The organism is Agrobacterium sp. rho-13.3 (assembly GCF_033957765.2).
Classification (GTDB): domain Bacteria; phylum Pseudomonadota; class Alphaproteobacteria; order Rhizobiales; family Rhizobiaceae; genus Agrobacterium.
Map to the genome: position 1 here is coordinate 1,412,001 of NZ_CP192774.1, position 57,671 is coordinate 1,469,671.

General features: G+C 56.5%; 54 protein-coding genes and 2 tRNA genes (2 of these 56 cut by a window edge). 22 read left to right on the top strand and 34 right to left on the bottom strand.

All coding sequences use genetic code 11. The features are described 5' to 3' along the window. Positions 1-580: the beginning of a L,D-transpeptidase family protein gene (locus RMR16_RS07065; RefSeq protein WP_413786041.1), read on the bottom strand. It extends 1,289 nt beyond the left edge of the window; only the first 580 of its 1,869 coding nucleotides appear in the window; it begins with the start codon at positions 578-580; the stop codon falls past the left edge of the window. 32 nt (positions 581-612) lie between these two features. Beyond that, positions 613-843 (bottom strand): hypothetical protein, encoded by a 231-nt coding sequence (locus RMR16_RS07070; RefSeq protein WP_320201530.1) that lies wholly within the window; start codon positions 841-843, stop codon positions 613-615. Between the two features lie 173 nt (positions 844-1,016). Here RMR16_RS07070 and fumC point away from each other — a divergent pair, with 173 nt between their 5' ends. Together fumC and RMR16_RS07080 are read left to right on the top strand one after the other, a co-directional pair. Then, entirely contained in the window at positions 1,017-2,408 is a 1,392-nt protein-coding gene (fumC, locus tag RMR16_RS07075) for a class II fumarate hydratase (protein ID WP_320201531.1), read from the top strand. A gap of 300 nt (positions 2,409-2,708) precedes the next feature. Next, positions 2,709-3,779 (top strand): GGDEF domain-containing protein, encoded by a 1,071-nt coding sequence (locus RMR16_RS07080; protein WP_320201532.1) that lies wholly within the window; start codon positions 2,709-2,711, stop codon positions 3,777-3,779. Between the two features lie 28 nt (positions 3,780-3,807). Here RMR16_RS07080 and RMR16_RS07085 read toward each other — a convergent pair whose 3' ends face one another. From RMR16_RS07085 to RMR16_RS07095, 3 genes are all read right to left on the bottom strand, one after another. Next, positions 3,808-4,416 (bottom strand): pyridoxamine 5'-phosphate oxidase family protein, encoded by a 609-nt coding sequence (locus tag RMR16_RS07085; protein WP_320201533.1) that lies wholly within the window; start codon positions 4,414-4,416, stop codon positions 3,808-3,810. A 63-nt stretch (positions 4,417-4,479) separates the two neighbouring features. After that, complete coding sequence (locus RMR16_RS07090) at positions 4,480-6,297, bottom strand: monovalent cation:proton antiporter-2 (CPA2) family protein (protein ID WP_320201534.1); 1,818 nt, start codon at positions 6,295-6,297, stop codon at positions 4,480-4,482. A gap of 37 nt (positions 6,298-6,334) precedes the next feature. After that, the gene (locus tag RMR16_RS07095) at positions 6,335-6,703 is read right to left on the bottom strand and encodes a DUF971 domain-containing protein (protein WP_320201535.1); all 369 of its coding nucleotides are present in this window, start codon (positions 6,701-6,703) and stop codon (positions 6,335-6,337) included. Positions 6,704-6,853: 150 nt separating this feature from the next. On the opposite strand from RMR16_RS07095, the gene moaA reads away from it, so the two are divergent. From moaA to mobB, 5 genes are all read left to right on the top strand, one after another. After that, on the top strand, positions 6,854-7,861 hold the full coding sequence (moaA, locus tag RMR16_RS07100; protein ID WP_320201563.1) for a GTP 3',8-cyclase MoaA: 1,008 nt from the start codon (positions 6,854-6,856) through the stop codon (positions 7,859-7,861). A 142-nt stretch (positions 7,862-8,003) separates the two neighbouring features. Further along, positions 8,004-8,906, top strand: a complete 903-nt coding sequence (locus tag RMR16_RS07105) for a DMT family transporter (protein ID WP_320201536.1) — start codon at positions 8,004-8,006, stop codon at positions 8,904-8,906. Next, a complete protein-coding gene (locus tag RMR16_RS07110) occupies positions 8,903-10,129 on the top strand; it encodes a multidrug effflux MFS transporter (RefSeq protein WP_320201537.1) in 1,227 nt (408 codons plus the stop codon). Before RMR16_RS07105 ends, RMR16_RS07110 begins: the two co-directional genes overlap by 4 nt. Beyond that, positions 10,126-10,755: a molybdenum cofactor guanylyltransferase MobA gene (mobA, locus tag RMR16_RS07115; protein WP_320201538.1), complete on the top strand. Its 630-nt coding sequence runs from the start codon at positions 10,126-10,128 to the stop codon at positions 10,753-10,755. The genes RMR16_RS07110 and mobA overlap by 4 nt, the downstream gene beginning before the upstream one ends. Next, positions 10,752-11,264, top strand: coding sequence for a molybdopterin-guanine dinucleotide biosynthesis protein B (gene mobB / locus RMR16_RS07120; RefSeq protein ID WP_320201539.1), 513 nt, complete (start codon positions 10,752-10,754; stop codon positions 11,262-11,264). Before mobA ends, mobB begins: the two co-directional genes overlap by 4 nt. 115 nt (positions 11,265-11,379) lie before the next feature. Here the strand turns inward: mobB and RMR16_RS07125 are convergent, their stop codons facing one another. From RMR16_RS07125 to RMR16_RS07185, 13 genes are all read right to left on the bottom strand, one after another. Beyond that, the gene (locus tag RMR16_RS07125; protein ID WP_320201540.1) at positions 11,380-12,939 is read right to left on the bottom strand and encodes a LysM peptidoglycan-binding domain-containing M23 family metallopeptidase; all 1,560 of its coding nucleotides are present in this window, start codon (positions 12,937-12,939) and stop codon (positions 11,380-11,382) included. Positions 12,940-13,280: 341 nt separating this feature from the next. Next, positions 13,281-13,934, bottom strand: coding sequence for a protein-L-isoaspartate(D-aspartate) O-methyltransferase (locus tag RMR16_RS07130; protein WP_320201541.1), 654 nt, complete (start codon positions 13,932-13,934; stop codon positions 13,281-13,283). Then, positions 13,931-14,707 (bottom strand): 5'/3'-nucleotidase SurE, encoded by a 777-nt coding sequence (surE, locus tag RMR16_RS07135; RefSeq protein WP_320201542.1) that lies wholly within the window; start codon positions 14,705-14,707, stop codon positions 13,931-13,933. Before surE ends, RMR16_RS07130 begins: the two co-directional genes overlap by 4 nt. A gap of 146 nt (positions 14,708-14,853) precedes the next feature. Next, positions 14,854-16,137 carry a serine--tRNA ligase gene (serS, locus tag RMR16_RS07140; RefSeq protein ID WP_320201543.1) on the bottom strand — a complete coding sequence of 428 codons (1,284 nt, stop codon included), beginning with the start codon at positions 16,135-16,137 and terminating at the stop codon, positions 14,854-14,856. 104 nt (positions 16,138-16,241) lie between these two features. After that, positions 16,242-17,054 (bottom strand): twin-arginine translocase subunit TatC, encoded by an 813-nt coding sequence (tatC, locus tag RMR16_RS07145; RefSeq protein ID WP_320201544.1) that lies wholly within the window; start codon positions 17,052-17,054, stop codon positions 16,242-16,244. Further along, positions 17,051-17,845, bottom strand: a complete 795-nt coding sequence (tatB, locus tag RMR16_RS07150; protein WP_320201545.1) for a Sec-independent protein translocase protein TatB — start codon at positions 17,843-17,845, stop codon at positions 17,051-17,053. Before tatB ends, tatC begins: the two co-directional genes overlap by 4 nt. 62 nt (positions 17,846-17,907) lie before the next feature. Next, positions 17,908-18,132, bottom strand: a complete 225-nt coding sequence (locus RMR16_RS07155; RefSeq protein WP_320201546.1) for a twin-arginine translocase TatA/TatE family subunit — start codon at positions 18,130-18,132, stop codon at positions 17,908-17,910. 156 nt (positions 18,133-18,288) lie between these two features. Beyond that, positions 18,289-19,008, bottom strand: coding sequence for an SMC-Scp complex subunit ScpB (scpB, locus tag RMR16_RS07160; protein ID WP_413786039.1), 720 nt, complete (start codon positions 19,006-19,008; stop codon positions 18,289-18,291). Continuing rightward, positions 18,998-19,831, bottom strand: coding sequence for a segregation and condensation protein A (locus RMR16_RS07165; protein ID WP_320201548.1), 834 nt, complete (start codon positions 19,829-19,831; stop codon positions 18,998-19,000). The genes scpB and RMR16_RS07165 overlap by 11 nt, the downstream gene beginning before the upstream one ends. A 51-nt stretch (positions 19,832-19,882) precedes the next feature. After that, positions 19,883-20,899 carry a beta-N-acetylhexosaminidase gene (gene nagZ / locus RMR16_RS07170; RefSeq protein ID WP_320201549.1) on the bottom strand — a complete coding sequence of 339 codons (1,017 nt, stop codon included), beginning with the start codon at positions 20,897-20,899 and terminating at the stop codon, positions 19,883-19,885. 249 nt (positions 20,900-21,148) lie between these two features. Further along, the gene (locus tag RMR16_RS07175; RefSeq protein WP_320201550.1) at positions 21,149-24,079 is read right to left on the bottom strand and encodes an SPOR domain-containing protein; all 2,931 of its coding nucleotides are present in this window, start codon (positions 24,077-24,079) and stop codon (positions 21,149-21,151) included. A gap of 66 nt (positions 24,080-24,145) precedes the next feature. After that, complete coding sequence (gene argS, locus RMR16_RS07180; protein WP_320201551.1) at positions 24,146-25,903, bottom strand: arginine--tRNA ligase; 1,758 nt, start codon at positions 25,901-25,903, stop codon at positions 24,146-24,148. A gap of 71 nt (positions 25,904-25,974) precedes the next feature. After that, positions 25,975-27,192, bottom strand: coding sequence for a deoxyguanosinetriphosphate triphosphohydrolase (locus RMR16_RS07185; protein WP_320201552.1), 1,218 nt, complete (start codon positions 27,190-27,192; stop codon positions 25,975-25,977). Positions 27,193-27,384: 192 nt separating this feature from the next. On the opposite strand from RMR16_RS07185, the gene erpA reads away from it, so the two are divergent. Both erpA and xth read left to right on the top strand, forming a co-directional pair. Continuing rightward, positions 27,385-27,714: an iron-sulfur cluster insertion protein ErpA gene (erpA, locus tag RMR16_RS07190; protein WP_320201553.1), complete on the top strand. Its 330-nt coding sequence runs from the start codon at positions 27,385-27,387 to the stop codon at positions 27,712-27,714. A gap of 95 nt (positions 27,715-27,809) precedes the next feature. Continuing rightward, positions 27,810-28,607: an exodeoxyribonuclease III gene (gene xth / locus RMR16_RS07195; protein ID WP_320201554.1), complete on the top strand. Its 798-nt coding sequence runs from the start codon at positions 27,810-27,812 to the stop codon at positions 28,605-28,607. A gap of 177 nt (positions 28,608-28,784) precedes the next feature. Here xth and exoR read toward each other — a convergent pair whose 3' ends face one another. The 6 genes from exoR to RMR16_RS07225 all read right to left on the bottom strand — a co-directional run bounded on the left by exoR (position 28,785) and on the right by RMR16_RS07225 (position 36,624). Then, positions 28,785-29,579, bottom strand: a complete 795-nt coding sequence (exoR, locus tag RMR16_RS07200) for an exopolysaccharide production regulator ExoR (RefSeq protein ID WP_320201555.1) — start codon at positions 29,577-29,579, stop codon at positions 28,785-28,787. Positions 29,580-29,663: 84 nt separating this feature from the next. Further along, positions 29,664-29,921: a hypothetical protein gene (locus tag RMR16_RS07205; protein ID WP_320201556.1), complete on the bottom strand. Its 258-nt coding sequence runs from the start codon at positions 29,919-29,921 to the stop codon at positions 29,664-29,666. Positions 29,922-30,100: 179 nt separating this feature from the next. Beyond that, complete coding sequence (locus tag RMR16_RS07210) at positions 30,101-31,303, bottom strand: OmpP1/FadL family transporter (protein ID WP_432354554.1); 1,203 nt, start codon at positions 31,301-31,303, stop codon at positions 30,101-30,103. Between the two features lie 431 nt (positions 31,304-31,734). Continuing rightward, a complete protein-coding gene (locus RMR16_RS07215; protein WP_320201732.1) occupies positions 31,735-34,578 on the bottom strand; it encodes a valine--tRNA ligase in 2,844 nt (947 codons plus the stop codon). Between the two features lie 255 nt (positions 34,579-34,833). Next, positions 34,834-35,733 (bottom strand): PopZ family protein, encoded by a 900-nt coding sequence (locus RMR16_RS07220; RefSeq protein ID WP_320201731.1) that lies wholly within the window; start codon positions 35,731-35,733, stop codon positions 34,834-34,836. Between the two features lie 219 nt (positions 35,734-35,952). After that, positions 35,953-36,624 carry a protein-L-isoaspartate O-methyltransferase family protein gene (locus RMR16_RS07225; RefSeq protein ID WP_320201730.1) on the bottom strand — a complete coding sequence of 224 codons (672 nt, stop codon included), beginning with the start codon at positions 36,622-36,624 and terminating at the stop codon, positions 35,953-35,955. A gap of 248 nt (positions 36,625-36,872) precedes the next feature. On the opposite strand from RMR16_RS07225, the gene RMR16_RS07230 reads away from it, so the two are divergent. From RMR16_RS07230 to RMR16_RS07260, 7 genes are all read left to right on the top strand, one after another. After that, a complete protein-coding gene (locus RMR16_RS07230) occupies positions 36,873-37,025 on the top strand; it encodes a DUF3309 family protein (RefSeq protein WP_320201729.1) in 153 nt (50 codons plus the stop codon). 145 nt (positions 37,026-37,170) lie between these two features. Further along, a tRNA-Cys gene (locus RMR16_RS07235) sits at positions 37,171-37,244 on the top strand. Between the two features lie 225 nt (positions 37,245-37,469). Beyond that, positions 37,470-37,766 carry a hypothetical protein gene (locus tag RMR16_RS07240; RefSeq protein WP_320201728.1) on the top strand — a complete coding sequence of 99 codons (297 nt, stop codon included), beginning with the start codon at positions 37,470-37,472 and terminating at the stop codon, positions 37,764-37,766. A gap of 125 nt (positions 37,767-37,891) precedes the next feature. Next, positions 37,892-38,137 carry a DUF982 domain-containing protein gene (locus RMR16_RS07245; protein ID WP_320201727.1) on the top strand — a complete coding sequence of 82 codons (246 nt, stop codon included), beginning with the start codon at positions 37,892-37,894 and terminating at the stop codon, positions 38,135-38,137. A gap of 50 nt (positions 38,138-38,187) precedes the next feature. Then, positions 38,188-38,382, top strand: a complete 195-nt coding sequence (locus tag RMR16_RS07250; RefSeq protein ID WP_320201726.1) for a hypothetical protein — start codon at positions 38,188-38,190, stop codon at positions 38,380-38,382. A 328-nt stretch (positions 38,383-38,710) separates the two neighbouring features. After that, positions 38,711-39,484, top strand: coding sequence for a competence/damage-inducible protein A (locus tag RMR16_RS07255; RefSeq protein ID WP_320201725.1), 774 nt, complete (start codon positions 38,711-38,713; stop codon positions 39,482-39,484). Positions 39,485-39,630: 146 nt separating this feature from the next. Then, on the top strand, positions 39,631-40,476 hold the full coding sequence (locus RMR16_RS07260) for a universal stress protein (RefSeq protein WP_320201724.1): 846 nt from the start codon (positions 39,631-39,633) through the stop codon (positions 40,474-40,476). Positions 40,477-40,762: 286 nt separating this feature from the next. Here the strand turns inward: RMR16_RS07260 and RMR16_RS07265 are convergent, their stop codons facing one another. From RMR16_RS07265 to RMR16_RS07280, 4 genes are all read right to left on the bottom strand, one after another. Then, entirely contained in the window at positions 40,763-41,536 is a 774-nt protein-coding gene (locus RMR16_RS07265) for an amino acid ABC transporter ATP-binding protein (RefSeq protein WP_320201723.1), read from the bottom strand. A gap of 11 nt (positions 41,537-41,547) precedes the next feature. Continuing rightward, the gene (locus RMR16_RS07270; protein ID WP_320201722.1) at positions 41,548-42,705 is read right to left on the bottom strand and encodes an amino acid ABC transporter permease; all 1,158 of its coding nucleotides are present in this window, start codon (positions 42,703-42,705) and stop codon (positions 41,548-41,550) included. A 1-nt stretch (position 42,706) separates the two neighbouring features. Beyond that, positions 42,707-43,903: an amino acid ABC transporter permease gene (locus RMR16_RS07275; RefSeq protein WP_320201721.1), complete on the bottom strand. Its 1,197-nt coding sequence runs from the start codon at positions 43,901-43,903 to the stop codon at positions 42,707-42,709. A gap of 157 nt (positions 43,904-44,060) precedes the next feature. Beyond that, a complete protein-coding gene (locus RMR16_RS07280; protein ID WP_320201720.1) occupies positions 44,061-45,083 on the bottom strand; it encodes an amino acid ABC transporter substrate-binding protein in 1,023 nt (340 codons plus the stop codon). Between the two features lie 341 nt (positions 45,084-45,424). On the opposite strand from RMR16_RS07280, the gene RMR16_RS07285 reads away from it, so the two are divergent. Then, positions 45,425-46,615: a cystathionine beta-lyase gene (locus RMR16_RS07285; protein ID WP_320201719.1), complete on the top strand. Its 1,191-nt coding sequence runs from the start codon at positions 45,425-45,427 to the stop codon at positions 46,613-46,615. A gap of 99 nt (positions 46,616-46,714) precedes the next feature. On the opposite strand, the gene RMR16_RS07290 is transcribed toward RMR16_RS07285, so the two are convergent. Both RMR16_RS07290 and RMR16_RS07295 read right to left on the bottom strand, forming a co-directional pair. Next, positions 46,715-47,884, bottom strand: a complete 1,170-nt coding sequence (locus RMR16_RS07290; protein ID WP_320201718.1) for an FAD-dependent monooxygenase — start codon at positions 47,882-47,884, stop codon at positions 46,715-46,717. A 127-nt stretch (positions 47,885-48,011) separates the two neighbouring features. Next, positions 48,012-48,257 (bottom strand): zinc-finger domain-containing protein, encoded by a 246-nt coding sequence (locus RMR16_RS07295; protein WP_320201717.1) that lies wholly within the window; start codon positions 48,255-48,257, stop codon positions 48,012-48,014. A 154-nt stretch (positions 48,258-48,411) separates the two neighbouring features. Here RMR16_RS07295 and RMR16_RS07300 point away from each other — a divergent pair, with 154 nt between their 5' ends. From RMR16_RS07300 to RMR16_RS07320, 5 genes are all read left to right on the top strand, one after another. Further along, positions 48,412-49,194, top strand: coding sequence for an alpha/beta fold hydrolase (locus RMR16_RS07300; RefSeq protein WP_320201716.1), 783 nt, complete (start codon positions 48,412-48,414; stop codon positions 49,192-49,194). 144 nt (positions 49,195-49,338) lie between these two features. After that, on the top strand, positions 49,339-50,163 hold the full coding sequence (gene cysE / locus RMR16_RS07305; RefSeq protein ID WP_320201715.1) for a serine O-acetyltransferase: 825 nt from the start codon (positions 49,339-49,341) through the stop codon (positions 50,161-50,163). Between the two features lie 118 nt (positions 50,164-50,281). Beyond that, the gene (locus RMR16_RS07310; RefSeq protein WP_320201714.1) at positions 50,282-50,485 is read left to right on the top strand and encodes a DUF3126 family protein; all 204 of its coding nucleotides are present in this window, start codon (positions 50,282-50,284) and stop codon (positions 50,483-50,485) included. Between the two features lie 164 nt (positions 50,486-50,649). Next, positions 50,650-51,405, top strand: a complete 756-nt coding sequence (locus tag RMR16_RS07315) for an NUDIX hydrolase (protein ID WP_320201713.1) — start codon at positions 50,650-50,652, stop codon at positions 51,403-51,405. A 300-nt stretch (positions 51,406-51,705) separates the two neighbouring features. Further along, positions 51,706-51,780: transfer RNA gene (locus tag RMR16_RS07320), tRNA-Glu, on the top strand. An 89-nt stretch (positions 51,781-51,869) separates the two neighbouring features. Here the strand turns inward: RMR16_RS07320 and recJ are convergent. The 4 genes from recJ to RMR16_RS07340 all read right to left on the bottom strand — a co-directional run. After that, positions 51,870-53,672, bottom strand: coding sequence for a single-stranded-DNA-specific exonuclease RecJ (gene recJ / locus RMR16_RS07325; RefSeq protein ID WP_320201737.1), 1,803 nt, complete (start codon positions 53,670-53,672; stop codon positions 51,870-51,872). 98 nt (positions 53,673-53,770) lie between these two features. Continuing rightward, the gene (locus tag RMR16_RS07330) at positions 53,771-53,968 is read right to left on the bottom strand and encodes a hypothetical protein (protein WP_320201712.1); all 198 of its coding nucleotides are present in this window, start codon (positions 53,966-53,968) and stop codon (positions 53,771-53,773) included. Between the two features lie 1,280 nt (positions 53,969-55,248). Beyond that, positions 55,249-56,559 carry a homoserine dehydrogenase gene (locus RMR16_RS07335; protein ID WP_320201711.1) on the bottom strand — a complete coding sequence of 437 codons (1,311 nt, stop codon included), beginning with the start codon at positions 56,557-56,559 and terminating at the stop codon, positions 55,249-55,251. Positions 56,560-56,624: 65 nt separating this feature from the next. Then, positions 56,625-57,671, bottom strand: partial view of an LL-diaminopimelate aminotransferase gene (locus RMR16_RS07340; protein WP_320201710.1) — the 3' portion only. The gene runs 174 nt beyond the window's last position; 1,047 of the gene's 1,221 nt are visible here — the last part of the coding sequence; the start codon falls outside the window, past its right edge; its stop codon occupies positions 56,625-56,627.

Here is a 57,671-nt window from a genome sequence, read left to right on the forward strand (position 1 = left end):
TAATCGCTGGCGAAGCGCTCTGCCCTGCGGACACAGACACGTTCTGAACCTGCGCCTGCGGCTCTGCCGTGATGCTGGCGGTCACGTCCTGAGACGGTGCGGAAATGCTGTAGTCGGCGGGGTTGAGGCCGCTTTCACCAACGGTTTCGAAAAATGCCAGAACGGCGCTAGCGCGTTCGCTCAGGTCGCCATTGGCAACCCAGATGGGCGCGCCACCGGCATTGTAATAGGTCTCCAGAGCCTTGGCGATTTCAGGCGTTGCGGAGAGTTTTATGCCAGCCAGACCAGCGGGAAATTTCGAGGTATCGACAGCGCGTGTGCCATCGGCCTTGTAGGTATAATAGCGAGGACCGGAAACACGCGGCAGCGGCTCAGGGTCGGAATCGCCCGCGACGGACGTGCGCTCACCCGGCTGCGTCACACCCGGCAAACCGCGATCCTGACGTTCACGCTCGATCTTGCCCGGTCCACCGCGCAGAAGATCCATGAGGGTGACGGCACCAGCCGTGCCGGGCACGACCGCCGAGACGGAAAGACCGAGAGCCAGTATCAATGCTGCCGATGTTTTTCCTGATGTGATTTGCAATTTAGTCCTCGCCGAATTCAGCGCCGTCAATCATCGCGGCGCGTAAAGAGTATGTGCCTGTCTAGCTGATTGGCCTTCTTTTGGAAAGAAAACGCATGAAGTCCAATCAAGTGCCAGATATGAGTCGCCGAGACGAAAAATCGTTCGGGCATAGGCCCCCACGTTTGGCGAGAATAGTTAAATTTCTCTTTAATTTCCTCATATTGCGCAAACAAGTTTTCGAGGTTGTCGCAACGCAGCACAGGATTTTTACGCATTCGAGCCACGTTACCGAAAAGTCACTCGCCCGGACTTTCGAATCCGCTGGGAAATATGGCGATCCGCGTCAAGACAGGCTTTCCATCAATCAGGGATGGTTCTATATGTCTGCGCGCGCAAGGCCAGCGGAAAGGCTGTCTTGGCGGAGGACCACACAGGAGAGGCAGGACTGATGACAGCCACACGCACCGAAACCGATACATTTGGCCCGATTGAAGTTGCAAGCGACCGTTATTGGGGCGCTCAGGCACAACGTTCGCTCGGAAATTTCAAAATCGGCTGGGAAAAGCAGCCCGCCTCGGTCGTTCGTGCGCTTGGCATCGTCAAGCAGGCCGCAGCCCGCACCAATGTGGCGCTGGGTGGACTTGATGCGCAGCTTGGCGAAACCGTCATCAAGGCCGCGCAGGAAGTCATCGATGGCAAGCTGGATGACCACTTCCCGCTCGTCGTCTGGCAAACCGGCTCCGGCACACAGTCCAACATGAATGCCAATGAAGTCATCTCCAACCGGGCCATCGAAATGCTCGGCGGCGTGATGGGCTCCAAGAAGCCCGTTCACCCCAACGACCACGTCAACATGAGCCAGTCGTCCAACGACACCTACCCGACGGCCATGCATATTGCCTGCGCAGAGCAGATCGTTCACCACCTGCTGCCAAGCCTCAAGCACCTGCACGCGGCGCTGGATGCCAAGGCCAAGGGCTTTGCCCACATCATCAAGATTGGCCGCACGCACACGCAGGACGCAACACCGCTGACGCTGGGACAGGAATTTTCCGGTTACGCCGCACAGGTCGCCTCCGCCATCAAGCGCATCGAGCTGACGCTGTCTGGTCTTTACGAACTGGCACAGGGCGGCACCGCCGTTGGCACTGGTCTTAACGCACCCATCGGCTTTGCCGAACAGGTTGCCGAAGAGATCGCCAAGATCACCGGCCTGCCATTCGTCACCGCACCCAACAAGTTCGAAGCCCTTGCAGCCCATGATGCGATGGTCTTCTCACACGGCGCAATCAATGCCGCGGCGGCAGCGCTGTTCAAGATCGCCAACGACATTCGCTTCCTCGGTTCCGGTCCTCGCGCTGGCCTCGGCGAACTGGCTCTGCCGGAAAACGAACCCGGCTCGTCCATCATGCCGGGCAAGGTCAACCCGACACAGTCCGAAGCCTTGACGCAGGTTTGCGCGCACATCTTCGGCAATCAGGCCGCCATTACATTCGCAGGCTCGCAGGGTCACTTCGAACTCAACGTCTTCAACCCGATGATGGCGTATAACTTCCTGCAATCGGTTCAGCTTCTCAGCGATGCTGCGGTGTCCTTTACCGACAATTGCGTGGTCGGCATCGAGGCCCGCGAAGACAACATCAAAAAGGGCGTTGAAAACTCTCTGATGCTGGTGACGGCTCTCAACGGCAAGCTGGGTTACGACGCCTGCGCCAAGATCGCCAAGACCGCGCACAAGAACGGCACGACGCTTCGTGAAGAAGCCGTCGGTGGCGGATATCTGACCAACGAGGAATTCGACCAATATGTTCGCCCTGAGAACATGATCGGCCCTAAGTAAGTCCATTCATGAGACGGCTCTTCGGAGCCGTCTTTATTTGCTTTGCAAATGGTGGCGACTATTGAATAAAATACTTAGCGTGTGAAATTTTACCTGTTTAAAATAACCTACAAGATGTTATGTCATATGACCTTCTGTTTTAGGCGATTCTAATTATATGTCTCGCATACTAAAAAAGAGTGGTAACTGAACCCGTTGTCTTCTTGTGAAATGAAAACTATTCCCATCAGTTAAGGTTTTCAAAAGAAGTTATGCAGCATTATAAGCAAAAATACTAATATAGTTTCCGGGAGTGACTTGATGAATTCAACATCAACGCCCAAGGCGCCAGCACCTGATATCGCGGGACAAATTTTATTTGCCATGCGGAATATGGGCGTTGCTCCGATTCCACGTAATTACAATTTATTTTACGAAGCCTATATTGGATCCAACCCTGCTCTGACGCGGGAGCTTGCTGCACTTGGAAGCCGCGCCACGCAGGAAGAGATGGACGAGCTTGGCTCGCGCTATTTCGATCATAATCACGGACAGCTCATCGAGGCCGTTCACACCAAGCTTCATTCGGAACTGGATGCGCTTCTGCTCGTTTTGCGGCACGAACAAACCTGCCTTGAAAACTATAACCGCATTCTGGATGAAACCCGCGCCGGCATCACGGATAAAAACCTCAACAGCGCCCATCTTCTGCGCACCGCCATTTCGCTGCTGGCAGATGCAACTGGAAACAAGATCACCCAAAACGAAAGCACGTCGAAGGATTTTGACCGGCACGCCGAGGAAATGCAGCAGGTTCGCCTCGAACTTGATGAATACAAGCGCATCGCCAACACCGATTCCTTGACGCGACTGGCAAACCGCCGAGCCTTCGATGACAGGCTGGCATCCATATACGATACGAATATCGGCCTTCATTTTTCGGCACTCGTGCTGCTGGATGTCGACAATTTCAAGCGTATCAACGATACGTTCGGCCATCCTGTCGGCGACAAGATTTTGGCGACCGTCGCCTCGGTCATCCGTGCAAACGTCCGCAAGGATGGTTTTGTCGCGCGAAGCGGCGGCGAGGAATTCGCGATTATTCTGGAAGGCAACAGCCAGGAAGAAATTCACGTCGTTTGTGAGCGCATTCGCATGTCGCTGGAAAAAACGCCGTTCCGCAATTCAAAGTCCGGCACGGACTACGGACAGGTCACGATATCCATCGGTTATTCTCTCGCCTCACAGGCCCAGAACCCCGGTGAACTTTATGCCTGCGCTGACACCGCGCTTTATCAGGCAAAAGAAACAGGCCGAAACCGAACCGTCTTTTTTGAAGACGGTATGCAGAAGAACTACGCGAACAAAAGCTGGCTGATTTACAAGAAGTAAGCGCCCGCCTCCCGACGTCGTCTTACACTCACCACATCGTTTTGGCCGCTCGTTCAGGCCATTCCCGATCGTAGGTTTCCTTGTCGAAATCCGCCTTGGCCGCTTTCAGTAGCGTGCCCGGCGTCGGCAAGGAAGCGGGATCGACAAAGTTCTCCGTCTTCCACAGTTCAGAACGGATAAGCGCACGGGCGCATTGAAAATACACCTCGTCGATGGTGGTGACGATAACCGTGCGCGGATGCTTGCCATACATCTCGAAGCTTTCCAGCAAAGCTGGATCAACCGAAACCACGGCCTTGCCGTTGATCCGCATGGTCGTGTTGGAGCCGGGAACGAGAAACATCAGAGCCACACGCGGATCGCGGACGATATTGAGAAGTGAATCCACACGGTTGTTGCCGCGCCAATCCGGCAGCAGCACCGTCTTTTCATCCTGGACCCTGACCACACCACCTTTGTCACCACGCGGAGAACAGTCTATCCCCTCTGGACCAATGGTGGCCAGCGCCAGAAAAGGCGAAGCCTCGATCATCTGCCGATATTCGGCGGTCAATGCGGATGTGACCTTGGCCACAGAAGCCTCCGACACACCGGCATATATCTGTTTCAGGTCGTCAACAGAACGGATGATTGTCATTGAAATTTCCTCCCATTTCTCTCTTGAAAAGGATTGATGTAACAGCGCTATGACGTCGTCCGGTCAGGAGCGCTCTTCCGCCTTTTCCCGCGCTTCACGTTCCGCTCTCTCACGCGCCGTACGGGCCGCGACGATATCGGCAGGTTGCGCATTGCCGTGAATAAGCGAGCGACCGGCGTAGATACCGCCAACGATTTCAAGCGCGAAACGTTCTTTGTCCACGTCACGGAATTCCTCGACCAAACGCTCGGCAAGTTCCGTTTCTTCACCGATTGCCATCAGCACTTCCTCACTGAAATTCAGCGCGGACTCGTAGGTTTCGCGGATTTGGTAATCCACACCGGCCTTGAGCAGATCAAGCGCATGGCCACGGTCAAAGGCACGGGCCAGCACCGGCACCAAGGGAAACTCGTGTTTGACGATTTCCGCGATGCGAATGGCCGCTTCCTTATCGTCAATACAGATCAACACCGCCCGCGCAGAACCGGCGCCTGCCGCATGAAGGATTTCCGAACGAGACCCATCGCCGTAATAGACCTTGAAGCCAAACCCGGCGGCATCGCGCACGAAGTCGGCATCCTTGTCGACCAGCGACAGCGTATAACCACGCGCCAGAAGTGGCTGGCTGACGATCTGGCCGAAGCGGCCAAAGCCGATCATCAAAATGCTGCCTTCTACACTTTCCGGCGTATCGAGGTCATCCGTGTCAGGAATGGCGGCTGGAACGATACGGTCATGCAAGATCACCATCAGCGGTGTGAGGATCATTGAAATAATGATCGTCGCCGTCAAAATGGCATTGGCTTCAGCATCAAGAATGCCAGCGGTCACGGCGGCGGAATAGAGCACGAAGGCAAATTCACCGCCCTGCGCCATGAACACGGCGCGTTCGATGCTTTCGCGACGTCGCGCTCCCACCACACGCGCAACGGCATAAATCAATGTCGCCTTCAGCAGCATGTAAGCGACGACGCTGAGCAGCACGAGTTGCCAGTTTGCAGCAATGACCGTGAGGTTGATGGCCATACCGACGCCCAGGAAAAACAGGCCGAGCAGAATGCCACGGAACGGTTCGATATCCGCTTCCAACTGGTGGCGGAACGAGGATTCCGACAGCAGCACACCCGCTAGAAACGCGCCCATGGCCATGGAAAGCCCGCTGACCTGCATCAGCAGCGCCGACCCCAAAACCACCAGCAAGGCAGCGGCCGTCATCACTTCGCGCGCACCGGAAGAGGCCAGAAGCCGGAACAGAGGATTAAGCAGATAACGGCCCGCCACGATCAGCGCCGCAATCGCCGCAAGCGCGATACCAATCGACGTCAGGCGTTCGGAAAATGTGACCTCTTCACCGCCCGCGCCCAGAAACGTAACCAGGATCAAAAGCGGCACGATGGCCAGATCTTCAAACAGCAAAATGGCAATGATGCGCTGGCCCTTGACGGTCGAAAGACCGTTCCGCTCCTGCAACATCTGCATGACGATGGCGGTGGATGTCAGAACGAAGCCCGTTCCCGCCACGAAGGACGGAATGACGGGAAAACCAAGCGCTACGCCAATCAGCGTCAGCCCGCCCATGCAGGTCAGCACCTGCAAGGCACCCAGTCCGAAAATATCCTTGCGCATGGACCACAGCCGCGACGGCTGCATTTCCAGACCGATGATGAACAGGAACATCACCACGCCAAGTTCGGCAATGTGGATAATGGCTTGCGGATCGGAAAAGGCGCCAAACCCGAAGGGGCCAATCACCAGACCGGCAGCGAGATAACCCAGAACAGAGCCAAGGCCGATACGCTTGAAGATGGGCGCAGCAACGACGCCCGCTGCCAACAGGACGACCACTTGAGCCAGATCATTTGCGTTTCCCTCGACTGCCAAGTGGCGACCCCTGTTCTTGAATGAAATTTGTTAGCAGCTACCGGATTCGCGGCTCCCGGCTCAACCCTTTTTCCGCCAGTTCCTTTTCATAATCAATGAACAATGTATCGCCCTGCTGCCCAAGCTCAAACAGATACCGCCATGTGAAAATGCCGCTGTCATGCCCATCATCAAAGGCGATGCGAACCGCATAGTTTCCGGTAGCGACAACGGAGCGGATGGTGACGTTTTTCTTGCCCGGAACGGTGGTCTTCTGCCCCGGTCCATGCCCCTGCACTTCCGCCGATGGAGACAGCACCCGCAGCAACTCTGCGGGCAGATCATATGACTGCTCATTTTCAAATGTGACGACAAGATGCTTCCGGTCTTTCGAAATCCGCAATTCCGTTGGCCACGGCTCACTCATTTTTCATTTCCATCACTTGATAATATACTGCACACTTATGATCTTGCCTGCCTTCGGGCAAGACATTACATGCTAAGACAGAGCAGCAGCTATATTGGAGATTTCAGGTTGAACAGCTTCCTCGGATCGCTCGAAAAAGCGACATCCCTGATGGAAAGCAAGGCGCCGATGGTTGACCCCTTCGGACGCGCCGTCACCTATCTGCGTGTCTCCGTCACGGACCGCTGCGATTTCCGCTGCACCTATTGCATGTCCGAACACATGACGTTCCTGCCGAAGAAAGATTTGCTGACGCTGGAAGAGCTGAACAGGCTCTGTTCTGCCTTCATCGCCAAGGGCGTTCGCAAGATCAGACTGACCGGCGGCGAACCGCTGGTGCGCAAGAACATCATGCATCTGGTGCGGGAACTCGGTCGCCATGTGCAGGGCGGCACGCTGGATGAGCTGACGTTGACCACGAACGGCTCGCAACTCGCAATCCATGCCGCAGAACTTTACGATTGCGGCGTGCGCCGCATCAACGTGTCGCTGGATACGCTCGAACCGGATAAATTCCGGCAGATCACCCGCTGGGGTGATTTTTCCAAGGTCATGGGCGGCATTGATGCAGCGCTGGCCGCCGGCATCAAAATCAAGCTCAACGCCGTGGCGCTGAAGGATTTCAACGAACACGAAATCCCCGATCTCATGCGCTTTGCCCATGAGCGCGGCATGGACCTGACCGTCATCGAAACCATGCCGATGGGCGACATCGAGGAGGATCGCACGGACCGTTATCTGCCGCTGTCGCAGGTCCGCGCCTCGCTCGAAGAGAAATTCACTCTCAGTGAAATTCCCTATAAAACCGGGGGTCCGGCACGGTATGTCGAGGTGAAGGAAACTGGCGGCAGGCTTGGTTTCATCACACCGATGACGCATAATTTCTGCGAAAGCTGCAACCGCGTCCGCCTCACCTGCACGGGCACGCTCTATATGTGTCTGGGTCAGGATGACTCTGCCGATCTGCGCACCGCACTGCGCGCATCCGATGACAACGCACTTCTGTCGCAGGCTATCGACGATGCCATTTTGCGCAAGCCGAAGGGCCATGATTTCATCATCGACCGCACCCACAACCGCCCTGCGGTTTCACGACACATGAGTGTCACCGGCGGTTGATGCCGTTCTGTTCAGATTTCTCACAATAATTCGATTGAAATCGCTGCCTCGCCATGTCACCACCTAGTCCATGAGGAGTGGGCGTGCTTCGTCCTGCATGTATCTGCACGAGACGCGCTTCTGCATATCTGGGAATGGAATAATGGCACTGACGGATAATACGCGTGGCGCGTTGTTGATGGCGCTCGCGATGGCCTGCTTTACGGTAAACGACGCTTTCACCAAATCCGTCACGCCCTACATCAATGCAGGCCAGATTCTTTTTGTACGCGGCATGATCACCTGCGTCATGGTCTATTTCATCGCCCGCCATATGGGCGCGCTGCGACCATTAAAGTCCATGCTGCGGCCCATCATCCTGTTGCGCTGCCTGTGTGAAGTCTCGGCGTCCATTCTTTATCTGCGGGCCTTGGCGTCCATGGGTTTTGCCAATGTCTCCGCCATCATGCAATCGCTTCCCCTGGCCGTGACGCTGGGTGCGGCCCTCTTCCTGAAAGAACCCGTGGGCTGGCGGCGCTGGACGGCCATTCTCGTCGGTTTCATCGGCGTGCTGATTATTTTGAGACCCGGCCCGGATGGTTTTACCACCGCAGCCCTGCTGGTGGTTGGCGCCGTCTTCGTCACCGCGGGGCGGGATCTGTTGACGCGGCGCATGTACAAGGACATTCCATCGCTCGCGGTGACGATGACGACGGCCATCGTCAACACCATCTTCGGCGCGGCATTGATCGTGCCGTTCGGCGGCTGGCAACCGATGGATGGTTACGTCTGGTCGCATCTGTTGGCAGCGGCAGTTCTGGTCGTCGTGGGGTATCAGGCCGTCATTCTGTCCATGCGCCGTGGCGATATCGCCTTCGTCGCCCCCTTCCGCTACACCAGCATGATCTGGGCTTTCTCTATCGGCTTTTTCGTTTTCGGAGAGCATATGGACCGCTGGATCTTGCTCGGCACGGCCATCATCGTGGCATCAGGCCTTTACACCTTCTATCGTGAAAGCCGGCGTCATCGGGCACCGATTGCCAAAACCTCCACGAGAATACAATGAGCGCCGTCCGTTTCCTCGACAGATCGACGCCGCCGCACATCGTGACACTTGTTCTTGTGGCTGGCATTCCGGCGCTGTGCATGAATATCTTTCTGCCATCGCTGGCAGCCATGGCAGTTTATTTCCAGACGGATTATGCCGTCATGCAGTTTGCCGTGTCGGGATATCTCGCCGCAACGGCTTTGTTGCAACTGGCCATCGGGCCGCTTTCCGATCTTTACGGCCGTCGTCCGGTGTTGATGGCAGGACTTGTGCTGATGGTCGCGGCAACGATCATCTGCGCTTTGGCACCCAACACAACCGTCTTCATGGCCGGACGCTTGTTGCAGGCCGTCATCGCGTCAGGCTTCGTGCTGTCGCGCGCCATCGTTCGCGATATGGTTCCAACAGACCAGGCCGCTTCGATGATCGGTTACGTCACCATGGGCATGTCCATCGTGCCGATGGTCGGTCCCGCCATCGGTGGCGTGCTGAACGATATTGCCGGCTGGCAGGCGAGTTTCGTGCTCCTTGCACTCTGCGGCATTGCTGTTCTGCTTCTGGTATTTTTCGATCTCGGCGAAACCAACAGTCAGAAATCCGCAAGCTTCTCGGCACAGTTTCACGCCTGGCCGCAATTGCTGCGCTCCAGCCGGTTCTGGGGATACACAATCACCTCGACCTTTTCGTCCGGCCTGTTCTTCGCGTTTCTGGGCGGCGCGCCGTTTGTTGGCACCGTGCTGTATGAACTCACACCGGCCATGCTTGGTATGCAATTTTTCTTCATGGCCAGCGGTTATATGCTCGGCAACTTCCTGTCTGGCCGTTATGCCCGGCGGGTCGGCATTCCCACGATGATGCTGGCGGGCAACGTCATCTCGACCATAGGCGTCGCTGGCGCTATCGCCCTTCCCTATCTTGGCATAGACAGCCATTACGAATTTTTCCTGCCACTCGCCCTCATCGGCATCGGTAACGGCGTGACATTACCCAGCGCCAATGCTGGCATGATCAGCGTACAGCCACATCTTGCCGGTTCCGCATCCGGCCTCGGCGGGGCACTGGTCATCGCCGGAGGCGCGGCACTCTCTGTTGTCGCTTCGTCGCTGCTCTCGGAAGAATCAGGCACAATGCCGCTCTTGCTGGTGATGATGGCCAATGCGGTCCTTGCGCTTGGCAGCAGCGTGTATGCCGGAATACAGGAGCGCAGCCACGGCAACCGCGTGCAGGAAGGTCAGCCATGACCGACATTCACATACCGCCCGGTCTTATTCTGGCCGGTGGCCTGTCTCGACGCATGGGAACGAACAAGGCGCTGAGCCCGCTGGGCGGCAAAGCGCTGCTCTCCCACGTCATCGACCACATTGCACCACAAGTGTCCACGCTGGCCCTGAATGCGCCTTCGGGCTGGGCGGAAAGTTTTGCCCTGCCCTTGGTTCCAGATCGGAAAACGGGTCATGCCGGTCCCTTGGCTGGCATTCTCGCCGGGATGCGCCACTTTGCCATTGCGGCCCCCAAAGCAACGCACGTCCTGACCGTTCCGGCAGACAGCCCCTTCTTCCCCGCTGATCTGGCGTCGCGCCTTGCAGACCACATCACCGGCGAAAAATCGGTCATTATCGCCGCATCCGGCGGGCATGTTCACCCGGTTTTTGGCCTCTGGCCTATCGCGATAGCGGATGATCTGGAGCGCTGGCTGGCGGATGATAACAACCGCCGCATTCGCAGTTTTCTGGCCCGCCATGCGACCCTCGGCGTGTCCTTCCCGCCCATGGAAAGTGCCACAGCGTCCATCGATCCGTTCTTCAACATCAACACGCCGGATGAGCTTGCGACGGCGGAAAACTTTCTCAAGAGTATGAGCGCATGACGCAGAAGGTTTTCGGCATCTCCGGCTGGAAAAACTCCGGCAAAACCGGCCTCGCCGTCCGCATCGTCACCGAGTTGACGCAGCGCGGTTATCGCGTCTCCACCATCAAACACGCGCATCATGATTTCGATATCGACAAGATTGGTGCCGATAGCTGGCGGCACAGGCAGGCGGGCGCGCATGAAGTGACCATCGTGTCCGGCACCCGTTTTGCCATCATGCATGAATTGCGCGGCGCGCCGGAACCATCCTTCGAGGACATCCTCGCTCGCATCGCGCCCTGTGATCTGGTCTTGATCGAGGGTTACAAATACGAGCCGGTTCCCAAGATCGAGGCCCGCAGGCTGGAGGCCGCGAAAACCCAACCGCTGGCCCCCAGCGACCCGCACATCGTCGCCATCGCCGCCGACCATGCCGTGACAGATACGTCCCTTCCGGTTTTCGATCTGGACGATACGGCAAGCATTGCCGATTTCATTGAAAAAACAGTCGGCCTTACAAAATCGTAGAGCATTTCCGCCTTTCTCCGAAACGCAAACCCGCTTCGCACTTTTGCTGGAAATGCTCTGAAAAAGAAAAAGCCGGGCGTTAACCCGGCTTTTCCGACCCTTGAAACGCTATACCCTATTCAAGGAAAGAGGATGGGTTCACCGGTGTCGCATCCTTGCGGACTTCGAAGTGAACCTGTGGACGCTTGGCGCTGCCCGTCATGCCCGATGTCGCAACGGTCTGGCCGCGCTGCACCTTCTGGCCGCGCTGCACATCAAGGCTTGCGGCATTGCCGTACACTGTGACGCGGCCATCGTCGTGACGGATCAGAACCGTGTTGCCGAGCTGCTTCAAACCGTTGCCGGAGTAGATGACCACACCGTTTTCAGCAGCCTTGATCGGCGTGCCTTCTGGAACGGAGATGTTGATACCATCGTTACGGCTGCCATCGACGTTTTCACCGAAACCGGAGATCACGGCACCACGAACCGGCCAGCGATATTTGCCGATGCCTGTGGATTCTGGTGCAAGCGATGCCATGTCAGACTTCTTCTCGACATCGCTGACGCTGGCTTCTGCTGCCGGTGCCTTTGGCACTTCTGCCTTGGCAATGGCCGGAGCTTCAACATGCTTTGGTGCGGCTGGCTGGGCGGCGGCCTGCGGCTGAACGGAGGCGGTCTTGATGCCATCTGTTCCAGCACCTGGAATTTTCAGCGTCTGGCCGATGCGGATATTGCCGTCGGTGATGCCGTTGGCAGCCTTCAACTCGGCAACCGAAACGCCGTTTGCACGGGCAACTTTCGCGATGCTGTCACCGGCCTGAACCTTGTAACCACCAGCTGGCGGAAGCGGCTTGCCACCGGGAGGTGTCAACTTGCCGCCTTCTGCCGCAACCTTGTCACGGGCGGCGTTCTGCGATGGCAGAACGGCAAGGTTCTGTTCCTGTCCGCGTGTCGGCGCCGGACCGTTATTGTTCTTGCTCAGGTCGATATTGCCGGACACGGCACGGGCCGCATTACGGGACTGACCGAACTTGGGAATGAGAATGTTCTGACCGGGTGCAGCGGCAGACGCGGTGGACAGACCATTGGCCTGAAGCAGCGCCTTTTCCGGTACGCCGTAACGTCTGGACAGCGTTGCGATGGTTTCGCCAGACTTCAGCGTCACAGACGACGCGCCATCCGTGTGCCAGCCATTGCCATCAGCCTTGATGGAGCCGGTGGAAAGGTTGTCTCCACCACTGGTGTTGGCCGGACGTGCAGCCGCCATGGACGGCGCCTGATTGGACGAGGCAGACGGGAACGGCTGTGACATCGCTTCGCGACGGGTCGCAGGTTCGCGGCTGGATGCAGGAGACGGAGCCGAAAGCTCGGCACGCTGAACAGGCGCAGATGAAGACGCCGCACGCGCTGAGGACGGCTGCACCGAACCGTAACCGCCGTTGGATGCCGGGTACTGCTGGTTGTTCGCACCGTTCTGGTTGGAATAGCCACCCTGTGGCGCGGCAGCCGCATATCCACCACTGTTCACATCGCCCTGCGGCACGGGTGCCTGACCATATGCGCCACCAGCGGTCCGGTTTGGAATGGATGCTGTCGTCATCTGATCCGGCCCACTTGAAAACAGGCCGCCGAAGCGCGTGGCATCAGAGCTACATCCCGTTGCGACGCTTGCCAGCAAAACTGCTGCGAACATCTTTGCGATTGATTTTCCGATTTTAGGCGAATTACTCATACGCAACACTCGATCTACACTGACGCCAACCCCGCATCGGACTCGATACGGCTGAAACAACACTTTGCAGGGCCCCTCTCCCGAAACGGGAAAACCATGCTTCGATGGAGATGATTAAAGCGTGTTAGTGTTACCACGCCGTTAAAACGTTAAGGTCTTCAGATATTTTTTGACACTTCGATAACCATGACACGCGGCCAAAAGGCCCGTTTCGCAGGGAAAATTTGAAGAAAGATTTTTCTAATCAATAACTTGGGAAAAATATGCATTTGTTCCCTATGCAGGAACGGAATGTCATTTTGTTACAGATAACGCGCAACGTGCGTTTCTATCGGCAAATAGGGCGTTTCAAACAGCTCTTCCCGCTCAAAGCGGCTGCCGGTCTTGGAAAAACGGGTCATGATGCAGCGCCCGTCTTCCAGAATGATCGGAGCAATCATCATGCCGCCGGAAACGATCTGCTCGGTAAAGAAACGCGGCACGGCGTTAAAAGCGACGGTGGAAACAATCCGGTCGAAGGTTCCCTCACCCACCAGACCGTTCGATCCGTCGGCCTGGCGAATCACCACATTGCGAATGCCGAGATCGTCCATGCGGTTCTGCGCAAGCTGAACCAGCGTCTTGTAACGTTCAATGGACACCACACGCTCGGCGCGACGTCCCAGCACCGCCGTCATGAAACCACTGCCGGTGCCGATTTCCAGCACGCGCTGGCCGGGCTTGACCTGAAGCCGGTAAACCGTCTTCACCGCCATATCGGCGCTTTCCATGAAGGCACCGCAATCAATGGGAATGGTGCGGCTGGAATAGGCGTCCGCCGTAAACTGCGCGGGCACGAATTGCGAGCGTGGTGTCTGCTCCACCGCCGTCAGCAGGTCGATATCGGAAATGCCTTCAGCCCTCAGCCTCAGCACAAGGGCGGCAAATCCCTCTTTCTCGACCATTGCGGATTTCAATCTTTCACTCCCAATCCCAGCGCCTCGGCAACACGATCTTTCACCGTGTAATCCGTCAGGTCAAGCTTGAGTGGCGTAACTGAAATCTGGCCGTTCTTGACGGCATGGATATCCGTGCCTTCGGCGAAATTGCCAAGCCGCTCGCCAAACCGCAGCCAGTAATAAGGAAGGCCACGGCCATCCTGGCGCTGCTCCACGGTCATGCCGAAGTCCAGCTTGCCCTGTCCGGTTACGCTTACACCCTGCACGTCGTCAGGCGCGCAATTGGGGAAGTTGAGATTGAGGAATGTGCCTTCAGGCAGGTCGACATTGAGCAGCTTGCGAATGAGTTCAGGCGCATGTGTCTCCGCCACCTCCCACGGCACAACGCGCTCCGCGTGGCCGGTGTGCGCATAGGCTTGGCTGATCGCAAACGACCGCACACCCTGCAAGGTGCCTTCGATGGCACCCGCAATCGTGCCGGAATAGGTCACGTCATCGGCCATGTTGGCACCGGAGTTGACGCCGGATAGAACGAGGTCCGGCTTGCCCGGCAGCACTTCGCGAATACCCATGATGACGCAATCGGTCGGTGTGCCGCGCAGCGCGTAATGCTTGTCGGAAATCTTGCGAAGACGCAGCGGCTCGGACAAAGTCAGCGAATGCGCAAGGCCGCTCTGATCCGTTTCCGGCGCCACGATCCACACATCGTCGGACAGCGTGCGAGCGATACGCTCCAGCACCGCCAAGCCTTCGGCATGAATACCATCATCATTCGTCAGCAATATCCGCATGGCTGTCTCCTCCCCGCTCTCGTTTCTTTCATACTCGGAGCAACTCCCAGTCGACGCGCGTCTGCGCGGCGGGAGACCTCTTTTCAGCCCAAGGACTTGGGCTGGCTGGATTCCGGCTCAAGGCCGGAATGACGGACAGCGAGGGTTCACGCTGCCTTTTCGATGCGCGTCAGACCGCCCATGTAAGGAAGCAGAACGTCCGGAATTGTGACCGAACCATCGTCGTTCAGATAATTTTCCAGAACCGCGATGAGGCAGCGACCGACCGCCGTGCCGGAGCCGTTCAGCGTGTGAACGAACTTCGTGGCCTTCTCGCCCTTGCCGCGATAGCGCGCATCCATGCGCCGTCCCTGAAAATCACCGCAGACAGACACCGACGAAATTTCGCGGTAGGTATCCTGACCCGGCAACCACACTTCGAGGTCATAGGTCTTGCGTGCGCTAAAGCCCATATCACCGGTGCACAGCGTCATGGTGCGGAAATGCAGACCAAGGCGCTTCAACACCTCTTCCGCACACGCCGTCATGCGCTCATGTTCCTCAAGGGCGCTTTCCGCATCCGTAATCGACACCAGTTCGCACTTCCAGAACTGGTGCTGGCGCAACATACCGCGTGTATCGCGACCGGCAGAACCGGCTTCCGAGCGGAAGGATGGCGTCAGCGCCGTAAAGCGCAGCGGCAGCTTTTCGCCGTCCAGAATTTCCCCGGCAACGAGGTTCGTCAGCGTCACTTCGGCAGTCGGAATCAGCCAGCGGCCATCGGTCGTTCTGAACAGGTCTTCGGCAAATTTCGGAAGCTGGCCGGTGCCATACATCGCCTCGTCGCGCACCATCAGCGGCGACGATACTTCGGTATAGCCATGTTCGCTGGTGTGCAGGTCGATCATGAACTGACCCAGCGCCCGCTCAAGACGGGCAATCTGGCTGGTCAGCACGGTAAAGCGCGAACCGGACAGCTTGGCCGCACGGTCGAAATCCATGTAGCCGAGCGCTTCACCGATTTCGAAATGTTCTTTCGCCGCATGGTTCCAGCCGGGCTTTTGACCGACAACGCGGGCAACCACATTGTCGTGCTCATCCTTGCCGACAGGCACATCGTCAAACGGCAAATTGGGAATGCGCGACAGGGCATCGTTCAGTTCTGCACTGACCTGACGATCTTCTTCTTCCAGACGCGGCATGTTTTCCTTGATATCGGCAACTTCCGCCTTCAGCTTTTCGGCAAGCTCGGCATTCTTCTGCGCCATCGCCGCGCCGATTTCCTTGGAGGCAGCATTGCGGCGCGATTGCATGTCTTGCAGCGACTGGATCACGGAACGGCGCTTTTCATCAAGCGCAATCAGGCTTGCGGACTGAGGCTCGGCGTTGCGGCGTGCAAGGCCCGCGTCGAAAGCTTCAGGGTTTTCGCGTATCCATTTAATGTCGTGCATCGTACTGGTTCCAGACGGTTATTTTGCATCTTGCGGCTTGCTTCAAAAAACAAAACGCCGGGGCAAGCGACCCGGCGTCTGGAGAAAGGAGCTGGCGGAAACCGTCAGGTCTCGGTGGAGTCTTCCAGCTCCCGACCTTTGATTTCTTCAGCGCGCTTTTTTTCCACGAGTCGAGCCAAATGTATGGAAACCTCGTAGAGAAGGATCGCGGGCAACGCAAGACCGATCTGGGACATCGGGTCCGGCGGCGTCAGCACGGCGGCAACCACAAAGGCTGCGACAATGGCGAATTTACGCTTTTCTTTCAGCCACTGGCTGGTCAGCAAACCAACCCGTGCCAGAAGCGTGGTGATAACAGGCAACTGGAAAACCAGACCGAAGGACAGCACCAGCGTCATGATGAGGCTGAGATATTCCGACACCTTCGGCATCAGAGAAATCGCCACCTCGCCATCTTCCGGCAATTGCTGCATGGCAAGGAAGAACCACATTACCATCGGCGTAAAGAAGAAATAGACCAGCGCGCCGCCAAGAAGAAACAGCAGCGGTGATGCAATGAGGAACGGCAGGAAGGCCGCACGCTCATTCTTGTAAAGGCCGGGCGCGACGAACTTGTAGAGCTGCGAGGCAATCACCGGGAAGGAAATCACCAGCGCGCCGAACATCGCGACCTTGATCTGCGTGAAGAAGAATTCCTGCGGCGCAGTATAGATCAAGGACGACTTTGCAACATCCAGACCAGCCCAGATTACAGCCCATTTGTAAGGAATGACCAGCAGGTTGAACAGGTGTTTGGCAATGGCAAAACAACCCAGAAAAGCAACGAAGAACGCGCCGATCGACCAGATCAGCCGTGTGCGCAATTCCATGAGGTGCTCAATAAGCGGCTGAGGCTTATCATCGGTATCGCCACTCATGCTTCACCCTTCTTGGCCTTGGCCGTCTTTACTGTTTTTGCAGGCGTTGCCACTGCCGTCTTTGTCGTATCGGGCTTTTTCACCATAGCCTTGGCCTTTTCGACCACGGGCTTTCCAGCCACGACAGTAGCTTTGGCCGCTTTGACCTTTGCCGTTTTTGCGGCAACATCGGTCAATGTCGCGGGCTCAACGCTCTGCGGCGCGACAGGTTTGGCGCTGGCGGATTTCGCAGCTTCCGTCTTGGCGGAAATCGTTTTGGCCGCCCGCTTCGGTTTTGCAGCAACCGTCTCGGCTTCGACTTCCTGAACGGATTTGTCTGCCGCTGGCTTGCGAGTGCGCTTGGGCTTTTCAGAAACCGCAGCAGCCGCCACGACTGGCGCAGGTGCCGTTGCGACCACAGGCGGGCCATCCGGCAGCTTCATCTCAGGCTCGGACAGGCTGACGGCGGGCGCGCCAACCGGCGCACTAGTGGCTGGAGACGCAGGCGGCGTTGTTGCACTTTGAAGATCGGAACGGATCTCGTTGCCAAGCTGGCGAAGCGGGTTCATCGCATCGCGCAACGAATTGGTCGGGTTGAGATTACGAACATCGGCAATCGTCTGGCGCACATCGTCCATGTCAGCCTCTTTCAAGGCTTCATCGAACTGCGAACGAAAATCCCCTGCCATTTTGCGCAAGCCGGCCATCGTCTTCCCGAAGGCGCGGATCATTGGCGGCAAGTCTTTGGGACCGACAACCACGATCAAAACGACCGCAATCACCAGCAACTCGCTCCAGCCGATATCAAACATCACAAAGCTCCTGCCACGCGCAACGAAGCGGCACGGTTTTCAAATCCGCGCCGCAAGATCGATTACTTGATCTCGTCAGCCTTATGGTCGACCGTCTTGGAATTGACAGTCGTGTTCGCGTCTGCTGCTGGCGGCGGCGTGGTGCCGTCTTCGTCAGCAATGCCCTTCTTGAAGCTCTTGATGCCCTTTGCAACATCGCCCATCAGTTCTGGAATTTTACCGCGACCGAAAAGAACGAGCACGATCGCCAGAACGATCAACCAATGCCACACACTAAAAGAACCCATAACGCAAACTCCCTGAATTTTGCTTTGCACCGATGTAAGCCGTTTGCTGTGCTTTTTCAAACACCAAAATGGCTATTCAACAAACGAAACGGAGCATGAACGTGCTGAAAACAGCGAATAATAGCAAATCTTTGTGATACCCGCTCCGATTTGCGGTCACGCATCCGGTTCGTCGCCTCTTGGCGCCAAAAGCCCTAGCTCTTCCAGATCAAGTTGTGTGATCGGATCCTCGTCTTCCGTAAGCTCATCGCTCATGGACGGAATGGGAATGCCGAAGTTGGATGGGATGCGGCCAGACAACAGCCCTGCCCCCTTCAACTCATCCAGACCCGGCAAGTCACGCAGCTCTTCCAGCCCAAAATGGTCAAGGAATTCAACGGTCGTACCCATGGTCACAGGCCGACCCGGCGTGCGGCGGCGCCCGCGAAACCGCACCCAGCCTGCCTCCATCAGCACATCCAGCGTCCCGCGAGATGTCTGCACACCACGAATGTCTTCGATTTCCGCACGCGTGACAGGCTGGTGGTAAGCGATGATCGCCAGCACTTCCAGCGCTGCTCTCGAGAGCTTCTTCGGCTCCTTCTCATCGGTGCGAATGACGAAGGACAGATCACCCGCCGTTCTGAACGCCCAATGTCCGCCGACTTGAACGAGGTTCACGCCGCGGTCGTTATACGCCAGTTTCAGCGTCCACATCAGCGCCGCAACATCCACGCCTTTGGGCAGGCGCTCCGCGATGAAGTTTTCGGCAACCGGCTGTGCGGAGGCAAACACCAGCGCTTCGGCAATCCGCTCGGCGTCTTTCAACAGCCGTTCGGAAACGACGGTTTCGGTCAACGATACAACCTCGTCATCCGCGTCCAGTTCACTCGACATCATTCGTCCTTTCGCTCGAACGCGAAGCCTTGCGCATGAAAAGCGGCTGGAAAGCACCATCCTGGCGGATTTCCAGCGATCCTTCCCGCACCAGTTCCAGCGAGGCGGCAAAGGCGCTCGCCATGGCCGTCGCGCGCATGGCGGGGTCCGCCACATATTGCATGAGATAGCGATCCAGCGCCGTCCAGTCGCCGATATCACCCAGCATCGACGTCAACAGCTCACGTGCATCGACCAGCGACCAGACCTGCCGCCGCTCGATCGTCACCTGCGTAATGGCCTGCCGCTGGCGCAGTGTGGCATAGGCACTCAGCAGATCATAAAGGCTCGCCTCAAAGGACGAGCGGCTTTTGTGCGGAATATGTTCCGGCGCACCCCGGGCGAAGATATCGCGGCCCAGATGATGCCGGTTGACGAGCCGTTCCGCCGCATCCCGCATCGCCTCCAGCCGCTTCAACCGGAAGGCCAGCGTCGCGGCCATTTCCTCGCCGCTTGGGCCTTCATCCTTGCTTTGTTGCGGAATGAGCAGCTTGGACTTGAGGAAAGCCAGCCACGCCGCCATCACCAGATAGTCGGCGGCAAGCTCGATACGCACCTGCCGGGCCTGGTCGACGAAGTGCAGATATTGCTCGGCCAGCGCCAGCACGGAAATGCGGGAAAGATCGACCTTTTGCGTGCGGGCAAGATGCAGCAACAGATCGAGCGGACCTTCAAAGCCCGCCACGTCAATCATGAATGCCGCTTCACCGGTGGCGCGCTCTGGTTTTATATCTTCCCAGAGCTTTTCCATCGGCGCGCTGCCGCGCGATTTGTCTGCCGCCATCTATTCATCCACCGGGCATTAAGAGCTTAAATCGCCCTGCCCGGCTGCATGTCAGGCAACCGTCAGCATGGCGTTGAATTCGTCTCTGAGTGCCGCTTCATCCGCACCATCAGCCGCAGTAAAACCGGCCTCCACGGCACGGACACGTTCCAGAGCCTTGCCGGAAAGCACGGGAACCTCCTTCACGACCTCCAGCATTTCACTCATCACGCCATTGCAATGCAAGACTATATCGCAGCCGCCCGCAACAATATTGGCAGCGCGTTCGCCAAGCGTCCCCTTCAAGGCGTTCATGGAGCTGTCATCCGAGATCAGCAGCCCATCAAAACCAATGGTCCCACGGATGATCTCATCGATCACCTTGCGCGATGTCGTGGCCGGACGTTCGGCATCGATGGCGGTAAACACCAGATGCGCACTCATCGCCATCAGCTCTTTGTTGAGGGCTTTGAACGGCACGAAATCATGCGCATCGAGGTCTGCCAGCGGAACATCCACCACCGGCAATTCATGGTGGGAATCCACCATGCCGCGTCCGTGGCCGGGCATATGTTTCATCACGGGCAACATGCCACCCGCTTTCAAACCATCCGCTGCCGCCTGCCCCATGTCAGCCACCAGCAACGGATCAAAACCATAGGCGCGGTTGCCGATAACATTGCTGGCCCCTTCTACCGGCACGTCCAGCACCGGCAGGCAGTCCACGTTGATACCGAATGTCATCAGGTCGAACGCATGAAGCCGCGACATCAGCCACGCGGCGCGCAGGCCCTGCGCCTTGTCCCGCAGATAGATTTCGCCCAGCGCCTGCGCATTGGGATAGGCTTGCAACAGAGGCGCACGAATGCGCTGCACACGCCCGCCTTCCTGATCAATCATGACAGGCGCATCAGGCCGTCCCACGGCCTCACGCATGGACGCCACAAGGTCAGTAATCTGGAGCGCATCGCCAATGTTGCGACCAAACAGAATAAAGCCCCAAGGCTGTTCGGCCTTGTAGAGCGCGATTTCTTCAGGCGTGAGGGTCAGGCCGCTACAGCCAAGGATCATAGCTTTTATGTCAGTCATGGATCGATCCTGCATGGAAAAGGAATGAGGAGAACAGTCGGACGCACCCCAATACTCCGTCATCCCGGACTTGATCCGGGATCCAGTTCGATCAAGTCGTTGATCGAAGGAGACTCTCTCGCGCCGCAGACGCGACGCTGCTGGATTCCGGCTCAAGGCCGGAATGACGGAAAACTTGGTGAGACGTTTTTGACAAACCAAAGCCGGAACGGGAAACCCGCACCGGCTTTGATATCTTGGTTATTCCAATCAACGAGCAATCAGGCAGCTACCACCGGCAGAGCGGAACTTTTCGCAAAGCACAGCGGCTTCGTTCTTGTCGCCAGCCGGGATGCGAACGCGGTAGAACGTGCCCTTGCCGGCAATTTCCGCCGCCTTGATGTCCACGCCGCGTCCACCGATCACCGAGCCGAACTTGGCAGACAGGCTCTGGTAGGACTTCTGCGCTTCAGCCTGGCTTGGCAGCGACGCGATCTGCACGAAATAACCACCTGTGGAAGAGGCATTGGTCGCAGCCGTCGGGGCAGCAGCCGTTTCCTGCGCTGGCTGGGAAGCTGGTGCCGGGCGCACGTTGCCCTGGTTGGTGACAGTCGCCGTGACGTTGGCAGGCTGGGCCGCAGGGCGCGAGGCTGGCATGGGTGCTGCCGTCTGCGCTGGCTTGGCAGCGGCCACCGCTGGTGCCGGTGTGGGCAGCTGGGGCTGGGCCTGCGTTGGCTGCGTCGGAGCAACCGGCACACGCGACGCGGCAATCACAGCCGGTGCGGTTTCGGCTGGCTGGCGCGTTTGCGGTGCGGCAAGCTCCTCGACCTTGTCAGCCTTCGGTGCCTGCGTGGCAGGGGCCGGAACCTCCTGCGCCACCAATGTGCCGTCAGGCTTGACGATCATCGTGCGAACCTTGCGCGGCGACACGTTGACCGGCGAACCGCCATTGGCTTCGGTCTTCTGCGCCTGCTCGTCCGGCGAGAGAAGACGTGGATCTTCCGTCTCGCCCACAGGCGTCGAAGACGCGGCTTCCATATCTTCGTTTTCGCCTTCCAGCGGCAGTTGCTCAGGGATGAGCGTGCGCTGAACGACGTCGACAGGCTGCTCGTTGGTCGAAATCAGCGAAGGCTGCTTCGGATCGGCCGGCACACCACCGGCAACGCGGTCATAAACCGCCTTGTCCTGATTTGGCACCACGCGGCCGCCCGGATTATCGGGCACAACCTTCGTCGGCTCACTATCGGCAGAGATGATGACCGGCGCACCGTTTGATCCAGCCCCGGAAGAGCCGCCAAACATCAGCGCGTAAGCGCCACCACCGACAAGCACCAGACCGAGAACAGCGGCCACCGGCACGACCCAGCGACGGCCACCGCCACGCTCGTCATCGCTGTAGCGAACCTGCTGCGAAATATTCGTCGGTGCGATTCTCTCGCCAGACGCACGCGTCTCGGCGGCTTCCTGCATACTGCGACGGAAATCCTGCTCCAGAGCGCGCTCGAACTCATCCACCTCATCCTTCGTCGGCTCAGGCTGACGGGCGGCGGGTGCATTTTTGTGACGATCAAGGCCACCGGACACGGCAGGCGCAAACAGCGATGCCAGTTCGGTATCGATATCCAGATCTTCTTCGTGACGGCGCGGCGCTGGCTTTGGCTCAAAAACGCCAACCGGCAGTTCCGGCACTTCCATCTCGGTAATGGTTTCAGGCTGGTCTTCCGTTTCGCCAATCTGCGACGGGTCGAACGGCAGGCTTTCCAGCGTCGCTGGCGGAGCCACAATCACGGGTGCAGCAGGGCGCGGTGCTTCCTGACGAACGACAGGTGGCGCAACAACCGGCTGCTGCGGACGCGCCGTGACCGGTGCTGGTGCAACGGCAACAGGTGCTACCACCGGCTTCGGCGGAACAGGTGCCGGAGCAATCGGTGCTAGAGCAACCGGTGCAGGCGCAGATGCCACATCGATATTGGCGATTTCCGACAGGTCGATATCGAAGTCGATATCGTCGAGAGCAAGCTCGAAATCATCGTCCTGGAACCCGGCGAAGTCGCCAAGGTCCGGTTCAGACTTCGTTGCCTTAGGCTCGAAGGCAGGCTCGGCACGAGCAGCCACAGGGGCCGCAACAACTGGCGGCGCAACGGCGATGACTGGCTCCATCCGCGCAACGGGTGTCGCAGCCTTCACATCCTTGTTGCTGATCTCATATTTCGCAACGTCATAAATCAGCTCGTCCATCGCGGACAGCGTCTGTCCGACAGGAGCGGCAGGCTCAACATGGTTTGCAGGTGCTTCCATGTAAGGCGCAGCGATGACGGGAGCCTGAACGGCAACCGCTGCCTCAACAGGCGCTGGCGCTACCGGTGTCGGGCGCGGCGCACCGAAATTTGCCAGCGGCAGACGCAGGCTGGAATAATCCAGCGAAGAACGGCGGGCGATGGGCGCTGACGACTGAACAGGCGCGACAGGCTCTTCCGCCACAGACATTTCCAGTTCACTGGCAAGATCGATTGCCACTTCGCCGGAGGTTTCTGCCATGTGCTCGAAATTCGGCTCATAGGCTGCGACGGGAGCGTAGTCCTGCGGCGCAGGTGCGTCGTTCACCGCATAGGATGCAACCGGCTCAGGTTCATACTGGTGAACAGGCTCCGGCGCGTAAGCGACTGGCTCGGCGTAAACAGGCTCTGGTGCTGGCTGATAGACCGGCTCCTGTGGCTGCTGCACACCCTGGCGGTGGGCAACGTCGAACAGCGCGGCAACGGACTCAGGGTCGTCGCTGAACTCGTCACGCAGGTGTGAGGAAGCAAAACTTTCCGAAGCGTGTTCGGCAACCAGATATTCTTCGGTGGCGACGGGCGCATATTGCTCCACCGGGGCAATCTCCGGCTCGCGGCGTGCAAACACCGATTCGACCCTCTGCATGAATTCGCCCGCCGGAACGGGAGAACGCACATCGTTTGCCGGATCAAGAGCAACCGGCTCGTAGCGCGGCGCATCATAGATCGCAAACTCGCGAAGCAACTCGTCTTCGAGATTAAATTCAGGCTCCCGGCGCTCCACCGATTGCTGCGCAGCCGGCGGGGCAACGTGGGCGGGACGATCCTCTTGCCCAACAAGACGCGCCAATTGCGCCAAAGGATCGTTGTCAGCGAATTCTTCGGACCGGTTGTCCCGGTTATACGCGACATTTTTTTCGACCATTACGTGTTCCACCATCTACGCATCACAGCTCTTGCCAGCGTATTGTGAGCAAATAATGGTGATATGTTATCGCATCTCGTCAGGTGCGTCCGCTCCCAAAAGCGTCAAACCGGACTTCAATACATTTGCGACAGCATTCACCAGCCCAAGTCTGGCAACGGTCAATTGTCGGTTTTTATCGTTAACAAAACGTAATTCAGATTGATCTTTACCCTTATTCCAGTGTCCATGGAAGGAACTGGCCAAATCATACAGGTAAAATGCAAGGCGATGCGGCTCGTGATTGGCGGCTGCGGATTCGATCAGACGCGGGTATTCAGCCAGCTTGGCAATCAACTGCAACTCATTGACATCGCTAATCAAATTGACAGAGGATGCGAAGTCTTCATCGGTGACAGCAAGGTCTGAAAACGCCTCTTTTGCCTGCCGGAAGACAGACTTGCAGCGGGCATGTGCATACTGCACATAAAATACCGGATTATCCTTCGATTGCTCCGTGACCTTGGCAAAATCGAAGTCCAACGGCTCGGAATTCTTCCGATAGAGCATCATGAAGCGCACCGGGTCACGGCCAACTTCATCCACAACGTCCCGCAATGTGACAAAATCGCCAGAGCGTTTCGACATCTTCACCGGTTCGCCATCGCGGAACAGCTTGACCAGCTGGCAGAGTAAAACCGTGAGTTTAGAATTGCCTTCGGAAACTGCACGCGCAACCGCTTCCAGGCGCTTCACATAGCCGCCATGGTCGGCACCGAGAACGTAGATCATCTCGCTGAAGCCGCGGTCGAACTTATCCTTGAAGTAGGCAACGTCAGCCGCGAAATAGGTGTAGGAGCCATCAGACTTCATCAAGGCGCGGTCCATATCGTCACCGACCTCGGTGGAGCGGAACAGCGTCTGTTCGCGGTCTTCCCAGTCATCGGGCAATTCGCCCTTCGGTGGCGGCAGCGTGCCCTTGTAGACGTGGCCCTTGAAGGTCAGGTCGTTGATGGCAGACAAAATTGGCTCGGCATTGCCGTCATGCAACGTGCGCTCGGAGAAGAAGACGTCATGCTTGACGTTAAGAGCCGCCAGATCTTCGCGGATCATCACCATCATCGCAGCGATGGACTTGTCCTTGACGATAGGCAGCCACTGCTCTTCCGGCATGGTGCGCAGCTTGATGCCGAATTCATCTGCCAGCGCCTGGCCGACAGGCACCAGATAATCGCCGGGATAGAAGCCGGGCGGAATAGCGCCAACCTCTTCGCCCAATGCCTCGCGGTAACGCAGGAAAACCGACCGTGCCAGCACGTCGATCTGCGAACCGGCATCGTTGATGTAATATTCCTTCGTCACCTCATATCCGGCAAACGACAGAACATTCGCCAGCGTGTCGCCCACCACCGCACCACGGCAATGGCCGACATGCATCGGCCCCGTGGGGTTAGCGGAGACATACTCGACGTTGATTTTCTTGCCATCGCCCAAAGTCGAGCGACCGTAATTCGTGCCCTGGCTGATCATGTTGGCCAGCAGGCGCTGCCAGTAAGCCACCGAAACGCGGATATTGATGAAGCCGGGACCGGCAACATTCACGCTGTCCACATCCTCGTCCTGCTCCAGCGCCGGAACGATGAGTTCCGCAAGAGCGCGTGGATTGGTGCCAAGCGGCTTTGCCAGCACCATGGCAGCATTGGTCGCGACATCGCCATGGCTGGCATCGCGTGGCGCTTCCACGGTGATTCGGCCGAAATCCACCGCATCGCGATTGGCTTTGACGAGATCAATCGTCTCAAGCGCGTTTTTGATTCTGGTGTCGAAATCGGCAAAAAGGTTCATAATCATATACCTGCGCGAAAGGCTTTGTTTTTAAGTCCGGGCAATCCGGGTATCGGTTTCGCGGTCGCTGCCTATCGCAAATCCGGTGTATGGTCAAACAGACGCTGATGCGCCTTCAGTGCATAACTGTCCGTCATACCGGCCAGATAATCCCCCACATGGCGGGCCTTTGCGGCTTCGCTCATGCCGGAAATGCTGTCCACCCAGTGGTGGCTTTGCATTTCCGCAGGCGCCTCCATATAGCGGTGGAAAAGATCGGTCACGATCTGCGTCGCCCCTGCCCGAATACGCATGATCTCCGCATGGCGGTAGATATGGCCAAACAACAGCTTCTTGATCTGCTTATCAGTCTGCGCCATGTCAGGCGAAAACGTCGCAACGGTGTGATCGGCCAAGCGGATATCCGCTGCAGATTTCGGTTTCAGTTGGCCAAGATTCTGCTGCGCAACGCCAATCACATCCTCCACCATGCGGGTAATCTGGCGGCGCATGATTTCGTGAGCGAAACGGTCGTCTTCAAGCTTGGGATATTTCACCCGCACTTCGGCCATCAACCCGCTGAGAAAAGGCACTTCTTCCAGCATATCGAAGGTCAGATAACCGGCGCGCAAACCATCGTCGATGTCATGCGTATTATAGGCAATATCATCGGCAATCGCCGCAACCTGCGCTTCAAGGCTGGCAAAGGTGTCGATTTCCAGATCCTGCAACTGGCAATATTCGAGGATCGGCAAAGGCACCGGTCCGTGCGTTCCCTGCCCGCTTTTATCCATCAGCGGCCCGTTGTGCTTCACCAGACCTTCCAGCGTTTCCCATGTCAGGTTGATGCCGTCATATTCGGCGTAGCGGCGCTCCAGCTTGGTGACGATCCGCAGCGACTGCGCGTTGTGGTCAAAGCCGCCATAGGGCTTCAACATCTCGTCCAGCGCGTCCTCACCCGTATGGCCAAACGGGGTGTGGCCAAAGTCGTGAACCAGCGCCACGCCTTCTGCCAAATCCTCATCCAGCTTCAGCGCACGCGCCAGGGCACGGGCAATCTGCGCCACCTCCACCGTATGCGTCAGCCGGGTGCGATAATGGTCGCCATCCGGGCTGATGAACACCTGGGTCTTGTGCTTCAACCGGCGGAAGGCCGTGGTGTGGACAATGCGGTCACGGTCGCGCTGAAAATCGGACCGGGTCAGGCTGGATGGCTCTGGAAACAACCGTCCGCGTGTCGTCCATGGATCGGTGGCATAGACCGCCCTCTCTCCGCTTCCGAAACCCAATGCGCGCTGATCGATTATCATTCCATATCCTGCTAAGCTTTATCGTGTGGTCTGCCCATTGACCTTTTCATCTACCCTTCATACCTATCCCGAAGGTTGCCGCAAAGTGTCATCGCGGTGCAACAAGGCTATAGACCGTGAATTTGACTGGTTTATAATGGACTTTACACAAAACATCGCTCTCCGGTTCTTGACCCCGGTTGGAGAAAACAAATGACGACAGACATTACGCTTTCAGAATCCGCCGCAAAACGAATCGCCCAGATCGTTTCCGCCGAGGACGGCAAGGAGGCGCTTCGCGTTTCCGTGGAAGGTGGCGGTTGCTCCGGCTTTTCCTACAAGTTCGATTTCGACGGCGTCGCCAGCGACGATGATCTCGTGATTTCCCGTGGCGATGCCAAGGTACTGATCGACAGCATGTCGGTGGTTTATATGGCAGGATCGGAAATCGACTTTGTCGACAATCTGCTCGGGCAGTCCTTCCAGATCAAAAATCCGAACGCAGTGGCAAGCTGCGGCTGCGGCACCAGCTTTTCAATCTAGGCACACCTTTCATTCCGCCTGTTGAAACAGCGAAAACGGGTGGCATTCGTGTGCGCATCGTTTAAAACGAATTCCATCAAAAAATGGAATGTCCGATGAAGATTGCCACCTGGAACATCAACGGCGTCAAAGCCCGCATCGAAAACCTTTGCCAATGGCTGAAGGATTCGAGCCCGGATATCGCCTGCCTTCAGGAAATCAAATCCGTCGACGAAGGTTTTCCCCGTCTGGAAATCGAGGCGCTCGGTTATCACGTCGAAACTCACGGCCAAAAAGGCTTCAACGGCGTTGCCCTTCTCTCGAAATCAAAACCCGATGAGGTCAATCGCGGCCTGCCGGGCGATGACGCAGACGAGCAAGCCCGCTTCATCGAAGGCGTCTTCTCGGTAAACGGCGGCGTCATCCGCGTCTGCTCGCTGTACCTGCCCAACGGCAACCCGCCGGATGATCCGGTCAAATACCCCTATAAGCTGGCATGGATGGAGCGCTTGCGCCGTTTCGCGGAAGATCGACTTCTTCTGGAGGAGCCGCTCATTCTGGCGGGCGACTACAACGTCATTCCAGAACCGTTCGATTGCCACGACCCGAAAGTCTGGGAAGGCGATGCACTTTTTCTGCCGCAAACCCGCGCAGCCTTCCGCAAGCTGGAACATCTCGGCCTGACCGAAGCAACCCGCATGACATCAGATGCGGCGGGACTTTATACGTTCTGGGATTATCAGGCCGGCGCATGGCCGAAAAACAACGGCATCCGCATCGACCACCTCCTGCTGTCCTCAGAGGCCGCTGACAGGCTGCAATCGGTGTCGATAGAGAAACACGTCCGCGCATGGGAAAAACCGTCTGACCACGTTCCGGTCTGCGGTTATTTCGATTTCCAGCCGGTGTCTTGAGAATCAGGGCAATAACAAATCACTGAGTATCTTTATTCCGTCATACCGGACTTGATCCGGTATCCAGCAGCGCCGCGTCTGCGGTGCAAGGACTCTTTTGCGATCAAGGACTTGATCGCACTGGACCCCGGATCAAGTCCGGGGTGACGGAGTGTGAGAGAGACTGCCCCTAATCAATCAATCCACATCGCCAGCGGCGATATTCTGGGCAAGCGAGATCGCAACGCGGCGGTCATCTTCTGCTGCCACAGAGAAAGCCTGTTCCTGCAAGGACTGTATCCACTTGCAGTTGGACGCCGCGCATTTGTCCAATGCGGCCGTCATGAACGCCAGCCCGCGAACGGTCTGGCCTTCCTGAAACAGAAGATTTCCGAAAATCGACATGGCACCGGCATGGCCGTGCTTGCGGGCCTGGTTCAGCCACTTCTTGGCCTGCTGCGCATCTGCGCGACCGCCCTCACCCGCCAAGATCATCTGTGCGAGTTCAAACTGCGCTTCCGCAACCCCGAAGGTGGATGCAACCTGAAAATACAACTGGCGGGCCTGCGAGAGATCGGTCTTCACAGGGCTGCCGGGAATGCCGTGACGATAGTAGTCGGCAAGCGACAAAAGAGCGTTGACGAAGAAGCCTGTGTCTTCGGAGCCCGGCTCCACGCCCTGGCTGGCAATTTCGCTATAAATCTTGAAAGCTTCAAAGTCGTTTTTGGTCACCCCATCGCCAAAGGCATACATATTGGCAAGTGCCCAGCGAGAGCCGGTGTGACCCTTTTCGGCAGCGTAACGATAGGCCTCGACAGCATCGTCCTTCTTGCCGTTCTTGTACGACTTGAAGCCGAACTTGAACAGGTCGAAGGGACCGGATTCCTTGGTCACGCCCGAATTGATATCGAAAGCCGCCGCGGGCAATGCAAGCGACGCCAGCAGAAGCCCAAAATACAGCGGTTTCAAAACGTTGATGTCACATTTCAGCATTTCAACGAACTTCTCTCACTCTTCCCGGCGTATAGCGAATACTTACGCAATACTGCAAAGCCTATTCACGCCGGGCCGCGATTTTCAAACACACTGCGTCTTTCCAGCCGCACTTCTCATCGTGCTGCCAGTGATCATTTGCGGCGGTAAATCAGTATTTGCATGACAACAGATATAAGAACCGTTTCCGGCAATATAACGGCGTTTGACCGCCTTGCGGATTCTGCCAAGCAAGACCAGGATTTCGATACCCGCTTCTACTTGCTTAGACCCTGAATCCACACCTGTTTTCACTTTGACCACTTCCGCAGAACCACTTTCGAAGCCTGCATATTCTTCCATGTCCCGCGTCTCTGTAGACCAACAAGCAACTTGTTTGTGGCGGGAAATGGACAAATATGCCCGCATTCTTACGCAACGCGAAGGTTGCAGAAATATGTTGCCAAATCGTCACAATATTGCAGATGGGCAACAAAAAACCCGGCCTCGAAAGGCCGGGTTGGAATTCACTTCAATCAGGGTTAAAACTTTACTTTTAAAGACGTAGAAACCGCTGCGACAATATCGTTACCGAAATCATAAGAAACGCCATTGCCTAAAGTAACGCCATTCATGGTCGTCGGACGTGAACTACCGCTCGTCAACAAGCCAATGGCACCTGCCAAGCGCAACTCGATGTTTTCTGTCACTGCGTGCTGTACGCCAGCACCCAATGTCCAGGTGTCTGTCTGCGTACCAAAGCCCTGAGAGGTTCCACGATCCCAAGTCACAGTCACTGCACCACTCCATTGATCATTGAACTTGTGACCAACACCACCGGACACAGTCCAGCCATCGCGGTAACCTAAATCAAGAGATGTTGCCTGAGTGAGAGGTGTACAAGACGATACACTTGTCGAGCAAAACGGAATTGTGGAAAATTGACTCCAATCCGTCCACTTGACCGATCCGAGAGCCAACCAACCAGGAGCGATACCGGTCTGGAACTTGAACTCTAAAGAGTCCGGCATATCCTGCGAGCCATGGACTGGGATAACCACACCATTCACTTGCGAGAGGTTCAGAGTTCCAGTGATATCGTCCAGTTTGACAGCGCTGTTATAAACCAGACTCGCTCTTAAGGCATATTCTGGAATCTCGTATGCCGCACCAGCACGCCATCCCCAGCCATCGCCCTTCAAGTCAAGACGGCCGACACCATTGCCGCCGGGAATTCCCGCGCCGGCTGGTATGACTTGACGTTCCTTGAAGCCCGACAGTTCCTGATAGAAGCCGCCCCCGATAAAGCGCAACTTGCCCGGACCAACATCGAACTTGTAAGAGCAGGTGAGAGCATAGTTATCGCTCTCCACCTTGGTCTCAATGTTTTCACCGCGCCCTGCCCAAGTGTTGCCTGGCTTAGTGTGAGCTCCCCAAGGCTGTGAGTAATCAGCCATACAATCAACGGCATCGCCGAAGCCCGCTTTAATCCCTATTCTGGGAACCCAATAATTTTCGCTGTCGTCCGCAGTAGAGGAACCTGGAAATGCACCAGTCGCATTCTTCAACTTCCGCTGAGGCGCAACAAACGTCGCTGCCGATTCAGCTGCGAATCTGGAGTTATCGAACAAAAGATCGATATTATACCCACCACGCTCCAGACCGCCCGCAAAAGCCGGTGCGACGGACGTGATACTGACAGCAAGGCACAGGGCGCCGCTGACTACAAATTTCTGTTTTGCCATCTCTCTCCCCAATCAAGGCAACATCGTGCCGCGAAGGTGCAATGCTTTGAAATAAAAGACAATCTGCCGCAGGCGCAGAGAAGTTTTTTGCAATGCATCAAATATTTACGTGAAAGTTCGATAAACGTGGTTCGAGCGCGACAAGCGGGATAATTATTCTAATGAATACGGATTAATCCCTCCGGCAGTAGAATGATATATCAATCCTCGTGCAAACTGTAACCGAGTGACAACATCCACAATTTTCGCACACAAAAGCCGCGGTTGCGCCAATTTCCCTCAATTCAAAGGCGATCAGGTTTTTTCACGCCGAGAATCTTTTATGACGATTCTGTATATTTCATCCTTCGCCTAAACGGGTGCGATCAATGAAAAAAAGCGCCCCTCAAACGAGGAGCGCCTTTGTGAAAAGCAGTTTTTGGGGGCCGTGATCAGCCAGCCTCGTTGACCCGGTGCAAAGCGGTTTTAAGGCTCTTGATTTGCACTTCAAGTTCGGCCTTGCGCTCGCGGTCGGCGGCAACGACGTCTGGATCCGCGTTCGAAACGAATTTTTCGTTCGAAAGCTTCTTGTCGATCCGTTCCATCTCCGCATCCGCCTTGCCGATAGCCTTTTCAAGACGTGCCTTTTCAGCAGCGACATCGATCAGCTTGCCAAGCGGAATGCACACGGTTGCTTCACCCAAAACGAGCTGGGCCGAACCCTTCGGTGCAGCGTCGGCCGCCAAAATCTCATCCGCACGCGCAAGACGACGGATCGCCGCCGAGTGACGGTCGAGACGCGATTCCGTCACTGGATTTGCCCCAACAATCACGAGCGGTGCTGTCGCACCCGGCGGCACGTTCATTTCTGAACGGGTGGACCGAATGCCGGAGACGAGGTCTACCAGCCAGTTGATTTCAGCAGCGGCTGCATCATCCCGGAACTGCGGCACCGGCCAATCCGTGTGGCACAGCAGATCGTCGCGGCTTTCGCCCTCGCCTGCCGTCAGTTCCCACAGCTCTTCCGTCATGAATGGCATGAACGGATGCAGCAGCTTGTAGATTTCCTCCAGAACGTAAGCGACACAAGCCTGCGCCTCTGTCTTGGCAACGTCGTCGTCACCGCTGAAGACCGGCTTCAACAGTTCCAGATACCAATCGCAAACCTGGTTCCAGACGAAGCGATACAGCGAGCTTGCCGCATCGTTGAAACGGTAATTCTCAATCGCGGTGGTCACGTCCTTTGTCGCGTTGGCAAGTTCCGTCAAAATCCAGCGGTTGATCGTCAGCGTCGCCGTTTCCGGAATGAAATGCGGATCACGCTTCACGCCGTTCATTTCGGCAAAACGCGTCGCATTCCACAGCTTGGTGCCGAAGTTGCGATAACCGGCGATGCGTGCCGGATCGAGCTTCACGTCACGCCCCTGCGCCGCCATGATGGCCAGCGTAAAGCGCAAGGCATCCGCGCCATATTCATCGATCAAATCCAGCGGATCGATGACGTTGCCCTTGGACTTCGACATCTTCTGGCCGTTCTTGTCGCGAACCAGCGCATGGATATAAATCGTGTGGAATGGCTCCACCGGATGTCCCGCATCGTCCTTCATAAAATGAAGGCCCATCTGCATCATGCGAACGACCCAGAATGGAATGATGTCGAAGCCTGTCACCAGAACATTCGTTGGGTAATAACGCGCAAGCTCGGGCGTCTTTTCCGGCCAGCCAAGCGTGGAGAATGGCCACAGCGCAGAAGAGAACCAGGTATCGAGAACGTCCTCGTCACGGGTCAGAATTTCGTCCGGCTTGAAGTTTTCAAGCTTCTCTTCAACCCACGCCTTCCACGGACCTTCGTGAGAAATATAATGCTGAATGGCAGCATTGAGCGCTTCTTCTTCAGTCTTCTCAACGAAAACCTGTCCGTCCGGGCCATACCATGCCGGAATCTGGTGACCCCACCACAGCTGTCGTGAAATGCACCACGGCTGGATGTTTTCCATCCATTGGAAGTAGGTGTTTTCCCAGTTCTTCGGCACGAAATTCGTGCGACCTTCGCGTACCGAAGCAATTGCGGGCTTCGCGAGGGTCTTGTTATCCACCCACCACTGTTCGGTCATGCGGGGTTCGATCGGCACGCCGCCACGGTCGCCATGTGGCACCATGTGCTTGTGCGGCTCTATCTTGTCGAGAAGCCCTGCTTCTTCGAAGATTTCGACGATGATCTTGCGGGCGGTGAAACGGTCCTGCCCTTCCAGACGGTCCCATGCGCCATGCAGCGCTGCCGGATGGTCAAGACCTTCGAGGAAGTCCTCGTTGTCCTTGATCGTAACCGTGGCATCGACGTTCAAAATGTTGATGGCGCGCAGACCCGCACGCTTGCCGACTTCAAAGTCGTTAAAGTCATGCGCTGGCGTGATTTTTACGGCGCCCGTTCCGGCAGTCGGATCGGCGTAGCTATCGGCAACAATCGGAATCCTGCGACCAACAATCGGCAGAATGACATGCTTGCCGACAATGCCCTTGTAGCGCTCATCATCCGGGTTCACCGCAATGCCGGTATCGCCCAGCATGGTTTCCGGACGCGTCGTTGCAACCACGATGTAATCGCGTGTTTCGAATTCGGTGGCCTTGCCATCCTCATCGAAGGCAACCGGATATTGATAGGTCACGCCCTTTTCGAGCGGATAGCGGAAGTGCCAAAGGTTGCCCTTCACCTCCAACTGCTCCACTTCCATATCGGAAATGGCCGTCAGCAGCTTGGGGTCCCAGTTGACGAGACGCATATCCTTGTAGATCAGACCCTGCTTGTAGAGCGTGACGAAGACTTCAAGAACCGCTTCGGAAAGCCCCTCATCCATGGTGAAGCGTTCACGAGACCAATCGCAGGACGCGCCAAGGCGCTTCAACTGGTTGAAGATCAGCCCGCCGGACTCTTCTTTCCACTCCCAGATTTTTTCGACAAACGCTTCGCGGCCCATCTCGCGACGGCCCGGCAGCTGCTGTTCCATCAGCTTGCGCTCGACAACCATCTGCGTGGCAATGCCCGCATGGTCCATGCCCGGCTGCCACAACACGTCCTTGCCGCGCATACGCTCAAAACGCACCATCACGTCCTGAAGCGTGTTGTTCAGCGCGTGTCCCATGTGCAGGGAGCCGGTAACGTTTGGCGGTGGAATTACGATTGTAAACGTTTCCGCGCCAGGCTTGGCGTTCGCGCCAGCGCGAAACGCATTGGCGTCATCCCAAGCCTTGGCGATTTTCGGTTCAACGGATGCGGAATCGTAGGTCTTTTCGAGCATTTTATGACCTGAATTTTAGAGTTCTGAAGCATGTCTCACAAAACAAGCAGCGGTTTTGCGATAACGACATGCGGCAACCAAAAGAATCTACAACGCATAGCTCAAATCAAAGATCGCGACGCGCTGTATGTTGGATTTTTTAATTAAGGATGGGCGGTTGAGAGTCAACAGCAACAGGATAATTCAACGGCAAAGGTTAGCAAACAAAAAAAGCCGCCCCAACATTCGGAGCGGCTTTTCGTTGATTTTGTGCTGTTAACGACGCGAACCGCGTGCCACTCGTTCGATTTCTTCGCGAACCAGTCGCTCAACCAGTGTTGGAAGGTTGTCTTCCAGCCAGTCCTGCAACATCGGGCGCAACATATCCTGTGCCATCTGCTCGACCGATGGGCGTTCCACACCATCGAACATTTCGGAAAGCTCACCGAAGGAACGCGCAATCTGCGCACCCGCCGCAGCGGAAATCAGGTTGAGCGACAAAGCGCTTTCTTCAGGCTGTCTTTCCGGCGCTGGCGCCGGGGCAACTGGCTGCTCGGCCACGATTTCCGGCTGTGCGGTCGCGGGCACTTCAGGCTCCACAGCACCGCGAAGCGCCAGATTGTCCCACGCAGGCAATGGCTGCGGCTCAACCGGGCGCGCCAAAATCTGCGTAAAATCGGGTTGCGGGCGAACAGGCGCAGGCGGTGCCGCATTCAGCAACGGGCGTATATCGGCTGGCCGCTGCGGAGCGACAGGACGCTCCTGCTGAAACGGCGCTTGCGAAACGACAGGCTGCTCCACAGGGCGCTGGACCCCGTAACCCTGTGGACCAAGAGATGCATTGCGATCGGCTGCGGCGCGCACGCGGGCGGCAACATCGGCAAGAGACATGGTCTTTTCCGCCGCAGTGGAATCCGTCCGCTCAGGAAGGGCTGGAAAATCAGACTGCTGGCGCGCACCATAACCCTGGTTTGCGGCAGGAGGCACATGCGCCGGTGGGCTGGCCAGTTCTGCGGCAAAGGATGCGCCGGTGTTTTCGTCATCCTCATCATAAACAGGAGGCAATTGCGCCGAGAACGAATCGGAGGTCACAGGCTCGTTGCTCTCGATGATCCGGCGGATCGATGCGAGAATTTCTTCCATGGATGGTTCGCGCGCGACACTTTGCTGAGCCATTTTTGTCCCCGGTTTCCACATTCAAGATGGAGCGGAGCAAAACTCACGGCTCCGAATCACAGTCAGTGTAGGGCACCCATGGGTAGAAATGAATCCGTGCATTTGCAGTAAGTTGCTTGTTGCACAGCTTTATTTCAGATTTCTCTGAAAACCAAAATAAAATGCCGGACCCGCGAAAGCCGGCCCGGCATTTTTTGAGCATTCAAATCCGTAAGGGGATCAGAAGACGAATTCGCTGGCTTTCGCAAAACCCGGAACAGGCTTTACCGACGCATTGAAGAACGGTGTGGACGACGTGCCCTTGCCATCGCGGCGATACACCGTTGCCTTGGCCGAATTGCCGTAACCGACAACCGCAACAAGGCGTCCGCCATCGCTCAGCTGATCCAGCACGACGGCTGGAACGTCTTCAACCGAACCGTTGATGAAAATCAGGTCATAAGGCGCTTCGCCCGCATAGCCCTTTTGCAGATCGCCGCTGACGGTTGCCACATTGCTGTAACCGAGCGCCGACAGCGTTTCCGTGGCGCTTGCAGCCAGCTCTTCATCCGATTCAACAGACACGACAGATGCCGCCAGTTCGGAAAGAATGGCCGACACATAACCGCTGCCGCCACCGATTTCGAGGACGACGTCTTCTTTGGTGATGGCTGCCAGCTGAATAAGCTTGGCCAGCGGCGAAGCCTTCATGATGTAACGGGCTGGGCGCCCGTCCTTTGCCGGACAGATCTGCAAATCCTCGTCCGCATAGGCAATCTGCTTTACACCGGCTGGCACAAATGCCTCACGTGGCACCGCCCAAAATGCATTCAGCACCGAGTGCGATGTCACATCAGTCGTGCGCAACTGGCTATCCACCATCTTGGCGCGTGCGGTATCGAAATCCATCATGTCGTTTTCGCCTCAACTACAGCTCGAAAGCAGCCCGAATTTCGACCGCCATTTGGCTAACGTCTTAATTGCCTGCGCCTCTGCTTTCAAGCACAAGCGCACAGTAGAACATGAAAAACGTCGGCTGTGGCTTTTACTATCGGTCAGAAATGATGGTGCGAAGCAAAAACGCGCTCAATGCGGGAACTTTTTATCCGCCTAATCATTGATAACAGACTGGAAACGCTCAACAACCTTCGGAGGCCAGCATGCTCGGCACAATCCTCATCATCCTGCTCGTTCTGTTCCTGATCGGCGCTCTACCAAGCTGGGGATACCACAATTACGGTTACGGCCTCTCGGGCGGCCTTGGTCTTGTCCTCGTCATCGTGCTGGTTCTGGTCCTTCTCGGTCGCATTTGACGCCACCTTAAAAAGCCGCATCGTCCACCATCCGTGGACGTGCGGCTTTTTCGCAAAACTTCTTGGTTTTTTTCAAACCTAGCCTATTGCGCGGAAAATGGATTCGTTCTAAATCCCCGCCATCGCTTGAGCAATCAAGCAGTGAGGCCTCGTGGCGGAGTGGTGACGCAGAGGACTGCAAATCCTCGTACCCCGGTTCAATTCCGGGCGAGGCCTCCAAAATTACAAACCCACTCCATAATCATTTGAAATATCAGTCTTATTTTTTAGGTGTGGCTATTTGGACTTGCACCGTTCCGCCACACCAAAATCAGGTGTGGCAGCGCGTTCCTATTTAATGCCGTATCTCTATCATCTGGCGGAACATCGAGCACGGTCATCAGTTTACCGCGATACGGTCATTCCATCGCGGAATGCAACCAGCACAGTTCTAGGGAGAGCGCCATGAAACTCAGTGTAGCCTTACTCAGCGCAGGGTTGGCGCTCTCGTTGGCCGGATGTACAACGTCGGTCATATCGATATCGCCGTCTAATATCGAACCTATCCCCGGCAGCATCACATATAACGGCCAGCCGCGCACAAAGCTGACGAAGTCGCCCATTGGCAGCACCTTCACCCACAACTTTCGCCGTTTTGATGACAGGGTGATCGAGACCTATCAGATTCAGCCGGATCGCTCGTTGAAAATCATCGATCGTCATATCGTACGGGACTGGTCGTTTTTCGGTCGTGACGACTGAGCACAAAACGGACGTCATCTGCGGTGAAAGCGGCGACCAAATATCTTCGCGCCGCAGATTGCCATTGAACTGCACGCTTTAACCTTCTAAACGCCGGTTCAGTAATTGAAATTGCGGGGCAAGACATGCAGACGCCTTGGACAAAGCCGGTTCTCGTCGCCTTGGAGGAACCGGGCGTGTATGTGAGCATCGAATCGACGCAGGCGGCGTCCTGGGCGCTGATTGAAGACTGGCCGTTGGAAGATGGCGAAAAGCTCGATCACGCGCTTTTGGTGTTTGCAGCCGTTGGCGCTGGCAAGAAAAAGCCGGAAGATGCCCGCAAGGCTTTTGTGGATGCGGCCGTCGAGGCCGGGCTCGATATCAAGTCATAATGACGCAGGCGGTTTTCCGGTCTTAAAATCGGGCCGCGCTAAAGATAAGTATGGCGCACATCAAAATCGCCGAGGCTTTTATACGCAATGAAGAAATTCGTTTTCGCTCTTATTCTGGCGTGTCTGGCGCTCAGCATCGTCGGTCACTGGATTTTCGCGCTGCTGGTGACTTGAGTTCAACTGGCCCTGCCCTGCAAAACCTGAAAATTATTAAGATTCATCTGTTTGTCACGGAACTTCGATAGGTTTTCCACGTTTCTTATCCACGGAAATATGGAGGGTAAAGAAATGCGTGACGGCCTCAACAGTTTGCTTGAAGTTTCTCTACTTGGTTTTGTTATCGTTACTTGCCTGATGATGGTAAACCCAATCGTCTGAGCATTAAGATGATTGCACATAACACATATCACTGCGACATTGAGCAGAACTATAAATGCGGTCTCGAGCCGCATTTTGCTCGTGGACGGCCCTGTCACGACGATCACCCAACACACTGATTTTTCATCAGCTCGCTTATTGCTTTCGGCGCGCAGGGCGTTAACGTCATGAAAAATAGCCTGCGAGTAACCCTGAATGTCCACACCCTCTTCCCCATCATCCGTTGTGTCTGCCGCCATGCTTGCCATTGGTGACGAACTTTTATCAGGGCGCACGAAGGACAAGAACATTGGCCACCTCGCCGATGTTTTGACGATGTCCGGCATCGATCTCAAGGAGGTGCGGATCGTCCCAGACGAAGAGCCTGCCATCATCGAGGCGCTGAACGCGCTGCGCCAGCGTTATGACTATGTCTTCACCTCCGGCGGCATTGGCCCAACTCACGACGATATTACGGCGGATGCGGTCTCCGCAGCGTTCGACCTGCCCTGTGAACATGATGCAGAAGCGCTGCGCCTGCTGGGCGATATGTACCGCGTCCGGGAAATGGACTTTACCGATGCGCGCAAACGCATGGCGCGTATGCCGCGTGGGGCAAAGCACATCACCAACCCGGTTTCGGTCGCTCCCGGCTTCATCGTGGAAAACGTGTATGTCATGGCCGGTGTGCCGCAGGTTTTTCAGGCCATGCTGGACAATGTGATTCCCACCCTGCGCACCGGCGCGAAAATCATGTCGCAAGCCCTTCACTCGCCCTATGGCGAGGGCGATATCGGCACGCCGTTGACCGGCGTACAGAAAGCCCATCCAGGCACGAGCATCGGCTCTTACCCCAAACATGATGGACAGCGTTTTTCCACCGAGATTGTGGTGCGTGCGCGTGATGCGGCAGCGCTCAACGCTGCCGCGCAGGATGTTGCCGCCATGCTCGAAGCGATCGCTCAGGAAAAAGCTGCCCGAACCGCGTGAACGCGGGAGGCAGTTCATACGTTAAACACATGCAACAGCTGATCGTTTGATCGGCATCAACATGCCGGTGTCGGTTTTACGGTACTTCTGTTCTAACGATGGGGCATCCTGACCTCGGATGCTTCAGTATCATGAGGAGTTCGACCATGGCCTACAAGACAATACTTGCAGTGATGGATACCGCCGATAACGCCCGCAAGCTGGGAGATTTCACGGTTGCCTTGGCAAACGAATTCTCCTCGCATGTCATTGGCCTCCACATGGAAACCTTCGCCGCCGTTCCCCTCGTTGCGCCAATGGAAATGCCTGATCCCGCCACCATTCAGGCCGTGCAGGAAGTCGCCCATCAGGAAACCACGGATGTCGGCCGCATTTTCGATCAGAAAATGTCGGTCGAAGGCGTCTCGCATGAATGGCGCAGTTTCGTGTCGTCGGTGGGTTACGCATCAAGCTCCGCCGTGCAAAGTGCCCGCTGCACGGACATCGTCATTGCACGCCAGGCCAACTCCTCGGTGCTGTCCGATAGCCGTTCCGATCTGGACAATTTCCTCTATGAAAGCGGTCGTCCCGTCCTGCTCGTGCCCGCAACATTGACACAGCCGAAGCCCATCAAGCGGGTGCTGATCGCGTGGAACGGCTCCCGCGAGGCCACCCGTGCAGCATTTGATGCACTGCCGTTTCTCATCGCCGCCGAAAGCGTGGAGATTTTCTCCGTGGGCAGCGAAGACAGCGAAACACAATCCCGCGCCCTCGCCGGCGCCGAACTCGCCTCGACCCTCGCCCGCCATGGCGTGAACGTCACCGTGTCTTCTCAGGAAAAAACCCACGGCGTCTCGGCCCAGAAGGCCATCGAAAAACAACTCTCAGACCACAGCATCGATTTGCTGGTCATGGGTGCCTATGGCCACTCCCGCTGGTGGGAAATGATGTTCGGCGGCGTGACGCGAACGCTGCTCGATTCGATGACCGCGCTGACGTTGCTGTCGCGATAGCCGACGAATAAACAGTCAACCCTGCCGACGTTGCCGAAACCTATCCTCCGTCATCCTCGGGCTTGTCCCGAGGATCCAATGAACCACGACGTCTAACCTAGTAGATCCTCGGGACAGGCCCGAGGATGACGTCGCGTGTGTGGAAAGCTCGTTACCGATCAGGCGCAGTTGACGAAGCACGCCCTTAAAACCTCCAAAAAAGAAAACCCGCCAACAATGTCAGCGGGTTTTCTCAATCTGTCAGAAACGCGTCTCAACCGCGCCTATCTCTGCGTCCCGTCAACGACTAGTGAAGGATCTGGCTCAGGAACAGTTTCGTGCGCTCATGCTGCGGATTGTCGAAGAATTCGGCAGGCGAATTCTGTTCGACGATCTGGCCCTGGTCCATGAAGATCACGCGGTTGGCGACCTGGCGGGCGAAGCCCATTTCGTGGGTCACGCACAGCATGGTCATGCCGTCTTCGGCCAGACCAACCATGGTATCCAGAACTTCCTTCACCATTTCCGGGTCAAGCGCCGATGTTGGTTCATCGAACAGCATGATCTTCGGTTTCATGCAGAGCGAACGGGCAATTGCCACGCGCTGCTGCTGACCGCCGGAAAGCTGGCCCGGATATTTGTGGGCCTGCTCGGGAATCTTGACGCGCTTCAAATAGTGCATCGCGATTTCCTCTGCTTCCTTCTTGGGTGTCTTGCGAACCCAGATGGGTGCCAGCGTGCAGTTTTCCAGAATGGTCAGATGCGGGAAGAGGTTGAAGTGCTGGAACACCATGCCCACTTCGCGACGCACTTCATCGATCTTCTTCAGGTCGTTGGTCAGTTCGATGCCATCGACCTGAATGCTGCCGGACTGATGCTCTTCCAGACGGTTGATGCAACGGATCATCGTGGACTTGCCGGAACCGGATGGACCGGCGATGACGATGCGCTCGCCCTTCATGACCTTGAGGTTGATGTCACGCAGCACGTGGAAATCGCCGTACCACTTGTTCATGCCGGTGATTTCAATCGCAACATCGGTCGCTGAAACGGCCAGTTTTTTTGCTTGGGTTTCTGCCATGATTTTTTCCCTTATTTTTTATGTCCGGTGTCGAGATGCCGTTCCATAAACAGCGAGTAACGCGACATGCCGAAGCAGAAGATCCAGAATACGAAACCGGCGAAGATATAACCGGTTACAGGGGTCACGGGTGTTGCCCAGTTCGCATCCGACTGGTTGAGGTTGACGATACCGAGAAGATCGAACATTCCGATGATCGACACAAGCGATGTATCTTTGAAGAGACCGATAAAGGTGTTCACAATGCCCGGAATAACCAGCTTGAGGGCCTGCGGCAAAACGATCAGCCGCGTTTTCTGCCAGTAGTTCAGGCCCAGCGAATCCGCACCTTCATATTGTCCCTTCGGAATGGCCTGCAAACCACCGCGAATAACCTCCGCCATATAGGCAGATGCAAACAGCGAGACGCCGACGAGCGCACGCAGGAACTTGTCGAAGGTCCAGCCATCCGGCAGGAACAGTGGCAACATGATGCTGGCAAAGAACAGAACCGTGATCAACGGAATACCGCGGATGACTTCGATGAAGGTCACGCACAGGGTCTTGATGACCGGCATGTTGGACCGGCGGCCAAGCGCCAGCAGAATGCCGAAGGGCAATGAGACCGTAATCCCGAAAAACGACAGGATCAGCGTCACCATCAGGCCGCCCCACAGCTGCGTCTCGACCTGTGGCAAGCCGAAATAACCGCCAACCAGCAGGAAGAAAGACACAAAAGGCAGGACGATGAACAGAAGAAGGGCGTTCAGCGCCTTGTTGGGTGCCTTGGGGATGAGCATCGGGATCAGCAGAACGATGAAGCTTGCCAGAACCAGCAGAGGCCGCCAGCGCTGATCTTCCGGGTAACGCCCGAACATGAACTGCTCGAACTTTGCGTTGACGAAAGCCCAGCACGCGCCGGATTGTCCGTCTGGCAAGGCACCGCCCTGCGCAACCGTCAAACAGGCGGTACGGTCGGTACCCGTCCATGCCGCGTGGATGAACAACCACTCGATCATCGGCGGAATGATGTAGACCAGCAGTGCGATCGCCAGCACCGTCAGGATGATGTCCTTGGGCGTTGCAAACAGTTTTGTTCGCAGCCAGTGGGTGACGCCGACCTGGCTGGACGGAGCCGCCTCCGCGTCGATCATGCTTCCACGAACGTAGTTAAGAGTATCTGTTGTCATATTATCTCTCCACCAGCGCCATTTTCGCGTTGAACCAGTTCATGATCAGCGCAGTCGTGAGCGACAATGAAAGGTAGACTGTGAGCCAGATCGCCACGATTTCCACGGCCTGTCCGGTCTGGTTGAGGATGGTGCCCCCCACAGAAACGAGGTCCGAGAAGCCGACGGCAACAGCCAGCGACGAGTTCTTGGTGAGGTTGAGATACTGGCTTGTCAGCGGCGGAATGATGATACGCATCGCCTGTGGAACGACGATCAAACGTGTCGTCGTGTTGCCACGAAGACCAAGCGCTTCAGCTGCTTCGGTCTGCCCCTTTGGCACGGCCTTGATACCACCGCGAACGATTTCGGCAATGAAGGACGCCGTGTAGAAGGACAGGGCCAGATAAAGCGACAGGAATTCCGGCGCAATCACCGAACCGCCACTCAGATTGAAGCGTCCGGCAACCGGAAAATCAAAGGTCAGCGGTGCGCCGATGACGAGAAACGTCAGGAGCGGCAGGCCGAGAATGATGGCGGTGCCAACGAGGCCGGTGCGAAACGGCTGGCCGGTCTTCATCTGCCGGGCTTTTGCCCAACGATAAACGAAGAACGTGATGACGATGCCCGCCAGAAACGCCAGAGGAATCAACCATGCGCCCTCGCCCCAAAGAGCCTTGGGGTAGAAGAAACCACGGTTGTTCAAAACGGTGCCGAGCGGCAGTTGCAGCGAGTCACGCGCTTGCGGCAGAATGGTGATGACACCCTTGTACCAGAAGAAAATGACCAGCAATGGCGGCAGGTTGCGGAAGATTTCCACATAGGTCTGCGCCAGCTTGGAGATCAGCCAGTTGCTCGACAGTCGTGCGATACCGACGATGAAACCGATGATCGAGGCGGTGATGATGCCAAGAATGGCCACCTGCAACGTGTTCAAAAGACCGACGATCAACGCGCGACCAAAGGTGTTGTCGTTGTTGTAGTCGATCAGTGACTGACCGATATCGAAGCCCGCTCTGCCATTCAAAAAGCCGAAACCGGACGAGATATTGGACCGCTGGAGATTGTGGATTGTGTTGGATGCTATCATCCAGACAAACAGCACCAAAAGGGCGACTGTTAAGACTTGATAGAAAATGGACCGCATTTGCGGATCGTTGATGATGGACGTCGCGCTTTTTGCGCTTGCCTGTTCCGATTGAAGCGCTTTGCCTGCCATCGGCACCTTTCCCTCTGTGTGCTCTTTGCGAGCTTCTTTTAACTTTTTGAATTATTGCATCGTGTGTTTCGAAAATCCGTTTCGATTTTCAGGCCTAAGCTGCAAGGAGGCAGAGCCATGGCCCCGCCTCCCGCATAAAGCTTGGCGTACCCGACGATTAGCGGATTGGCGGAGCGTACTGAAGGCCGCCCTTGCTCCACAATGCGTTCAGGCCGCGCTCGATTTTCAGCGGCGAGCTTGGTCCAACGTTACGATCAAAAACTTCGCCGTAATTGCCGACGTTCTTGATGATGTTGTAGGCCCAATCATTGCCAACACCCAGATCGGTGCCGATCTTCGTGCCTTCTTCGGTGCCGAGAAGACGCTTGATGTCAGGGTTGGCAGCAGACTTCTGCTCGTCAACGTTCTTGGATGTGATGCCGAGTTCTTCAGCATTGATCATCGCGTAGTGAACCCAGCTGACAATGTCGAACCACTGGTCGTCGCCCTGGCGAACGGCAGGTCCAAGCGGCTCCTTGGAGATGACTTCAGGCAGAACGATGTTGTCGTCCGGTGCCTTCATCTTCAAACGGATGGCATAGAGGCCGGACTGGTCGGTGGTGTAAACGTCGCAACGGCCGCTGTCGTAAGCAGATGTTGCGTCAGCTTCTTTTTCGAACACAACCGGGTTGTACTGAAGGTTGTTGCTCTTGAAATAGTCGGCGAGGTTCAGTTCTGTCGTCGTGCCCTGCTGAACGCAAACGGCAGCGCCCGAAAGCTCGAGAGCCGACTTCACGTTGAGGCTTTTCTTCACGACGAAGCCCTGACCATCATAGTAGTTGACGGTGCGGAAGTTGAAGCCGAGCGAGCTGTCGCGGCTGATGGTCCATGTGGTGTTACGTGTCAGAACGTCAACTTCACCAGACTGAAGCGCAGGGAAGCGGTCCTTGGAAGACAGGGCAACATATTTTGCCTTGGTTGCATCGCCAAATACGGCGGACGCGATAGCGCGGCAATAATCAACGTCGATACCCGACCACGCACCCTTGTCGTCAGGGTTCGAGAAGCCTGGAATACCAGAGCTTACGCCGCATGTTACGAAACCCTTGGATTTTACGTCTGCAAGCGTGGCGGCAGATGCAGCCGATGCAGCTCCGAGAATTGCTGCGCCAATAGCGGCTGACAGAAGTGCCTTTTTCATGTTTTCCCAACCTTTGTTTATTATTCGTAATCAGAAGAGCGCCGCACATCTTGTCGCATACGAACACCTCCCCGCTTCACCTCCCGGTGCGCACGTCTATCACAATCGCAATTGGCGTCATGGTCAAGTCTCACCCTAAACAATTGTGTCTAAAAAACGGATTTTTCCAGAAAACGACCTTTTAATGGGCATGTGGCTAATAAATACGCTAATTTAGGTTAAAAACTGCCCATGCTGTCAGGCAGGTAGACGGCATTTTTTCGTATTGACGCAACGAAGTGTTGACCGGAGCTGATTTTCGCGGCCATTTTCAGCCATCAAACAGTGAGAGATTTTTGAGCATGAGCAATAAAGACGGGATCTTCAGCGACGCTGGCATCAACACGCAGCTGACCCATCTCGGAAACGATCCCGCCGGTAATCATGGTTTCGTCAACCCGCCGATCATGCGTGGTTCGACCGTCCTTTTCCCGGACGCGGAAACCCTTGTGACGGAAAAACAAAAATACACCTACGGCACCCATGGCACGCCCACCACGGATGCCTTGTGCGAGGTGGTCAACCAGCTGGAAGGCTCCGCTGGCACCATCCTGCTTCCCTCCGGTCTTGCCGCCGTCACGGTTCCGTTTCTGGCCTATCTCTCGGCAGGCGACCACGCGCTGATCGTCGATTCGGTCTATTTTCCAAGCCGGCGTTTCTGCAACACCATGCTCAAACAATATGGCATCGAGGTCGAATATTACGACCCCGCCATCGGTGCTGGCATAGAGGCCTTGATTCGCCCCAACACGCGCCTCATTCACCTTGAAGCCCCCGGCTCCAACACCTTCGAAATGCAGGATGTGAGGCTGATTTCTTCCATTGCCCACACATATGACTGCGTTGTTACCATGGACAACACATGGGCCACGCCACTCTATTTCAAGCCGCTGGAACACGGTGTGGATGTGTCGATTCACGCCGCCACCAAGTACCCGGCCGGCCATTCGGACGTGCTGATGGGCTTTGTATCCGCCAATGAAAAACACTGGAAAAAGCTGAACGACGCCAACCGCGATCTGGGTCTCTGCGTCACCTCTGACGATGCCTACCAGGTTCTGCGCGGCCTGCGCACCATGGGCGTGCGGCTGGAACATCACCGCAAAAGCGCACTCGAGATCGCGCAGTGGCTGGAAAGCCGCGATGATGTCGCGCAGGTTCTGCACCCCGCTCTGCCTAGCTTTCCAAGCCACGACATCTGGAAGCGCGATTTCAAAGGCTCCACCGGCGTTTTCTCATTCGTGCTGAAAGCCGAGCCGAACACCTTCAAGCAAAAATCCCACGCCTTCCTCGACGCCCTTTCGATCTTCGGCCTCGGCTTTTCATGGGGCGGTTACGAATCGCTGGCCGTGCTGGTGTCGCTGCGCGATCGCGTCGTGGCAAAAGGCCCAACCGAAGGCCCCATCATCCGCCTGCAAATCGGCCTGGAAGACGTGGCCGATCTCAAACGCGATCTTGAAGCGGGATTTGCGGCGGCGGCAGCGGTGGCCTGATCGCCCCCACCACCTTCGTCACCCTCGGGCTTGTCCCGAGGGTCTGCTACGTTTCAACTTTGTAGACGGGATTGGTTCGGGACTAGCCCAAGGATGCGCCTAAAGCCCCTCGGCCCGATACCCATACAGCCAATCAAAATCCGCCAGAAATGCCTCCGGCGGTCGCATACCCAGAACGAAATCTCTCCCCAGCCGCAATGGTCCGCGCGCGTGATAGGCGAACTTATTCAAGGCGGCGCGCTTGCGGGCTTTTTCGATGCGTGGAACACGGTGGCCTTCGAACGCGGATAGTGCTTCTGCCAAAGGCTGATCGGCGCTCACGAAGGCGGCAAGCTCAAAGGCATCTTCGATTGCCATCGCCGCACCTTGCGCCGCAAAGGGCATCATGGCGTGGGCGGCATCGCCAATCAAAACCGTGTCTTTGCCATTGTGCCACCGGCCCTCACAGGCCTGAAACAGCGGCCAGAATGTGGGCTTTACGACAGTTTCCAACACCGGCAAAAACGCCGGATTCCAGCCCCGAAACTGGTCGATGAGCAGCGCGTGCTGCTTGCCCTGCGCTTCCGCTTTCCACGTATCGCCGGGGTTCGCCCCAACCGCGATGGCAACAATGTTGAAGTCGCCTGTCTCTGCCAATGGGTAAACCACAAGATGCGCAGATGGCCCGAGAAACGCCGTGACGGACTGGCGGTTTAGAAAGGCCGGAGCATCCTTTTGCGCAACGGTGAAACGCCACGCGATATTGCCGGAAAACGTCGCCGCCGGACTGCCCGGTACGGCAAAACGCGCACTCGACCAAACGCCATCGGCACCGACGATCAGGTCATGTTCGCGAAAGGTCACAGCCGTTACCGCCTGCTTGCTGGCGCTCTCCAGCCTTTTACCAAGATGCAGATGGCAAAGCGGATTGTGCTTCACAGCCGCCAGAAGCGCCTGTTGCAGCGTGGCGCGGTGCAAAACGCCATAAGGCGCGCGCCAGCGCTGTCTGGCCACGTCCCGCATCGGCAGCGATACCAGCCGTTTCAGCGAAAGGCCGGAGGCAAGGTCCACAGTAACAGGTTCCAGCCACTTGGCTTCGATCTGCGGCAACACATCAAGGGCGGCCAGAATGCGCGCCGCATTGGGTGAGACTTGCAGGCCCGCCCCCACCTCTTCCAGCACTGACGCCTGCTCGATAATATCGCAGCGCACGCCATGCCTGGCAAAAGAAAGAGCAGCGGTCAGACCGGCAATACCGGCACCGATAATCCCGACGGATGTTACGGGCATGGAAAGCCCCAGTCGATTAAAGCGTGTCGCGCAAAAGTGTGTAGCGGTTTTGCGATAACGACACGCGCCAAAACAAAGATTTGAAGCGTGTTGCGTGAACCCTTTTTCACGAAACACGCTTCAAGGGTTACGCTGCCTTGACGTGGAAAACGCAGCCGGGAGGGTTGGTCTGTGTGGCCTTCAGCGACGGGGTATAGCGAAACAGCGTCGAGCAGTAGGAACAGACCTTCTCATTATCTTCGCCCATATCGATGAAGATATGCGGATGATCATAAGGATCGGATGCGCCCGTGCACATGAATTCCTTGACGCCGATTTCGATCACGGCGTGTCCGCCATCGTTCTGGAAGTGGGGAATGGTATGTCCGGCCATATTCGTCTCCAAATGCAACTTCTTGAGATGAGCCAAAGCTCATAGTTTTGCGGATATGTAGCGTCAATTGCTTTTGACCTCCACAGAAAACATCGCGGAATATGTTCAAGCCTTCGATTTCCTGACATATGGTGCGGCAAAAAGGATGTCTTTGATGAATCTCAATGTCCCGCAATTTTCTCACTTCACCCGTGATGGCCTGCAACTGGCCTATTTTGATGAGGGTGATCCTTCCGGCTTTCCGGTTCTTTTGATTCACGGCTTTGCCTCCAGCGCCTCCGTCAACTGGGTCCATCCCGGCTGGGTAAAAACGCTGGGAGACGCCGGATACCGCGTCATCGCCATCGATAATCGCGGCCACGGCGCAAGCGATAAACCGCATGATGCGGACGCCTATTATCCCGCAACCATGGCAGAAGACGCCGTTGGCCTTCTCAACCACCTCGGCATCGCGGAAGCGCATGTCATGGGTTACTCCATGGGTGCGCGCATTTCCGCCTTCGTTGCCATGGCCCATCCGGAGCGCGTTCGCTCCCTCGTGTTCGGTGGCCTCGGCATCGGCATGGTGGATGGCGTGGGCGATTGGGACCCGATTGCAGACGCTCTTCGCGCACCGTCGCTGGATGTCGTCACCCACGAACGTGGCCGCATGTTCCGCGCCTTTGCCGACCAGACCAAGAGCGACCGCATCGCGCTTGCCGCCTGTATCGAAACCTCGCGTGTTCTTGTCACCCGTGAAGACGCCGCAAAAATCGACGCGCCGACCCTCATCGCCATCGGCACCAAGGACGATATCGCCGGGTCGGGACAAGAGCTTGCTGACCTGATGCCACATGCCAAAGCCATCGACATTCCGGGCCGTGACCACATGCTGGCCGTGGGCGACCGGGTGTTCAAAGCAGCCGCTCTGGAATTTTATCGGGAAATAGACGCTTAAACCGACCTTGGGTGAAATCATTTTCCAAAAAGCTTTCAGAAAAACTGATGCTTTCGCGTCTTTACTCGCGTTGGGAAATCACCATTTCTAGACAACTGTTTTTTCTGTATAACATAACGACGACCGACATAAGGGAGACCATTCATGGTCGCACGCACCGAGGCACGCCATCAGGATCACCTAACCGTGGTTGATCCCATCTGGGGCAGTCTGCTGAATGAAGCGCGCGCAGCGGCATCTCAAGACCCGCTGCTGTCCGCCTTTTTCTATTCCACGATTTTGAACCATCATTCGCTGGAAGAGTGCGTCATCTACCGTATCTGCGAGCTTCTGGATTACCCGGATTTGCAGGCCGTTCTGCTGCGCCAGACATTTGCGGAAATGCTGGAAGACTGGCCGGAATGGGGCAGCATCCTGCGCGTCGATATTCAGGCCGTTTACGACCGTGACCCCGCCTGCACGCGCTTCATGGAGCCGGTCCTGTATTTCAAGGGCTTCCAGGCCATTCAGACTCACCGTTTGGCACATTGGCTTTGGAATCAGGGGCGTCGCGATTTTGCACTTTACCTGCAAAGCCGTGCGTCCAGCATTTTCCAGACGGATATCAACCCGGCAGCACGTATCGGCAAGGGTCTGTTCCTTGACCACGCCACCGGCCTCGTGGTCGGCGAAACCGCTGTCATTGGCGATAACGTCTCCATCCTGCACGGCGTCACCCTTGGCGGCACCGGCAAGGAAGGCGCAGACCGCCACCCGAAAATCCGCAGCGGTGTGCTGATCGGTGCCGGCGCCAAAATCCTTGGCAATATCGAAATCGGCAGTTGCTCACGTATTGCCGCTGGCTCGGTTGTTCTCAAACCCGTTCCGCCCAAAGCCACCGTCGCTGGCGTGCCAGCCCGTGTGGTTGGGGAAGCCGGGTGTAACGAACCCTCGCGCATCATGGACCAGATAATCGGCGCTGATATCTGAGACTTTGCAATGCATAGACGTCCGTGTGGATCACGCGGACGTTTTGCCTCTTTCACTTTACTTTCGCCTTTAAGCCATGCCAAAAGCGGCCTAACGTGAACCGCACAGGAGAACAGTGGTGAAAGCCGACGAAATCAAAAAACTCGACGCCTATTTCAAGCGCACCTTCAACCCGGAAATGGCCGTAAAAGCCCGCCCGCGCAAGGACGATTCGGCAGAAGTGTATATCGGCGAAGAGTTCCTGGGCGTTGTCTACCTCGATGACGAAGACGGCGACCGCTCCTACAATTTCTCGATGGCAATCCTCGACGTCGATCTCTAATCACCAGCCGGTGACAAACAGAAATCCCCAACCGCCCGCAACGCCAGTCTGCGGGCGGTTTTGTTTTGAATGGCAGCTTATGGCCGCAATCTAAAAAGTTGCATACCGAAATTTTTCGCCTATAGTTTGCGAGATATAGTCAGCATCAATTTGTGGACATCAGGTTGAACGCCGTTCATTTTCATTTCAATGACACCGAAACACGGTTCAGCACGCCAGTCTTACGTCTGAATTTACCCGACGAGGAACGCCGCCTTATCGATGAACATTGGCAAAACGTGAACGCCGATGGTCGTTTCTTTAACGGGACTGTTCTCGCCGGAACGGCCCTTGAACTGAACGCCAATCCGACGATCCAGATCAGCACGAGCAATTACGCGCATTATCTTTATTCCAACGTCCATCTTACCAGCACGCCATGCCGCGCCGTCTATTCCGCCGTTATTATTATAACCAGCGACAATTTCCTGCTGCTTGGGGAAATGGCATCAGCAACATCGGCTCCCGGACGAATTCAATTGGTGGGTGGAAACATAGAGATATCCCCAAGCGGAACGATTAGCGGCCGCGATTGCGGCATCCGCGAAGTTGAAGAGGAGGTTGGCACGACCTTTCTCCAAAATGCCAAGGGCCTTCAGCCGTTTTGTATCAAGACCGGCGGCAGCGGCGATCACATTGGGGTGTTTTATGTGTTGCGTCTAACGCTTGCGGCAAACGAAGCAAGTCTCGCTTTCGAAGAACATTCGGCGTCTCTCATTATTGGTGGAGAAAAGCCAGAACTTGCCCGAATTCATCTGGTGGAATTGACGGAAAAAGCGACAGCAGATTTCTGCAAATCACACTCAACGCAGTTGGTGGATTATCTAGCGCCTTTGTTGACGCACAATGTGCAGCATCTTCATCACTCTCAACCCACTTAAACGCATCGTTATTTTGTGAAAAAAACACACGGAACAAATTCTTTGTTGTTCCGTTTATGCTGCGTCCCCCGATGAAGCGTGGGGTTACGAACAAGGGACGCCCCCCTGATCCCGAACTCTGGCTCCACGCTTCCCCCTCCCCAAATTTTAGACGTGACATCGAACGCGCCATGACCTGCGGAGTTTTCCACAGGCGTGAAATCGCAGCGGAATAAAAAATGTCATAGAAATGCAAAAAAGTGAAAATAGGCGCTTGCGGAGAATCCGGTGCCTGACTATAAGGGCGCCAACACAGCGTACGCGCCCTTCGTCTATCGGTTAGGACGTCAGATTTTCATTCTGAAAAGAGGGGTTCGACTCCCCTAGGGCGTACCACTCTCCTTTACATTCAAGAAGATACAGGCGTTTGTTAAACCAACGCTTTGACGCTTTGTGTGATTTTTCCTGTTGAATCTACCCTGCCATCAAGGTGCAAACGCTGCGTCTATGACGCGAAGCTGCACCTTGCGCTGCCCCTGCCATTGCTCCGCTCCCAGCGTGCCTGCAACGTGAATCTGGCGACCACGCGCATTCATCAACATCTGCCCCAGAGGCGCATCGGCAGCACGGAATGCAATGCCATCCAGCCGTGAGCCGTCCATGGCTTCCAGTGTGATTTTCACATGCGAAGTGCCAACCACGCGCACATCCTTCAAGCGATGCGCAGGCACGGCAAAGATGGGTTGTGAATGTCCGGAGCCGAAAGGACCGGCCTGCTCCATCTGCTCGACAAGCGCCAACGTGGCACCAGACGCTCCAATCGCGCCATCGATTTTCAACACGCTGTTTTCCACCAGCTGCGATACCGTCTTTTGTGCCGCCTCTTCAAAGAATGTTCGCAAACGACCGAGATTGGCGCGCTCCACCGTCAGGCCAGCCGCCATGGCGTGACCGCCGCCTTTGACAAGCAGCCCCTCATCCACCGCGTTGCGCACCATGCGTCCCATGTCGAAACCATTGATGGAACGCCCGGACCCCATGCCCTTGCCCTGCGAATCGAAAGCAATGGCAAAAGCCGGGCGACGGAAGCGGTCTTTGAGGCGTGAGGCCAAAAGCCCGACAATGCCCGGATGCCAGTTCTCCCGCGCCGTGACGATAACACCAGCGCCGGAACCGTCGCCATATTCAAACAGCGCCTCGGCTTCTGCCTCCGCCAGCATGGCCGCTTCCATCACCTGCCGGTCACGGTTCAGCTCATCCAGCTTTTCAGCAATCACCTCGGCCTGAGAACTATCGTCCAGCGTCAGCAGGCGGCTGCCCAAAGCCGCATCACCAATACGACCACCGGCATTGATGCGCGGGCCGACGAGAAAGCCGAAATGGTAAGGCGTAACCGGCCCGCCAAGCCCAGCCTTCTTGAAAAGGGCCGCAAGACCGGCATTGTTCATATGGCGGGCGGCAATCAGGCCCTTCACCACATAGGCGCGGTTCAACCCTTTCAGCGGCACGACATCACACACCGTTGCCAGCGCAACGATATCGAGGAAGGAGAGCAGGTCCAGCGTGTAGGCACGGCTATCGCGCTGGTCTTTCAACACACGCAGGGTGGCGACCAGAACGAGAAACACGACGCCCGCCGCGCAGAGATGCCCCTGCCCCGAAAGATCGTCTTCCCGGTTGGGATTGACCAGCGCCACAGCCGGCGGCAATTCCGTGCCGACCTGGTGATGATCGATAACAACGACATCGGTTCCGGCATCCCGAGCAGCAGCGAGAGATTCGTGACTGGTAGAGCCACAATCGACGGTCACGATCAACGTCGCGCCATTGGCGGCAAGCTGCTGCATGGCGGCGGGGTTTGGGCCATAGCCTTCGAAAATGCGGTCTGGAATGTAAATTTCCGGCTCAAGTCCGAAGTGATGCAGAAAGCGGTACATCAGCGCAGACGACGAAGCGCCATCCACATCATAGTCGCCAAAGATCGCGACCTTCTCATTGCGCTTGATGGCGGCCGCGATACGCTCCGCCGCCTTCTCACAATCGGTCATCGTGTGCGGATCAGGCATCAGGGAACGGATGGTCGGGTCGAGGAACGCCAAGGCCTCATCGACACCCACACCACGCCCGGCCAGCACGCGGGCAATGAGTTCAGGAATGCCGTGAACCTGCGACATGGCAAGAGCGCGGTTCTGCCCGGCCTGATCCAGCCGAGACATCCACCGTTGCTCGGTCGCAGACCGCTCCACACCGAGAAACGCTCTCGGCACAGTATCGACCGCTTCAATCATCGCCATGCTTCAGCTTACCCATCCCTGCCCGCTTGATGCCTTATGGGCTAAAGGCCGAACCCGGCTTTTTCAAGTGCAAATAGACGGTCAGGCTGCACTTACCACAGCGGCACGAAGATGAACGCGGCAAAACCGCAGACCACAACGGCAATCAGGCACAAAGCCCGCCAGTCACGCTCCTGGTTATCGATCTCGAATTCCAGACTGCGCAAATTATCATTCGCGCCAACTTTACGAGGCTTTCGCACCTCTGGTCGAACGAAATGATCGTCCTTAAAAAGAATAGTCGATTTCACGGCCGCGCCTCCCTTCGCTTGGTGAATTCACATCAGAATATCATCACATTCGACAATTTTGCAAAGCATCAATTGTGATAATCCCGGCTCGACAGGTGAACAGGCTTCGCTTTTTACTCTCACCACAAACACCTACCTCATGCATCGTCCTGAGCTTATCGAAGGACAAAACCTCGAAACATTGGTTGGTTGGCGCAAGCGTCCCGCATCCCTCGTCCTTCGAGGGTCGCTTTGCTCCCGCCTCAGGATGAGGGATGCTGCCGTTGCAGCCATCTTGGCATCGGACACGACACAAATCGCTTCTTATTGTTTTGCTGGATACTCAGCCTTGGCAGTCTGGGCCGGGCTGCCACACCCTCCGCCCTCATGCTGAGGCGCTTTGTCCGAAGGGCAAAGCCTCGAAGCATCCGGCCACGCACTCAGCCCGTAACCCTCGTCCTTCGAGGCCCCTGCGGGGCACCTCTCCTTCGACAAGCTCAGGATGATGGATGAGGGTTACTCCCTTCCACCTAACTCCAATCCTGTCAAAGATCCCCGCCCGCTTATACCCAAGCTTCGCCGTTCACGCCGCGCCATGCGCCCGTGCTTTGCGTCAACCTCAACCCGGAGAACACACGCAAATGCGGAAATGTCTCTGGTATGGTTTTAGTTCACTGGCTCCGCATTTGCGTGGCCTCTGGCATTTCGTTCATTCCGTTCCATGTCTTGCCCAGGCCGGACCTTTCGGAAACCGGCCTGAGCGTGACAGGCAGTGTACGATCGAGCCGTTTTGCCTCGGACTTTCCGAAAGCCTTTCAGGGGCCTTTCGCGTCGAGGAAATCAGGTTCCACCGGGCTTACCCTGACATGGCAGTCCTGATGGCTGGCCACACGTCTGCGGCAAGCCACCAGCCTCCAACGCCTTTGATGTCTCGCGAAACATCCGGGCGACGGAAGTGAGAGCATTATGCGGGAGGTTTTTGGGGTGTGGAGAAAGTTGCGAAAATAAATTTTTGATATCTTTTGCGGATAAGGTTTGGCCGGAACTCCACACCTATCCCAGCATTCCAACGTCATCCTCGGGCCTGTCCCGAGGATCTATCCACGTCTCCAAAACTGCAACGTCGCATATCCTCGGGACAGGTCCGGGGTGACGGAGGAGAGGTCCGGCATCTCGCGGACAAAGTTTGGCATGTCGGAAAACAGTGCTTGAACCAGCCTCGGCCCTGTTTCGCCCTAAACAAAAAAACCACCGGCGTTGCCGCCGATGGTTTCCATCTTTACCCAACAAACACCGTCAAATCAGGTGCGTTCGATGCGGATGACCTGGGGTTCGTTCTTGAGGTATTTCTCGCTCTTGATGGCCTTCACGGCCTTGCGGATGGCGTCTTCCATCGTGGCGTGGGTGACGAGGATGATGGTTTGGGCGCCGCCTTCGACCTGACCACGGGAATGCTGCACGATGGATTCCAGCGAAATGTTGTTTTCCGCCATGCGCGTGGCGATGCTGGCGAAAACGCCGGCCTTGTCCTTCACCGTCAGGCGAATGAAATAGCCGCCTTCATGGCTCTTCATCTTGGCGCGACGATATTCTGTCAGCGATTTGGCCGGGCGGCCAAGGACCGGAACCTGCTGTATGCCGGGACGGCTCTTGGCGATGTCGGCAATGTCACCCAGCACGGCTGATGCCGTGGCGTTGCCGCCAGCGCCGGGGCCGACCATCAGCAATTCGCCGAGGATATCGGATTCCACCGCGACCGCATTGGTAACGCCATCCACCTGCGCAATCACAGAATCGAGCGGCACCATGGTCGGGTGAACGCGCTGTTCGATGCCGGACTCAGTGACTTGCGCCACGCCGAGAAGCTTAATGCGATAACCGAGATCGGCAGCCGCCTGAATATCCTCGATGGAGATATTGCTGATGCCTTCCAGATAAATATCGTCTGCCGAAATCTTGGAGCCGAAAGCAAGCGTGGTGAGGATGGCAAGTTTGTGGGCCGTGTCGTTGCCTTCGATGTCGAATGCCGGATCGGCTTCGGCATAACCCAGCCGCTGCGCTTCCTTCAGGCAGACTTCGAAGGAAAGACCTTCCTTTTCCATCTTGGTCAGGATGTAATTGCAGGTGCCATTCATGATGCCGTAAATGCGCGACACATGGTTGCCGGTCAGCGATTCACGCAGCGCCTTGATGATGGGAATGCCACCGGCAACAGCCGCTTCGAAGTTGAGCAGCGCGCCTTTTTCCTCGGCGAGAATAGCAAGCTCGACGCCGTGCTTGGCCAGCAGCGCCTTGTTGGCCGTGACCACATGCAGGCCGCGGGACAGTGCGGCACGAACAGCGTTTTCAGCCGCGCCGGATGCGCCGCCGACGAGTTCCACGAACACGTCGATATCGGCTTTTTCCGCCAGCTCTTCAGGCGTATCGAACCAGGTAATACCGGCGAGATCCAAACCGCGATCACGCGAACGGTCGCGTGCGCTGACGGCGATAATCTCAATTGCGCGTCCGCAGGTAATTGCAAGTTCGTTGCTTCTCTGCTGGAGGATGCGCACGAGCGAAGAGCCGACAGTGCCGAGTCCCGCTATGCCGATTCTCAATGAATCTGCCATTGGTATATTCCTGATTTGCTTAAATAAATTGGTGGCCGAGAACCGGCCACCTTGGCGGGTTGCCCTTAACGGTGGGCGTTGAGCGAAACGACGTTGTGCAACGTATCGTCCGCTGTCGACAGGAAGCGCTTCAAATTGCGCGCTGCCTGACGAATTCGATGCTCGTTTTCCACGAGCGCAAGGCGAACGTAATCGTCGCCCATTTCGCCAAAGCCGATGCCGGGAGCAACGGCGATATCGGCTTTCTCCACGAGAAGTTTGGAAAACTCCAGGGAACCGAGATGGCGGAATTTTTCCGGGATTTTGGCCCATGCAAACATGGTGGCGGCTGGAGGTGGAACCTCGAAACCGGCCTTGCCGAACGTATCCACCATCACATCGCGGCGGCGGCGGTAAACACTGCGCACTTCTGCAATGTCGGTGCCATCGCCGTTCAGCGCATGGGTGGCGGCAACCTGAATAGGCGTGAACGCGCCGTAATCCAGATAGGACTTCACGCGTGTCAACGCCGCGATCAGACGTTCATTGCCAACCGCAAAGCCCATGCGCCAGCCGGGCATGGAGAAGGTCTTCGACATGGAGGTAAACTCCACCGTCACGTCGATAGCGCCCGGCACTTCCAGAACGGAAGGCGGCGGGTTGTTGTCGTCGAAATAGATTTCCGAATAGGCAAGGTCTGACAGCACGATCAGATCATGCTTCTTCGCAAAGGCGATGACGTCCTTGTAGAAATCCAGCGACGCCACATGCGCCGTCGGGTTCGACGGATAATTGATGATGAGCGCCAAGGGCTTTGGAATGGAGTGGCGCACGGCGCGCTCCAACGGGCCGAAGAAATGTTCATCCGGCTCGACATTCATCGAACGGATAACGCCGCCCGCCATCAGAAAGCCGAAGGCGTGGATCGGGTAAGTCGGGTTCGGACACAGAATAACGTCGCCCGGTGCCGTGATGGCCTGCGCCATGTTGGCAAAGCCTTCCTTGGAACCAAGCGTGGCGACGACCTGCGTATCCGGGTTCAGCTTCACGCCGAAGCGGCGGGCGTAATAACCAGCCTGTGCGCGGCGAAGGCCCGGAATGCCCTTGGACGAGGAATAACGATGCGTGCGCGG

Excerpts from the sequence above, each read along its gene's own strand:
- RMR16_RS07095 (WP_320201535.1), bottom strand. The coding sequence starts at position 6,703 with ATGAGTGAGCCGTGGCCAACGGAATTGCGGATTTCGAAAGACCGGAAG.
- RMR16_RS07105 (WP_320201536.1), top strand. The coding sequence starts at position 8,004 with ATGGCACTGACGGATAATACGCGTGGCGCGTTGTTGATGGCGCTCGCG.
- RMR16_RS07295 (WP_320201717.1), bottom strand. The coding sequence starts at position 48,257 with ATGGCCGGACATACCATTCCCCACTTCCAGAACGATGGCGGACACGCC.
- cysE (WP_320201715.1), top strand. The coding sequence starts at position 49,339 with ATGGTCGCACGCACCGAGGCACGCCATCAGGATCACCTAACCGTGGTT.
- RMR16_RS07080 (WP_320201532.1), top strand. The coding sequence starts at position 2,709 with ATGAATTCAACATCAACGCCCAAGGCGCCAGCACCTGATATCGCGGGA.
- RMR16_RS07255 (WP_320201725.1), top strand. The coding sequence starts at position 38,711 with ATGTCCACACCCTCTTCCCCATCATCCGTTGTGTCTGCCGCCATGCTT.
- moaA (WP_320201563.1), top strand. The coding sequence starts at position 6,854 with ATGGAAAGCAAGGCGCCGATGGTTGACCCCTTCGGACGCGCCGTCACC.
- RMR16_RS07205 (WP_320201556.1), bottom strand. The coding sequence starts at position 29,921 with ATGGAAGAATATGCAGGCTTCGAAAGTGGTTCTGCGGAAGTGGTCAAA.
- RMR16_RS07245 (WP_320201727.1), top strand. The coding sequence starts at position 37,892 with ATGCAGACGCCTTGGACAAAGCCGGTTCTCGTCGCCTTGGAGGAACCG.
- argS (WP_320201551.1), bottom strand. The coding sequence starts at position 25,903 with ATGAACCTTTTTGCCGATTTCGACACCAGAATCAAAAACGCGCTTGAG.
- mobA (WP_320201538.1), top strand. The coding sequence starts at position 10,126 with ATGACCGACATTCACATACCGCCCGGTCTTATTCTGGCCGGTGGCCTG.
- tatC (WP_320201544.1), bottom strand. The coding sequence starts at position 17,054 with ATGAGTGGCGATACCGATGATAAGCCTCAGCCGCTTATTGAGCACCTC.
- RMR16_RS07175 (WP_320201550.1), bottom strand. The coding sequence starts at position 24,079 with ATGGTCGAAAAAAATGTCGCGTATAACCGGGACAACCGGTCCGAAGAA.
- RMR16_RS07220 (WP_320201731.1), bottom strand. The coding sequence starts at position 35,733 with ATGGCTCAGCAAAGTGTCGCGCGCGAACCATCCATGGAAGAAATTCTC.
- RMR16_RS07265 (WP_320201723.1), bottom strand. The coding sequence starts at position 41,536 with ATGGCAGAAACCCAAGCAAAAAAACTGGCCGTTTCAGCGACCGATGTT.
- RMR16_RS07230 (WP_320201729.1), top strand. The coding sequence starts at position 36,873 with ATGCTCGGCACAATCCTCATCATCCTGCTCGTTCTGTTCCTGATCGGC.
- RMR16_RS07250 (WP_320201726.1), top strand. The coding sequence starts at position 38,188 with ATGGCGCACATCAAAATCGCCGAGGCTTTTATACGCAATGAAGAAATT.
- fumC (WP_320201531.1), top strand. The coding sequence starts at position 1,017 with ATGACAGCCACACGCACCGAAACCGATACATTTGGCCCGATTGAAGTT.
- RMR16_RS07110 (WP_320201537.1), top strand. The coding sequence starts at position 8,903 with ATGAGCGCCGTCCGTTTCCTCGACAGATCGACGCCGCCGCACATCGTG.
- nagZ (WP_320201549.1), bottom strand. The coding sequence starts at position 20,899 with ATGACTGACATAAAAGCTATGATCCTTGGCTGTAGCGGCCTGACCCTC.
- RMR16_RS07280 (WP_320201720.1), bottom strand. The coding sequence starts at position 45,083 with ATGAAAAAGGCACTTCTGTCAGCCGCTATTGGCGCAGCAATTCTCGGA.
- RMR16_RS07185 (WP_320201552.1), bottom strand. The coding sequence starts at position 27,192 with ATGATAATCGATCAGCGCGCATTGGGTTTCGGAAGCGGAGAGAGGGCG.
- RMR16_RS07260 (WP_320201724.1), top strand. The coding sequence starts at position 39,631 with ATGGCCTACAAGACAATACTTGCAGTGATGGATACCGCCGATAACGCC.
- RMR16_RS07215 (WP_320201732.1), bottom strand. The coding sequence starts at position 34,578 with ATGCTCGAAAAGACCTACGATTCCGCATCCGTTGAACCGAAAATCGCC.
- RMR16_RS07285 (WP_320201719.1), top strand. The coding sequence starts at position 45,425 with ATGAGCAATAAAGACGGGATCTTCAGCGACGCTGGCATCAACACGCAG.
- xth (WP_320201554.1), top strand. The coding sequence starts at position 27,810 with ATGAAGATTGCCACCTGGAACATCAACGGCGTCAAAGCCCGCATCGAA.
- RMR16_RS07270 (WP_320201722.1), bottom strand. The coding sequence starts at position 42,705 with ATGACAACAGATACTCTTAACTACGTTCGTGGAAGCATGATCGACGCG.
- RMR16_RS07085 (WP_320201533.1), bottom strand. The coding sequence starts at position 4,416 with ATGACAATCATCCGTTCTGTTGACGACCTGAAACAGATATATGCCGGT.
- RMR16_RS07225 (WP_320201730.1), bottom strand. The coding sequence starts at position 36,624 with ATGATGGATTTCGATACCGCACGCGCCAAGATGGTGGATAGCCAGTTG.
- recJ (WP_320201737.1), bottom strand. The coding sequence starts at position 53,672 with ATGATTGAAGCGGTCGATACTGTGCCGAGAGCGTTTCTCGGTGTGGAG.
- RMR16_RS07290 (WP_320201718.1), bottom strand. The coding sequence starts at position 47,884 with ATGCCCGTAACATCCGTCGGGATTATCGGTGCCGGTATTGCCGGTCTG.
- RMR16_RS07210 (WP_432354554.1), bottom strand. The coding sequence starts at position 31,303 with ATGGCAAAACAGAAATTTGTAGTCAGCGGCGCCCTGTGCCTTGCTGTC.
- serS (WP_320201543.1), bottom strand. The coding sequence starts at position 16,137 with ATGCACGACATTAAATGGATACGCGAAAACCCTGAAGCTTTCGACGCG.
- RMR16_RS07125 (WP_320201540.1), bottom strand. The coding sequence starts at position 12,939 with ATGTTCGCAGCAGTTTTGCTGGCAAGCGTCGCAACGGGATGTAGCTCT.
- RMR16_RS07155 (WP_320201546.1), bottom strand. The coding sequence starts at position 18,132 with ATGGGTTCTTTTAGTGTGTGGCATTGGTTGATCGTTCTGGCGATCGTG.
- RMR16_RS07165 (WP_320201548.1), bottom strand. The coding sequence starts at position 19,831 with ATGGCGGCAGACAAATCGCGCGGCAGCGCGCCGATGGAAAAGCTCTGG.
- mobB (WP_320201539.1), top strand. The coding sequence starts at position 10,752 with ATGACGCAGAAGGTTTTCGGCATCTCCGGCTGGAAAAACTCCGGCAAA.
- erpA (WP_320201553.1), top strand. The coding sequence starts at position 27,385 with ATGACGACAGACATTACGCTTTCAGAATCCGCCGCAAAACGAATCGCC.
- scpB (WP_413786039.1), bottom strand. The coding sequence starts at position 19,008 with ATGTCGAGTGAACTGGACGCGGATGACGAGGTTGTATCGTTGACCGAA.
- RMR16_RS07275 (WP_320201721.1), bottom strand. The coding sequence starts at position 43,903 with ATGGCAGGCAAAGCGCTTCAATCGGAACAGGCAAGCGCAAAAAGCGCG.
- RMR16_RS07070 (WP_320201530.1), bottom strand. The coding sequence starts at position 843 with ATGCGTAAAAATCCTGTGCTGCGTTGCGACAACCTCGAAAACTTGTTT.
- RMR16_RS07300 (WP_320201716.1), top strand. The coding sequence starts at position 48,412 with ATGAATCTCAATGTCCCGCAATTTTCTCACTTCACCCGTGATGGCCTG.
- tatB (WP_320201545.1), bottom strand. The coding sequence starts at position 17,845 with ATGTTTGATATCGGCTGGAGCGAGTTGCTGGTGATTGCGGTCGTTTTG.
- RMR16_RS07335 (WP_320201711.1), bottom strand. The coding sequence starts at position 56,559 with ATGGCAGATTCATTGAGAATCGGCATAGCGGGACTCGGCACTGTCGGC.
- RMR16_RS07240 (WP_320201728.1), top strand. The coding sequence starts at position 37,470 with ATGAAACTCAGTGTAGCCTTACTCAGCGCAGGGTTGGCGCTCTCGTTG.
- surE (WP_320201542.1), bottom strand. The coding sequence starts at position 14,707 with ATGCGGATATTGCTGACGAATGATGATGGTATTCATGCCGAAGGCTTG.
- exoR (WP_320201555.1), bottom strand. The coding sequence starts at position 29,579 with ATGCTGAAATGTGACATCAACGTTTTGAAACCGCTGTATTTTGGGCTT.